The following is a 56905-nucleotide window of genomic DNA, read 5'->3' on the forward strand; positions in this document are numbered from 1 at the left end:
GACAAAAACCTGACCAGTCCGGGGTATAAAACAATTGGCACTGGCTTTACAAGCACCCTGTTGAGTTCTCAAAGAACAACCACACACCAACCACAGGGCCCCATATCAGCGGAACCCCCAGCCGGGGCATCTCGTTCAAACACCCGCCGCTCTCGCGCCGGGCACTTTTACTACGTTACCTCACCGTCTCTGCCGTGTCAAACCGTGTGTCCCGGTCTGTCATGCTTCGTACGGGTCGGCGCCGCTGAGCACGCGCAGCAGTCACCCGCTGCACTTGATCATCGGATTTGGCAGGCCGGCCGCTGCGGTTTCCCGCGAGCTCGCCCGGTTCCCTGCCGGTCGACAACCTTACCCGGTCGGTTCCGCTCCGCCAAATCCGCCCTGCGGCGTTTCGGCGGGCCTCGCCCGGCCCGCGCCCGCACAAGGCGTAAGCCTCGCTCGGACCCGGTGCCAGCCCGTTTCGGCGCTCCCGGGCTTTCGTCCCGTTTGCCCCGTTCCGCGCTGGCAGAGAGAAAGTTACGCGTCTGCGGGTTTGAACGTCAAATCGAGGGGTAGCGGCGCGCGTCACACCCGACCGAAGCCGCCGGTGATCAAGGAGTTCGCGTCCCGATCAGCGTCCCCAGCGGACACAAACTCCTTGATCAACGGGGTGGGGACGGGCGGGACGGAGACGGGCGGGACGGGGACGGGGACGGGCGAGGCGGGGAAGGGCGGTGGCGAGAGGCCAGCAGGGCGCGGACGCCCAGGGCTCCCACTGTCGTACCGATGGCCAGGGACGCGGCGATCAGGAGGGCGTGCACCCAGAGGAAGCCGGTCGGGCTGCCCTCGCCGACGACGCCGGCCGACCAGGCGCGCTCGTCGTTCCAGATGGCGAGCGCGAACCTCGGCCAGATCGCCCACGTCCAGACGCCGACGGCGACCAGGAACAGCGACCAACCACGTGACAGGACCATGGTCGGCCAGTATGCCAGCGCGCCGTCGTCCCAGCTCAGGCCCGCAACGGACGCCGCTCGTGTTTCCGGTGCCGCCGCCGGGGCAACTGTCTCTGCCGAGAGCCGATTCGACGGAGGTGCGCCGATGCAGCCGTTCAGCCCGTGGACCTGGCGGGATCCGTCCGCCCTGGCCGGTGGGTACGACCAGACCCGGCCGGGAGACGTGCCGCAGCAGCGCACCGGCGACGCGGACGACGGCCCCGACGCGCCCGGCCCGGGTACGCCGATCGACCTGACCGGCTACCGGGTAGAGGCGACGGACGGCCGGATCGGCTCGATCGACGAGGCGAGCGAGGACGCCGACGCGCGGTACCTGGTGGTGGACACCGGCCCGTGGATCTTCGGCAAGAAGGTGCTGCTGCCGGCCGGCACGGTGGCGCAGGTCGACCACCTGGACCGCGTCGTGCACGTGGACCGCACCCGGGAGCAGGTGAAGGAGTCACCCGCGTTCGACGCGGAGCACTTCGCCCATCCGGACTACCGGGAGCGGGTCGGCACCTACTACACGGAGAGCTATCGACAGCGGTAAGCACCGCGGGGTGCAGCCACACGGGCCGGTGAACGGCTAACGTGTCAGGCATGACCCGTTCGCGCAGCCACCTCCCGGAGACCCGCAGTGGTCTTTCGGGCCACGCTGCCGACGGCCGGGAGCAGATCCTCGACGTACTTCGTGCCGGCGGACTCCGGTTCCGCGCCGGCGGGCGATGGCGGCGCTCGTTCTGACGAGCCCGCTCCACCGATCCGGGTGACACCCGGATCGTCTCCCGCGCATCCGCGCGTCCCCGCCAGCGAACGGCACGAAAGGCGTACGACCATGTCCTCCGCACGCATGCTCACCGGCGACCGCCCGACCGGGCGGTTGCACCTCGGCCACTACGTGGGCAGCATCGCCAACCGGGTGCGGCTGCACCAGCGCTACGAGAGCTTCTTCATCATCGCCGACCTGCACATGCTCACCACGCGCAACAGCCGCGCGGACATCGAGCAGGTGGCCCACAACGCCCGCGAGATGGTCACCGACATCCTCGCCGCCGGGGTTGAGCCGGAGCGGGCCACGTTCTATCTCCAGTCCGCGATCCCCGAGGTCGGCGACCTGAACACGCTGTTCCAGAACCTCATCACGGTGCCCCGGCTGGAGCGGGTGCCGTCGCTGAAGGAGATGACCCGCGACGCCGGCAAGGACGAGATGCCGTACGGCCTGCTCGGCTATCCGGTCCTCCAGGCCGCCGACATCCTCTGCGTGAAGGGGCAGGTCGTGCCGGTCGGGAAGGACAACGCCGCGCACGTCGAGGTGACCCGGGAGATCGCCCGCCGGTTCAACCACCTCTACGGCGACGTCTTCCCGGTGCCCGAGATGCTCATGTCGGCCACACCCACGCTCGTCGGCACCGACGGCGCCGGGAAGATGAGCAAGAGCAAGGGGAACGCCATCGCGCTCTCCGACGACGCGGCGACGGTGCGCCGCAAGGTGATGGGGATGTACACCGACCCGAACCGGGTCCGCGCCGACGTGCCCGGCACCGTCGAGGGGAACCCGGTCTTCGAGTACCACGACGTCTTCAACCCGGACCGGGCCCAGGTGGCGGAGTTCAAGGCCCGCTACCGGGCCGGCCGGGTCGGTGACGTCGAGGTCAAGGAGGCGCTGGCGACGGCGCTCAACCGGTTCCTCGACCCGATCCGGGAGCGCCGGGCCCGCTTCGAGGCGCAGCCCGGCCTGGTCGACGAGCTGATCGTCACCGGCACCGAGCGGACCCGCGTCGAGGTGCGCCGAACGCTCGTCGAGGTCCGCCGGGCAATGGGCCTGAGCAGCGCGTACACCCAGGTGCGGCGCCGGGCCGAGCGCTACCGCAAGGCCGTCGGCACCTCGGCCTGACCACGAGCCGGTCCGGGGTACGCACTTGCGCCGGCCCCGGACCGGCCGGTTACGCTACCGACATGTCCAGCTCGCACGCGTACCCGATGACGTCCACCGACGTCCGGCTCGGCGCGCTGCGACGCCGGCGGTCCCGCGACCGCCTGCGCTGAGCCTTCCCCTCCTGCGACCGGCGGATCGAGCCGCCGGTCGTCATCGATCGTCCTCGCTCCGCCGTCGCGTTCCCGTCAGGTGATCCGCGCGGCGGATCCACAGCGAGATCGGCGTACTCATGGATCTTGAAAGGTTGCTTGCCGACCGGCTGGCGCCCGCGTTCGCGGCGGTGGCCGGCATGCCGGTGGACCCGGCCGTGCGGCGCTCGCAGCACGCGGACTTCCAGTCCGACGCGGCACTGGGGCTGGCCCGGCGGCTCGGCCGTCCGCCGCGGGAGATCGCCGCGGAGGTACGGGAGCGCGCGTCCCTGGCCGACCTCTGCGCGGCGGTGGAGGTGTCCGGCCCGGGCTTCCTGAACCTGACGGTGTCCGGGCACGCGCTCGGCGGGCTGGTCTCCGCGCTGGCCGCCGACCCGCGGCTCGGCGTGCCGCCCGTGGCCGAACCGGAGACGGTGGTGGTCGACTACTCGGGGCCGAACGTGGCGAAGGAGATGCACGTCGGGCACCTGCGGTCGACGGTGATCGGGGACGCGGCGGCGCGGACGCTGGAATGGCTCGGCCACCGGGTGCTGCGCGCCAACCACCTCGGCGACTGGGGCACGCCGTTCGGCATGCTGATCGAGCACCTGCTCGACCTGGGCGAGGCCGGCGCGGCGCAGGAGTTGTCCATGGGTGACCTGGACGGGTTCTACAAGGCGGCGCGGGCGAAGTTCGACGACGACCCGGCGTTCCGGGAACGGTCGCGGCAACGGGTGGTGGCGTTGCAGGGCGGCGACCCGGCCACGCTGCGACTGTGGCGGCTGCTGGTGACGCAGTCGGAGAGCTACTTCCTGACCGTGTACGACCTGCTCGACGTGACACTGAGCGGCGACGACTTCCGGGGCGAGAGCAGCTACCACGACCAGCTCGCGCCGACCGTCGAGGAACTGGACCGGCTCGGACTGCTGCGGCGGAGCGAGGGCGCGGACTGCGTGTTCCCGCCCGGGTCGGTGGGGCGTGACGGCGAGCCGCTGCCGCTGATCGTGCGCAAGTCCGACGGCGGGTACGGCTACCCGGCCACCGATCTGGCCGCGCTGCGGCACCGGACCGGCGCGCTCGGCGCGACAAGGCTGCTCTACGTGGTCGGGCTGCCGCAGCGGCGGCACTTCGAGATGGTGTTCGCGGTCGGCGCGCAGGCCGGCTGGCTGGCCACGCCGGTGCGGGCCGAGCACGTCGGGTTCGGCTCGATCCTCGGCCCGGACGGGCGGATGCTGCGCAGCCGGGCCGGCGGGTCGGTGAAGCTGGTCGGGCTGCTCACCGAGGCGGTCCAGCGGGCCACCGCGCTGGCCCGGGAACGCGATCCGGAGCTGAGCGAGGCGGAGGCCGCCGAGGTGGGACACGCGGTGGGCATCGGCGCGATCAAGTACGCCGACCTGTCCGGCGACCGGCACAAGGACTACGTGCTGGACTGGGAACGGATGCTGGCGCTGGAGGGCAACACCGCGCCGTACCTCCAGTACGCGTACTCGCGGGTCCGGTCGATCTTCCGGCGGGCCGGCGCGGCGGCGCGACCGGACGCGGACGTCTCGCTCGCCGAGCCGGCCGAGCGGGCGCTCGCGACGGAGCTGGTCGGCTTCGCCGCGGTGGTCGAGGAGGTGGCGGGCACCATGGAGTTCCATCGTCTGACCGCCTACCTGCACCGGCTGGCGGTCGCGTTCAGCGCGTTCTACGAGCGGTGCCCGGTGCTGCGGGCGGATGCGCCGACGCGGGAGAGCCGGCTCGTGTTGTGCGAGCTGACCGCCCGGGTGCTGCGGCAGGGCCTGGACCTGCTCGGCATCCGCACCCCGGAACGGCTGTGAGGCCGCGGGGTCACTGGAAACCCGCGCAGCGGCTAGCGTGACGCATCGATCCGACGCAAGGGAGGCTGCCATGGCGAATCGACGCGCGGTACTCGCTCCGGGACGGGGCTACGACACCCGGGGCCCGCTCTTCGTCTACATCGGGGAGGCGTTGTGCCGGCTCGGTTTCGAGGTGCACGAGGTGACCTGGCGGTCGATCGGCGATCTGCGCCACGACGCCGCTCCGGAGTGGGTCGCCGAGCAGTTGGATCCGGTCCTCGACGCCGGGGTGGATCTGCTCGTGGGCAAGTCGCTCGGCAGTTTCGCCGCCCCGCTCGCCGCCGACCGGGGCATCCCGGCGGTCTGGCTGACGCCGCTGCTGACCGACCCCGCGGTACGGGAGCCGCTGGGCCGGGCCACCGCGCCGTTCCTGCTGGCCGGCGGCACCGCCGACCCGGTCTGGGACGGGGCGGTGGCGCGCCGGCTCACCCCGTACGTGGTGGAGGTCGCCGACGCCGACCACTCGATGATGGTGCCCGGGCCGTTGGCGGCCTCGGCCGAGGCGCTCGGGCGGGTCTGCACGGCGGTGGAGGAGTTCGCCGGCGCTACCGGCCGCTGACCGGTCAGCGGCGGCGGCGCCACGCCCACACGCCGTGCCACGGCTTGATCGCTCCCATGGCCGAGACGATAGACGTCGCTCTCCAGCCGGAGGGGACACCGCCGCCATCGAACCCGTGCGATCCTTCCTCCGCGGGCGCTTCGATCGTCGCCCGCGTTCATTCACGGGGAGGACCGGAATGCGTACCTTCGCGCCCACTTTCGGGCGTCTACTCGCGACAGCCACCACGTTCGCCGTCGGTTGCGCGACGGTCGTCGGCGCAGCCGCGACTCCGGCCGCGGCGGCCGTCGGCGGGCCCACCGAACTCACCACCGCCGGTCAGGCCTGCGCGGCCCAGGCGCCCGGGCCCTACCTGAGCCCGGTACGCCTCAACGACGCCAACGCCGTCGTGCTCCAGGGCACCTACAGCGGGACGCCGCAGAGCGCCGACCCGCAGGCCGACTTCCAGGTGTGGGACGTCACCACGCCGGATGCCCCGCAGCAGTGGCTCACCGGCCTCGCCCCGCACAACAACCAGGTCTACATCCAGCTCGAAGACCCCGAGCGGCAGCGGCACGGTGTCACGTACGGGTGGCGGGTGCGCGTCCTCGACGGCGCCGACACGTCGCCGTGGAGTGCCACCTGCTACTTCACCATCGACCGCGTCGGCGGTCCGGCGCCGGACGTCGCCTCGGCGAAGTACCCGACTGGCGACTGGGAGAACGCCGGTGGCGGGGTCGGCGACACCGGAAGCTTCACCTTCACCTCGGCCTCCGACGACACAGTGAGCTACCAGTACCGGTTCTCCGGAACCGGCGACGAATATGTCGAGGTCCCCGCGGCGGGCCTCGGCGGACCGGCCACCGTCACCTGGACGCCGCAGGACGCGAGCCACCACTCGGTGATCGTGTACGCCATCGACCGGGCCGGAAACTGGTCGGAGCGCAACGTCTACGAGTTCTGGGTACGCGAGACGCGGCCCTCGGTCTTCTCCAGCGCCTATCCGGACTGGAGCACCAACCTGGACTACGGCGTGGGCGTGCCCGGCGCGTTCGAGTTCACCTCGAACGTCCCCGGCACGGAGTCGTTCGCCTGGCGTATCGACGGCGACGGCCCTTCCGGTTCGGTCGTGACCGGCGGCGAGCGCACGGTCACCGCGATGATCGCCCCGACCCGGGCCGGGCGGCAGACCCTGTACGTGCGCAGCGTCACCGCCGACGGTGCGACGCACCCGGAACGGGCCTACACGTTCGTCGTCGACAACGCCCCCCGGGTCACCGGCGACGTCGACCGGTACGTGATCATCGGGTCGTCGCTCCGGTTCCACCTGGCCCCACGCATGCCCGAGGTCACGTCCTACCTCTACTGGACGGCGGACTACAACGGCAGCGCGAGCCAGAAGACCGTCCTGCCGGCCGGCGCGGACGGCACCGCGGACCTGACCTGGACCGCCACCAGCGAGAGCACGCAGGCGCTGTACGTGCAGAGCCGCAGCGCCGACGGCACGCTCTCCGAGCCGCGGTTCATCTCCGTCTCGGTGTCGGGCGCCAGCCCGTACGTGACCCGCAGCGGCGGCGACGTCGTCGGGTCCACCGCCACCTTCACGGCGCGCACCGAGATGGTGAACGTCGTCGAGTACGAGGTGTTCCTCAACCGCGACCCGGCCACCCGGCAGGTGTTGCCGCCGGCGGCCGACGGCTCCGTCACCTTCCAGTACACGCTCAACGAGCGCGGCTACACCTACGTCACAGTGACGGCCCGCAACGCCGCCGGGGTGCGGACCACCGAGGGCGGGAACTCCTGGTCGGTCACCGACTCCCCGGTGGTCGTGTCGACGGACTTCCCCTCGTCGGGTTCCGGCAAGTTCGCGCCTGGCACCTTCACGTTCAAGCCCCGGCAGCCCGGCGCGGTGAAGTACACCTACCAGTTGCCCGGCGCCGACGGCACTGTCGCCGCCACGGCCGACGGCAGCGCGACGATCAGCTGGACTCCGCCGGACGCCGGCTACTACACGCTCTACGTGAAGAGCGTGACGGCGGACGGCGCGCAATCGCTGCAGACCTACTACTCCTTCTCCGTGGCGCCCGACCCGTTGACCGTGACGTCGGTGTCGCCGTCGTCGGTGGAGACCGGCGCGGTACGGACGATCACGATCACCGGCAGCGGCCTCCACCAGGAGGATCAGGTCACCGTCACCCCGGCCGGTGGCACCGCGATCGCCGCGACGGTGCGGAGCGTCTCGGCGGACCGCCGGACCCTCACCGCCGATGTCGACCTGACCTCCGCCGCTGTGGGCAAGGCTTCCGTCTCGATTCGGCCTGACGAGTGGAGCACGCCGGTCTCGCTCGCCGACGCGTTCTCGATCACCGCAGCTCAGGCTCTCCGGTCGGTGGCCGCACCGGCGGTGACCGGCACGGTGGCCGTGGGGGCGACGGTGCGCGCGTCGACCGGGCAGTGGAGCCCGGCCGCCTCGGCGTACGCCTACCAGTGGGCGGCCGACGGCACCGCGATCAGCGGAGCGACCGGTTCGACGTACGTGATCCGGGCGTCCGAGCTGGGCAAGCGGCTGACCGTGACGGTCACCGCGATCAAGCCCGGGTACTCGTCCGGCCGGGCGACGTCGCAGGCCACGGTCCCGGTCGCGAAGGGCCCGGCGTTGCAGGCCACTGTCAACCCGACGATCACCGGTACGCCTCGGGTGGGGCAGACCGTGCAGGCAACCACCGGCACCTGGACGCCCACCGCCGACTCGTACCGCTACGAGTGGCGAGTGGGCGGGGAGCTGACCGGCACGACGACGAAGACGCTGACGTTGACCGCGGCGATGCGCGGCAAGGCGGTCACCGTGACGGTCGTCGCGGTGAAGGCGGGCTACGCCAACGGTCGTGCCACGAGCGCTCCGGTGACCGTCCGCGCGTGACGTCACCGGCCGGCCGGCCCGATCACGGGCCGGCCGGCCGGGCGGCCTTGCCGTCCAGCCACAGCGAGTCGCTGTCGTCCCGGTGCGAGCCGGTGGACCCGACGTGCTTGGCGCTGATCCTCGGCCCGTTCCTGATCACATGGTTGAGCGCCATCGCGTGTCCCCGGCCGAGCCCGTACTCGTCCTTCAGCCAGGCCACGACGACGCCCGCCTTCACGTCGGCCGCGTCATAGCCGCGCTCCCTGGCCTCGTCGACCAGGACGCGCGGGGTCTTGCCGGTCTTGTCCTCGATCGCGTCGAGGTACGCCTGGAACGACATCTGCCAAACCCTTCGCTCGGGAGGTGGTGACAACCTCCACCCTCTCGGGCGGGGCGGTTCCGATCAACGACGGACCGGACCACCACCGTTGCCTCCAGGGCAACGATCACCGCCGTCCGAAACGCCGGAGAGCCCGGCCCGCGAGATCGCGGGCCGGGCTCTCCAGATCTCGGGGTACGCGCTCAGCGCTGGAGGGTGAGGAGTCCGGGGCGGTAGGGCAGGAGGCCGTAGTCGCCGCCGGAGTTGGGGGAGCGGCCCTGGTAGAGCAGTTGGAGGTTGCAGGGGTCGACGGTGAAGGTCTGGTCGGCGGTGGTGCGGATCAACTCGCCGTGGCTGATGTCGTTGGTCCAGGTGGCGCCGCTGTTGGCCTTGCCGGCGAACGGGTTGGACTCGGTGGCCGCCTGGGGGGTCCAGGATCCGTTCAGGCTGGTGGCGGTGAAGGACCGGAAGTAGCGGCCCTGGGAGCCGATGGCCTCGACGATCATGAGGTAGCGGGTCTGGCCCTGGAGCTTGTAGACCTGCACGGCCTCGAACAGGTTGTTCGTCGAGTCCGACATGATGGTGGTGTAGTTCGAGCCGAAGCTGCCGGGGAAGTTCCCGATCGGCATGCTGGAGCGGTAGATCTTGCCGTTGTCACCGGCGAAGAACAGGTACATGTTCTGGTCGTCGGCGATCAGGGTCTGGTCGATCGGGCCGGTGCCGGAGCCGGAGATGCTGCCGGTGAACAGCGGCTGCGCCGACGACCACCCGTTCGGGTTGGTGGGGTTGGTGGAGGTGCGGTAGGAGAACGCGGTGGGTCCCCACTGGTATGCCAGCACCCAGATGTTGCGCGGCGCGAAGTAGAACAGGGTGGGCGCCACGGTGCCCGACGACATCGCGTTCTGCGACGCGGAGGCCATCTGCGACCAGTTCGAGAACAGGCCGAAGTTCATCGACCCCCACGACGACCCGGTGTCGTGGGTGGTGGCGTAGACCAGGTGCTGCCCGTTGTAGGGCACCACTGTGAAGTCCTTCAGCGACACCCAGCCCGACCGGGGCTGCGCCAACGCACCTGTGGACGACCACCGGTACGACGACGGCAGGTTGCACGTGCCACCCGGAGGCGGCGTCGTCGGAGGCGGCGTGGTGGGGTTGCCGCCGCCACCGTCCACCCGGACGAGCTGCCACTGCTGGTTGGCGCCGTTCCAGTCGTCGTACTGGACGATGTTCCCGCCGTCGGCGGTCGAGGCGCCCTGCACCTCCACCACCTTGTTGCTGTTGCGGTTGATCAGCCGGACGTAGCCGCTGTCGGAGTCGGCCAGCCGGAACTGCTGGTTGGTCCCGTTCAGATCGGACCACTGCACGATGTTTCCACCGTTGGCGGTGGAGAAGTTGTAGACGTCGAGCACCTTGCCGGACAGCCGCGACTTCAGCCGGTAGTAGCCGCCGCCGGAGTCGACGAACTGCCACTGCTGCTGGTTGCCGTTGTTGCGGGACCACTGCACGATCCGCGCGCCGTCGTTCGTGGCCAGGTTGTAGACGTCGAGCGCCTTGCCGCTGTTGCGGTTCACGAGGACGTACCAGGCGTTCGTGTCGACGCTCGCGGCGGCGGCGGGCGCGGAAACGGCCGCCACGGCGGCGGCACCGACGAGTACCGCTGTCGCGCCAGTGGCGACGACTCGCGGCAACCATCCGCGCCGTCGCGGCGGCGACATCGTCGATGGGGACCTACCGAAAGCAAACATGTTCCTCCTTCAGGTCACACATGTTGTGAGCGCTAACAATGCGTCTTGGCGCGCTTACCCCACAGCCGGCCCGCCCCGCAGCCGTCCGCGCCCGCCCGGTGAGCCATCGACGCCGCCACCCGGTCCATCGACTGTGAGCGATAACACGTCGTTCGTCAAGTCGTAACATTCGATGGACGGGCCCCTCGCTCCTATGGTCGACGGGTGGACGACACGCAGGTACGGCACGCGTACGGGGCGGTGGCGAGCCTCTACATCGACCTGTTCGGCACCACCGCGCAGGTGCATCCGGACGACCTCGCCCTCATCGAGCGTCACCTGGCTGATCCACCTACCGCCGGCGGATCTCGACCGCGTGCTGGCGGAGTTCCGCCGCGCGATGGTGCCGGGTGGGCCGCTCGTGGTCGGCATCTTCGTCGGTGACGAGGTGGGCGCCTTCGACCACAAGGTCGCCACCGCGTACCGCTGGCCCGTGGACGAGTTCTCCGCGCGGCTGCGACGAGCCGGGTTCGCGGAGGTCGAGCGCCTGCTGCGCCTCGACGACGCCGCCCACCGCCCGCACGCCGCCGTCGCGGCCGTCGCCTCCCACCCCTGAGCGAAATCGGCGCGAAGGAATACCGGCAGCTGTGCCAAGATCGACGTTCGGAGCACGACGGCCGGAAGGACCCCATGCCCGCGTACGCCATCGCCCATCTCCAGGACGCCGCCCCGCATACGGACATCGCCGAGTACATCGAACGCCTCCCGGCCACCCTCGCCCCCTACGGCGGCCGTTTCCTCGTGCACGCCACGCCGCACGAGGTGAAGGAGGGCACCTGGCCCGGAGCCGTCGTGATGCTCGGATTCCCGGGGATCGCCGAGGCGCGGGCCTGGTGGGACTCGCCCGCCTACCAGGAGATCGCACCGCTGCGCTCGCGGCACATCGAGGGCGACGTCATCCTGGTCGAGGGCGTCCCCGACGACTACACCCCGGCCGGCATGGTGCAGGCGCTGCGGGCGGCGGCCTCCTGAGCCGGCCCGGCCGGCGCGCCCGCGACCTGGGGATCGTCGTCGGGGCGCAACCCACCGGACGCCTCAACGCGATCACCGACGTCCCCGGTGTGCTGGTCGGGCACACCACCGTCGACGACGACGCCGACCTGCACACCGGCGTCACCGCGATCGTGCCGAGCGGGCTCGGCCCCGGCCGGTGGACGCTGCCCGCTGCGGTGTACGCCGGCAACGGCCACGGGAAGCTCGTCGGCTCGACCCAGGTGGACGAGCTCGGCGTACTCGAATCTCCGGTCGTGCTGACCGCCACGCTGTCGGTGTTCCGGGCGGCGGACGCGCTGCTCGGGCATCTCATGGAGCGCCGGCCGGACGGACTGTCGTTCAACCCCCTGGTCGGTGAGACGAACGACGGGCACCTGTCGGACATCCGCCGCCGCCCGATCACCGGGGCGCACGTCCTGGCCGCGGTCGCCGGGGCGACGGGTGGGCTCCCCGCCGAGGGCTGCGTCGGTGCCGGCACCGGCACCACAGCCCTGGGCTACAAGGCGGGCATCGGCACCTCCTCCCGCACGGTCGGGACCGCCGGTCACACCCGGACGGTCGGCGCGCTGGTCCAGTCCAACTTCGGCGGCGTCCTCACCGCGCTCGGCGTGCCACTACCCGTCGACGAGCTGGTGCCGGCCGCCGACCGGACCGAACCGCCGGGCAACTCGTGCATGATCGTGGTGGCGACCGACGTGCCACTGGACGCGCGGCAGTTGCGGCGGCTCGCCCGCCGTGCGGTGTTCGCCATGGCCCGGGTCGGTGCGTCGTTCAGCAACACCAGCGGCGACTACGCGATCGCGTTCACCACGTCGGACCAGGCGCCGATCCCGGACGCCGCGATCGACCCGGTGTTCGCCGCGGTGCTGGACGCGGTGGAGGAGGCGCTGCTCAACTCGCTCTTCACGGCAGTCACCACCACCGGCGTGGGGGGTCGCACCAGCCATGCGGTTCCGCACCGGGCCGCCGTCGAGCGGCTGGCGGCAGCCGGTCGGCTCACGATCCGGCCGTACACCTGATCCACAGTAGATGGATGGTCGTGACCGACGGACGACATTCGTGTTGACAGCGGTGATCGATGCGGCTGGAGTGATGCGCCATGGACGACACCGCCGAATCCCGGCTCGACAGTGAGCAGACCGCGCCCGGAAACCAGGACGACGACAAGACGAGCCGTACCGCATTGGCGCTCGTGAACACCGTCAACAGGGTGGTGCGCAACGGCATCGGCCCGGTGACCGGCTCGGCGGCCTGGGCCGAATCCCGGCTGCGGACCGTGCAGGGCGACAGATACGACAGCGCCCTGCTCGGCAAGCGCGGCGGCACCCCCGCCGAGGACGTCGACAAGGTGATCAGCCGGCTCATCAAGGAGTCGGTGATGGCAGCCGGGTCGGCCGGCTTCGTGACCGGACTGGGCGGCTTCGTGACCCTGCCGATCACGCTGCCGGCGAACGTCGCGGGAGCGCTCATCATCAACGTCCGCCTGGCGGGAGCGATCGCCTACCTGCGAGGCTACGACCTCGACGACCCGCACACGCAGGCGATGATCCCGCTCGTCGCGGTGGGCTCGAACATCCAGTCGACACTCAGCACGCTCGGCGCCCAGATCGGCGTCAAGCTGACCGAGCAGGCGATCAGGAAGGTCTCCATCGACCTGATCCGCAAGATCAACCAGAAGCTCGGGTTCATGCTGCTCGCCAAGTACGGCACGAAGCGGGCGCTCATCACGCTGGCGAAGGCCGTACCGCTCGTCGGCGGGGTCGTCGGCGGCGGCATCGACGCGACGCTCACCGCCGCGGTCGGCCGCTCCGCCGACAAGCTCTTCGCTCCGCTCACCGCCTGAGCCCACCCGGCGTCCCGCTCCCGGACCCCTCGCCGTCGGCCGTTCGGCGAGAGGGCACCCCCGATCAGCTTCGGCATCGACGCCCATCCTGCGGCTGGGACCTGCCGTCTCGTCGCTTATCGCGCCGGTAACGGCCAGTCTGTCGGTTCGGTGACACTCCGGATCGGACTGATCGCTCCACACTGCCCGCTGTGACCGAACTCCCTCCCCAGAATCCGTGGCCCGGGCAGGGCTCGCCGCCCTATCGGCCCGGTATGCCGTTCGCGCCGTCCCGGCCGTCGTGGTGGCGCCGTCAGCCGGCGGCGATCAAGGTGCTCCTCATCAGCGGTGCCGCCGTCCTCACCTGCTGCGGCGGGCTGCTCGGCATCGGCATCGCCGCCGGTCCCGCCACCGAGCCGAGCAAGTCGCCGGAGAAGGCCGTCGCACAGGAGGTGCCGACGGTCGCGGCACCCGCCACCACGACCACCGCGCCCACGCCCGAGGCCGCCACCGCCTCGCCGGAGCCGTCGCCCTCGCCCACCACTGCCGCGCCGACGACCGCGAAGCCCGCGTCGAAGCCGAAGCCGCGCAAGACCACGGCACCCGCCGTCTACTACAAGAACTGCGATGCCGTACGCGCAGCGGGCAAGGCGCCGCTGCGACGCGGCCAGCCCGGGTACCGGACCGGGCTGGATCGTGACCTCGACGGCGAGGCGTGTGAGCCGGATGGCGGCAACGGCGACTCCGGCGGTGGCAGCACGGGCGGCGGCAGTACCGGCGGTGGCGGCAACGATCCGCGTTTCGGCACCTGCAAGGAGGCGAACGCCAACGGGTACGGCCCGTACACGCAGGGCAGGGATCCGGAGTACTACTGGTACATCGACCGGGACAACGACGGCACGGTCTGCGAGTGACACGCGACGCCGGGGCGGGCCGGGCGGTGCCGTCCCGGTGGTCACGTCAGCTCGGCGTCGTACGCCCGCCGGGCGCGCTCGATCCGGGCCATGTGGGCGTCGGCCCATTCGAGGAGTGCGTCGATCGGCGCGCGCAGCGTCTTGCCCAGCGGGGTGATCCGGTACTCGACAGCGACCGGGCGGGTCGCCACGACGTGGCGTTCGACGATGCCGTTGCGTTCGAGTCGTCGCAGGGTCGCCGTCAGCGACTTCTGGGTCACCGCCGGGATGGCGCGGCGCAGCTCGTTGAACCGGCACGGGCGCTCGCACAGCTCGTTCAGGACGCTCAGCGACCACTTGTCCAGCACCTGGTCGAGCAGCTCGCGGTGCGGCGCGTCGATGCGCAGTTCGTCGGCGCGAGCGCCTGCGGTATCGCCCATGAAACCAGGTCTCCTTGAAGTGTCCTCCGTCAACTAGGTATCAATGGTAAACCTCAGTTGCCCAGTGGAGGAGCACCCGATGCCCGTCACCCGTCTCAGCCCTGCCGGTCTTCAGCCGAACACGCCGTACCACCACGTGGCAGTCGCCACCGGATCGCGCCACATCCACGTCAGCGGCCAGGTCGCCCGGCTGGGCGACGGCACACCCGTCGCACCGGGGGATCTGGCCGGGCAGGTCGCGCAGGTGCTGCGCAACACGGGCCGCGCGCTCGCCGGCGCCGACGCGTCGTTCCAGGACGTCGTCCGGTTGACCTTCTACGTCACCGACTGGACGTCCGAGAAGATCGGGCCGTTCATGGCCGGGATCGAGGCGGTCGCCGAGGAGCTCGGGTTGCCTCAGCCGCTTCCGCCGGCGTCGCTGATCGGCGTCGAGTCTCTCTTCGAGCCCGACGTGCTGGTGGAACTGGAGGCGACGGCGATCGCACAGTGAGCATCTTCCTGCTCGACGCACAGCGTCCGCCCCGACCTGGGCTCATCCTCCTGCAGCTGCCTGAGCCGGCGCAGCCGCAGGGCCAGTCCGGCCGTGATCTCGTCCGGGTGGGCCCCGTCCGCGATCCGGTCCGTTACCGCCTGCCGAAGTTCCCGGACCAACAGATCTCGTATGTCCTCGGACATGTCGACCCCGATCAGCGGCCGCTGTAGGCCAGCGCCGCCCACAGGGCCGGCCGGGTCAGGTCGGTCGCGGTGACGGTGTTCAGGTGGGCACCGGGCAGATACGGCGGGACGATCCGATCGGGGTCCAGCATCCACCGTTGCACCACGCCGACCGCCTCGGCCGGTGGCCGCCGATTGTCGACCAGCTCCAGATGGACCAGGAAGAGCGCGAGCGCGGCGAACGACGCCGGCACGGCCCAACGCCAGCCGATCAACCCGGTGAACCCGGCGTCGAGCAGCGCCGGCACGAGGTCCGGCGCGGCCGGGGCGGAGAGGACGACCAGGCCACGGGCACCGCTGACCGACGCCAGGTCGAAGACTTCTCCGCCGGCCAGTTGCAGGGCCGTCCCGTCCAGTCCGCACGCGAGATGCAGGAGGGAGGCTCCGGCCAGGTGCTTGCATACGTCTTCCGGCCCACCCACCGCGTCGACCGGCTCCAGCGCGCGGCCCAGGCAGACCGACTGCGGGTAGAACAGCCGGCGCAGAATCATGACCTCGGCCATCGCGTCGTCTCGGTCGCCGCGCGGGTTGACCACGAACACCGGCTCCTCCGTGAGCGGCGGAACGGACCGCGCGGCCAACCGGACGACGTGCGTGCCGGACGGGACGTCGGTGATGCGGACCTGCTGGCCCAGCCGACGGCCATCAGCGGTGCACACCGCGCCCAGGCCCACCCGGCTCAGTCCGCGCGTCGCGGCCACCAGTATGCGCCCGGCGGTCCACCGGCCGAGGATCGCCGGCCAACCGGGATCGTCCGAGACGAGCGGATCGGTGACCGGAAGGTTCGCGAGCACGTCGAGCCGACCGGTCGCCGGGTCGAGGCAGAGCACCCCGGCGGTCAGCCCGGCATCGTCGGTCGAGTGCACATAGAGCAGGGCAGCCGCGCCGATCTCGCGGACCGCGGCGGCGACCTCGGCCGGAGTGGGCACCGTCACGATCGGTGTCTCGGCCGGCACGACTCCGACGAGGACCGCCAGCACGTCGTGGGTCAGCGAGTCGGCCCCGGCCCGCTTCGGCGCGACCGCGGCGATCTCCAGCGCGGTGAACGCCTCCGCCCCCCGGCCCTCCGCGAGCATCCACCCGGCGAAGCGGGTCGCGTCGGCGGGGTCGACGTCCGGGCCGTCCAGCGCGTTGCGGCCGGCGTCCCGGCACCGTTCGGTGTCGCCGACGGCACCCCGCCGGCGGTACGCCTCGGCCAGTCGCCACCAGGTTCGGGTGCGCAGGCCGCCCTCGTCGAGCAGCCGCACGACGCCGGCCAGCCGGGTGATCGCGTGGTCGGGATCGTCCCCCAGGCGCAGGCGAGCCGCGCCGAGAACGGCCCGGGCCGATGGCGACGACCGGTCCGCGTCGGCGTCGAGAGCCGTCCGAAGCTCGGCTGGATCGTGGCGAAGCAGCGCGTCGAGAACCGCTGTGAGACCGCCGCCGCTGCCCGCGCCGCCCGCGGCCGGGGAGCAGTTGTGCACCGCGGCGGCGAGCCGGGCGTGTGCGGCGGCCGTATCGAGCGGACCCCGCCAGGGATGACCGGCCGGCACGTCGGCCACGGCGGCGAGCGGGTCCGGACTGCTCAGGCCGCCGGAGTGCAGCGCGGACACCGTCCGGCACAGTTCGGCGAGCGCGCTCACCACGGGCGGCCGGGATTCGATCCGTTCCGCGTACGCCAGCAGGTCGTCCGCGATATCGGCGATGGCACCCGACAGCGGCCGCGTCTCGTCCAGCAGACCACCCGCCGCTTCCACGATCGCGACCGCGGCGGGATGGCCGGGTGGTACGCACCTCGTCGCCACCAGAAGGTCTCGCGCGCCGGCCCGGCGGGCGTCGCCGCCGGCGTCCTCGTCGTCCCAGCCGCTGCCGTCGCGCCGCTCCCGAAGGCACAGCCCGACCACCGACAGCAGCCGGTCGAGGCCCAGTTCGACCGGGTCACCACCGTCCTGCGCATCCACCGCGTTGGCCGTCGCCCCGACGAAGGCGTCCAGGGCGGCGGGCTCGATCTCGCCCGGACCGGCCAGCAGCATCGCCAGAGCCTGCTCCCAGACCGGCTGATCGCGGTCGAGGGCCAGCGCCGCGAGCTGCTCCCGGGCAGCCCGGCGGGCGGAGGCCGGCTGCGTGCTGGTTGCCGCCGCTGTCGCTGGCGTGGGCCGTCGCGGTGGCACCACCGGGGCGGACTGCCCGTCGCCGCGCATGGCGGTGACCGGATAGTCCAGCGGGTCGGTCAGGTTCGCCCGGTTCCACAGGTCGGTCGGCAGGCCGTTGCGCTGCAGGTCCCGCAGGCGCGACATGGCGTCGATGATTTTGCTCAGGTCGAAGTCGGCGATACTACCGCTGAGCAGCGGGTGGATCGACTCGGCCACGACCAGCATGGCGCGGGTGATGCTGGTGACGTCGGTGCTCAGGACCGGCCCGGCGAGCAGTTCCCGGAACAGTCGCGCCGCCTCCTCGGCATCCTGGGCCGCACCCGACGACCCCCCGCCGAGGAAGCCGCCGCGTGCGGCAGCCGGGCTCATCGCCTCCGTGGCCCGGGCCAGATACAGCTGCCCCAACGTGATGCGAGCCACGACTCCCTGCATCGGTGCCAGGCCGGGGAACCCGGTCGCCTCGGTGAGCACGGCGATGCCGGTGTTCCGGTCCTCCGGCCCGCTGCCGTGCGTACCGTGCCGGGCCGCCAGGAGCATGCCGAGCCGGACGGCCACCTGGCCACGGACCGGGTCGCCGGGGTCGACCAGCCGGTATGCCTCGGCCCATGCCTCGATCGCGGCGGACAGGAGACCGAGTGCCGCCGGCCGGCCCGGTCCGGCCCGCCAGTATTCGGTGGCCAGCACCTGCCCGAGCTGGGTCAGCTTCGGCAGCCGGGCCGGTCCGGAGATCCGGGACAGCTCCTCCCGGAGCCGCTCGATGGAGTCCTGCATGGCGCTACCGCCCTTCGGTCGGTCACTGTCCCCAGTGGGTGAAGCCGGCCCACGCCACCACCCGCGCCGGGTCGGTGTCCGCGAGCATGCGACGCAACGGGCCCGGCATGGTTCGGGGCGGCTGCCGGTCACCGTCGAGCATCCAGACCTGCGCCCGGCGCAGTGCGTCCCAGACAGCGCGGTGCTCGGTCGTCAGGAAATGGTGGAACATGAACATGAGTAGCGAGGTGTCCTGATCCGGGATGCTCCACTGGGTGGAGAGCACCGAGCGGGCGCCCGCGGCCAGGAACGTCGTGCCCAGGCTGTACGCCTCGTCGTACCCGTGGATCGAGCGGCCGGTGTGGCAGGCGGCAAGCACGACCAGCCCGATCGGATGCCGGTCCGGATCGGCCAGCAGCGTGATCAGCTCGTCCGCGGTGAGGTCCCCACCCGCCAGCAGCAGGCGCGACGACGTCGAGGCACGAGCCGTCTCGATCACCCCGTGCGAGGCGAGGTGGAGCATCGTGCCGGCCTGGGTGGCGTCGGCGAGCAGCCAGGAGCGTACGTCGGCGGGCGTACCCGCACCGGAGGGGCTCACCCTTCCGTTCGGCCACCGCCCGACGTAGGTGGCGGCGGGATAGAACGACTGATGGATCCCGTACGCCTCGAGCCGCGCCGACCGCAGGTCGGCCGCACGCCGGCCGGTGTCCGGGTCGGCCAGCACCATGCCGCCCGAGGTCAACCGGACCGGCTCGGCCGCGGCCGTGTCACAGAACATCCGGGCGGACGCGGCCTGGGAGAGCGCGACCCGCTCCACCAGGTAGGTGCCGCCCGGGTCGCGCGCCGCCTGCCACGGCACCCGGGCCAGGTCGCCCATCGGGATGAGCACGAGACGTGGCACGCGATCGGCGCTGAGGAACGGTTCGACCAGCGGCCCCATCGCGGCCTTCCACGCCCAGCCGCACAGCGCGTCGACGCGGTCCGCGAACTCGGCCGGATCGTCCGTCCCGACCTCGCGCGTCGTGTGGTCCGGGGAGCGACCGGCCACGGCCGTCAGGTACCGCTCGACATCGGTACCTTCGCCGACGGTGAGGTTCGGCAGGGCCAAGAACCACGGTTCGCCCGCGGCCGGGGCGATCACCGCCCAGCCCGGCGTCAGCGGGTCGGCCGGTACGAGATAGGCCAGCGCGTCCACGCCGAGCCGGCGTAGGGCGTCCCGGATCTCGTCGAGGCCGGGCGGGTCGAGCAGCCCGGTGTCGCGTGCGAGGACCTGCAGGACATCCTCCCGGAGCAGGGGGTCGGGGGTGTCGGTCGCCCGCCACCGGGCGGCGAGTTCCGGGTGACCGGCGGCGGTCAGCCGAGTGGCCGGATCCCGCAGCTCGGTCGCGGCGAACAGCATCAGGGCGCGTCCGCCGTCCAGCGCCCGGAGCGCGTCCTCGGGCTGCTGCTCCACCAGGCAATGGCTGGCGGTCACGATCGCCTCGGTGGCCGCATGCCCGGCCACGGCGCGCGCCGTGGCCGGGTCGGGTTCCAGCAGCACCCGCCAGGCGTAGCCACGGAGCCCTTCGAGCATGGCGAGCCGGGCGGGCGACGCCTCGCCCAACCGGTTCCGCAACTGACCGAGCATGCCGGTGACGTACGACCAGTACTGATTGCCCGGACCACCGGCCAGATCCCGTGCCCGCTCCAGCACGGTGACCGCCTCATTCACGTCGGACAGCAAGCCGGTGACCGTCGAGCGGTGGTACAGGCCCAGCGCCAGCGACGCCAGGTGGAATACGTGGTCCGGATGGTCCTCCGGGGTGAGGGACACCGCCTCACGCAGATCAGCGATCGCCGCGGCGATCCTGACCTCGTCCCGTTCGTCGCCCATCCGCAGGGCCGTGCCGCCCCGAGCCGCCAGGTGCAAGGCGCGTTCCGCGTCGGAGGACCCGGCGCGCGGCAGCGGCAGCACGCTCGCCTCACCACGGGTTGCCGCCTGCAGCGCCCGCATCATCGGCATGACCTCGGCCATCGACTGGCGCAGCAGGTTGCCCTGCGGCAGCTCGTTCGTCCGGTCCGCCAGGTCGGCCAGCATCGCCACGGCGGCCGAGGTGTCCCCGCCCTGCTGCGTCTGCAACGCGTCCAGGTAGCCCGGAAGCAGTCCCATCAGTTGGTCGCCCTCCGGGTGACCCGCGACCATCGCGCCCAGCTCCGTCACCGAGGCACGGAGCCGGCTCCCGTCACCGATCGAGTACCCGGCGGCCAGTTCCAGGCCCTTGCGGGCGACCTCTGCCAGCGCCTCGACCTGCGGGTCACCACGGTGCTCGGCGATCACCGCATCGATCTCGGCGATGGCCGCGCGAGGGTCGGTCATGGTCCGGTAAGCGGCGGCCTCCAGCAGCCGCAGAACCCGGTTGATCCCGCGCATCCGTCGGGCGACGTTCGTCTCGTCCGGCCGGCTCATCGATGTCCGCCTCCCTGCGTTCGCCTCCTACGGTTCTGACGGACGATCGCGCCGGCCGAGCAGCTCGACGACGGTCGCGACGATGTCGTCCAGCCGTTTCCGGTCGCTGATGAGGGCGGCCACCCGATCCGGGTCGACCGCTTCCTCGCCCGGCGGACGGTCCAGGTCGTGCTCGGTGGTCAGCTCACCGAAGACCGTGTTCAGCACGTCCGTGACCACGACGTGCGGGTCCTCGCCGGCCGTCATCCGCCGTTCGATGAGATCGATCGCACGCGCGGCCAGCTCCTGCAGCAGCGAGTCGTCCCGCTCGTGCCGGGCCACCAGCACGAGCGGCTCGGGCTCCGGATGACCGGCTGAGAACGAAACCGGTGCCTGCTTGCGGCCGAGCGGTGCTTCCACAGTCCGCTCGTACCATCCGGGCCGGCGCCGCATCGCGGCCAGGACGACCTCCACCTCGGCGGCGACCGCCGGCTCGCCGCCGTGCTGGTCGCCGGTGAACCGGGCACGCCGCTCGGCCCAGCCGGTCAGCGGCCACAGTGAACCGCCCGCGGTGGCCTCGGTGCCGACCCAGTCGAGGATCAGTCTGGCCAACTCCACCAGCCACGGATCGTCGCCGAGCGCGACGACCAGGTGCTTGGGCACACGCGGACGCTGCGGAGCCCCGCGCTCGCCCCGGCGCCGGCGGTAGCCGTCGACGGTGGCGCGCTGCATCCACCGGACCAGCCAGCCTTCCAGGTTCTCGATCGGCACATCGGCGTGGGCGAAGAAGTCGTCCAGGACCGCCTCGACGTCGTGGTGGAACCGTTCGAGGCAGTCCGGGGCGAGCCAGGGCAGGCCCTTGGCGCACAGGTGGCGGCGCCTGCGCTCGATCGGCTGGGTGACGCGCAGGAAAACGAGCTGCCAGGCGATCTCGAAGGCGCCGCTGCGGAGAAGCCGGCGCTCCTCGGCTGACGCGTGCCGGAAGTACTGAGCCAGCTGTCCCTGCCGGGCCAGCTCGCGGACCCGGTCCGCGCCGGCTGACTGCTTCTGGGAATCTGCCACGACAACCCCTCCTGCCTCGACCTTCGCCTCGATGGTCGAGGCAGGGGCGAGGCGCGGGGAGGCGCCGGCGGCGAGATACCGGGGATTACGTACGGCGGCCCGCACGATACGTACGGGCCGCCGGAAAGACTCAGGACATCTGGCTGGGACGGGGATCCCCGTGCGGGTCGAACACCACGAAGGCCGTGGTGGCGCCGTTGAGGTAGACCGTGACCGGACGCCGCTCCTTGTTGTAGAGGCGAAGCTGGACAGTGGTGCGGTTGACCATCGCGTCCTCGACGGCGTGGGACACGTCCTGCGCGTCCTCGTCCGCGACCGACCACTCGGACTGGCCGATGATGAGCTTCTTGTCCATGCGGTTTGGATCCTTCCGGTGATGTGAACGGGTGGACGGTCAGGTCACCTCGTCGACGGTGAACGTGAACGAGAAGTCCTGCGGATGCCGCTCGTGGCGGCCGATGCCGAACTGCTCCTGGGCGAGCAGCGAGGTGCGGTACAGCCCGATGCTCGGGCCCACCACGCCGGTGAGCAGCTCGTAGGCCGTGTTGACCAGGACCGCCCCGGCGCCCGCAACGGCGACCGCCATGGCCGCGTGCGGGGCGGTCAGCGCCAGCCCGGCCACCTGGAGACCGGCCTCCTGCACCGCCGGGCTGGTGAGCCGCTGCTCGAGCAGCGCGCTGAGGGCGAGGCTGCCGCTGGTGTCGCGGGAGACCCAGACCGCGATGTCGAGGAAGTCGACCGCCGGGCCGTGATAGATCAGCACGTCGTCGAGCGGGAGCCGCTCGCCGTCCCGTACGTTGCTGAACCGCATCGTCGCCGCCCGGTAGACCGGCTGGCTGCCCGGTCCGCCGGTGAGCACGACCGCGTCCACCCGCACGTCGGCGCTGCCCAGGGCCCGGTTGCGGTGCACGGTCAGCTCGGCGATGCGGACCGCCACCCGGGTCGGCGTCGTGCCGCGCGGCGCCAGCAGCCGGATGGGCTGGGCCGGGCGGTCGTCGACGAGGAACGTCGCCCGCTCGGTGATCGGTGGAGGGGTCGGGCTGACGACGAAGTCGATCGGCTGAATCGCGTAGCGGACCTGGGACGCGGGCGCGTCACCGATCTCGCGGCTCATCCCGTCCGCGATCTGGGCGAGCAGGTTCTCCAGCCCCGACCGGGCCCGGCCGTCGCGGAGCCCGCGCTGCTGGAGCACGGAGACGTCCACCGGACCGTCACTGATCAGCACCAGGACCGTCTCGGGCCGGGGTACCGCCGGATCGATGCTGGACGGCCAGGTCATCGGCACGCCGGTCAACCGCCGCCGGTCCTCGTCCCAGCCGTGTGTGTAGGACGCACCCGCCGCCAGCCTGATGCCGCCGGGGTCGGACTGGTTCAGAACGGCGATCCGGGAGGAGATGCCGATGTCGATCAGCGACACGTACACCGCGCGGTCGCCCTCGTTGCGCACCCGGAACCAGACGCGTTCATCGGACTGGGCGAACAGCAGGCTCCCGGTGAGCTCGAGCGGCTCCTCCCGCCCGTCGCGCACCCGCCCCCACTCGATACGTACGTCGTGCCGGAGCGACCGGTCCGGGTCGCCGGCCAACCGCCGCAGCGCGCCGGCCTGGGCGATCCGCTGGAGGTTGGTGACGATCGCGGCGATGTCGGCGCGGGTCGCCGGTCGGGGCGCGTGCAACGGGCCGTAGTCGTCCCGGATGACGAGCCGGCCCTGCTCGTCCGCCACCACCTCGACGGTCGCCCGGACGCCCGGGTCGGCCGGCCGCAGCATGGGCCGGGCGGCCAGCGCCTCGATCAGGTCGGCCGTCGCCGGGTGGCCGGCCGGCAGGCGTACCGGCATGGCGGGCGCGGACGCGCGGACCCGGCGTGCCCGCGCGCCCGGTGGCAAGGGCTGCCCGGCGAGCTCGGGCGGCAGCTCGGCGACCGCCGCGGTGGGCAGCAGCCGGGTGACCGAGACCGTGCCGAGGTCCGTGTCGCCGGCACCGATCGCGAACTCGTCGCCTACCTCGACCCCGAGCAGCGGCGCACCGAGAAGCTGGATCCGGGTCGGACCGTCGGCCGTCACCGGCAGCGTGTCCAGCGGATCCAGCTCGGTCACCTCGAACGGCACCCGGCTCGACGGCCCCTCTGCCTCGGGCCGTTGGGTGAAGACGATCGCCTGCACCCGGCGACGCACGGCGTCCATCAGGGTCGACCAGTTGACCCGTAGCCCGTCCGTCTCCCGCAACGCCCGGGTCAGCGCGTCGGTGAGCAGCCCCATCTGGACGCCGTCGGGGTTGGCGTCCTCGAATGCCGCCTCGGTCGGCGCGCACGCGACCACCCGGACCGCCAGGTCGTTGCCGATCAGCGGGCGTCGGTCGATGGCCAGGCCGCCGGCGACGAGGCGGTGGACGTGCCGCTCGACGCGCTCGTACGTCGGCTGCCACTGTCCCGGCTTCGTCCGCAGCAGGGCCCGCACCCGTGGGCCGGACTGACGGGACATGTGGGCGGCGTGACAGCAGTCGAGCACCACGGTGACGTTTGGCGCGCGTTCGGTCAACCGGGCGAGCAGCACGGACAGCTCCGGGTCGGTGATGCCCCGGAAGTCGTCGTCGTCGGAGTCCGAGTAGTCGTCCGGGACGATGAACTGGATGGTTCGTCCGTCCGTCCCCCGGATGCGACCGCCGTGGCCGCTGTAGTAGACGACGTACGCCTCGTCCGGGGTGGCGTCGGCGATGAGCTTCTCGTACGCGTCGAGGATTCCCGCCCGGGTGGCCTGCGGCGTCACCAGCTGCTGGACCGCGAAGCCACGCGCCCTCAGGGTCTGCGCCATCGCCTTGACGTCGTTGCGGACTCCGGTCAGACCGTGGGTCGCCGCACCGATCAGAAGTGCCTTACCCGTCATGCCCATCTCTGACGGACGGCACGCCGGGCATGAGCGCTCAGTCGAAGAAGTGTTCCTCCCGAGCCCGGGTGATCGCCTCGACGGCGCTGTGCACACCGAGTTTCTTGTAAACCCGGCCCAGTTGGGTCTCGACAGTCCGCTTGGACACGTCCCGCTGGCTCGCGATCCGGGCCACGTCACTGCCCTGATAGAGCAGGCGGAGAGTGTTCAGTTCGGCGGGGGTCAGCTGGTACGGAAGCCGAGCGGGCGCGGGGCGATCACCCAGGTCCAGGTCGGCCCTGCGGGCCAGCGTCCGCACCCGTTCGCGCAGCGGTGCGGCACCGAGTTCCGTCGCCGTCTGGTAGGCGATGCGGGCGGGTTCCCGGGCCCCGGCCCGCTCGCCGGCCCGCAACGCGGCCTCGGCCTGGCGCCACCGGGCGTACGCGGCCGGGAACCGCCGGTCCAGCGCCGCCCATCCGTCGGCCACCTGGCCCCAGACCCGCGCGGTGTCGGTCCTGCGGATCCGCCGCCGTTCCGCCGCCAGCAGCCGCGCCAGCTGGGCGGTTTCCTCCGACACCGGTGCGCGCCGCACGGCCTCGCCCGCCAGCAGGGCGAGGCCGTCACCGGCGTCCGCCGCCTCCTGGTCGGCGGCGCAGCGCATCCCGACCGCGCACAACCGCAGCAGCTCCAAGGTGTTCTCACCCTTGCGCACCGCGGCCAGCCCCCGGCCCACCTCCGCCACCGCGCGGGTCAGATCGCCCTCCTCGATCGCCAGCTCGGCGCGGATCGCGTGCAGCGGCCCGAGGAATCGCGGATCGGCCCCGTGCTCCACGTCGTCGATCGAGGCGAGCAGCTCGCTCGCTCGCCGGAGATCGCCACGGTGCACCTGGATCTCGGCGAGCGTGAGACGGGGATACAGGCTTTCCGCCGGACGCAGATCCTGGATCGCCTCCGTGATGATCCGTTCGGCGTCGTCCCACTCGCCCAGCAGCACCAGCGCGGCGCTGGCGTTGTTGGCCACGATGGTGCTCTGCCGGCTGTCGGTCAGGCCGAGCCGGCGTGCCTCGTCCAGCCCGTCCCGCGTGACCTCGGCGGAGTCACGCAGCCTCCCCGCGTGTTCCAGGATCAACCCCAGATTTCCGTACGACCGGAGCAGGTCCTCGATGTGCGCCACCGACCGGGCGATCTCGATGGACCGGCGGAGCCGCACCTCGCCCTCGGGATCGCCACGCATGCCGAGGGCGAGCCCGGAGACGTTGAGCGCGCGGCCCTCCTCGGCGTACGCCCCCACCTCGATCGCCATGCCCAGCGCTTCGTCGGCGGTCTTTCCGCCCTCCTCGTAGCGGCCGGCCTGGAGGTGGGCGAGGGCGATGCCGGCCAGCACCCGGGCCTGCACGGCCGACGGCGGCCGGTCGGCCAGCAGGCGCGCCGCCTCGCGGAAGGCAGCAGCGGAGTCGGCCCATCTGCCCGCCTCGGCCAGGTAGTTGGCCCGCCGCTCGTGCAGCTCGCCGAGCTGCCCCGGGTCGCCGCCGTGGTCCGGCGCGTCGATGGCCTGCTCGACCAGCTCGATCGCCCGGTCGACCCGCCCGGACCAGCGCGCCGCCGCGGCCGCCTCGGCGAGCAGCCGGAATCGGGGCATTCCGGCCCGCGCCTCGGCGTCCTCGACTCGATGCCACAGTCGCAGGGCCCGGTCGAACTGCAGATCGGCGGAGGGGAACGCCAACGTGCGGGCGGCGGCCTGACCGGCCGCGACCGCGTACGTCAGCGCCTGCGGCCACACTCCCGCCTGGTACCAGTGGATCGCCTGCTCGGCCGCGGCCGAGCCCTCGGTCACGCACAACCGGGAGTCGGCGGCCAGCGCCTCCGCCATCGCGACGTGCAGTTCGACGCGAACATCGGGGGCGGTCTCCTGCAGGACCGTCTCGCGCAGCAGCGCGTGCTGGAACCGGTACACCCCCTGGCCGGCGCTGAGCATCTGGTGGTCGGCGCACTCGTGCAGCGCGTCCCGCAGAGTCTCGGCCGGCATGCCGCTGACCGCGTGCAGCAGCTGCCGGCTCATCGCGCGACCGGCCACGGCCGCCGTCTGCAGGACCCGGAACGCGTCCTCGGTCAACTGGCTGAGGCGGCCGAGCATCATCGACCGGATGTCGGGCGGCAACGCGATGTCCTCGTCCCCGCCCGCCAGCGCGCCGGTGGCCATCAGCTGTTCGGCATAGAACGGAATCCCGTCCGACAGCCGCAGACACCGCTCGGCCAGCCGGCGGTCGACCTCGCCGAGCAGTTCGCGCATCTCGTCGAGGGTGAAGGGCCGCAGCTCGAAGCGGTCCGTGCGGCGCATGAAGGTGGCACCACCGAACAGCTGCCACAACGGGTGGGCCCGCCCCACCGGCCGGTAGGTGCCGACCAGCAGCACCCGGCGATCCTCCGCGCGGGTCTGGGCGAGGTGCCGCACCAGGTCGAGCGTGGACGGATCGGCCCAGTGCAGGTCCTCCAGGATCAACACCACCGGGGCGTCCGTCGCGATGTGGTCCAGCATCCGGCGCACCGCGAGGAAGACCTGCAAGGGCACGCCCATGGAATCGTTGCCGAGGTCGAAGAAGGCGGTCAGTTTCCGGTACGCCGGGCCGCCCAGCTCGGTGGCCCGGCCCTCGCCGTACTCCAGGCCGAAGTTGTCCAGCACCTCGATCAGCGGTCCGTACGGCATGGGATCACCGAAGTGTTCCTCGCATGCCCCGGCCAGCACGTGGATGCCGGCCGGCCGCTCCCCGCGCAGGAACTCGCTCAGCAGCCGCGTCTTGCCCAGACCCGGCCCGCCGCCGACAAGTACCGTCCGGGCAGCGCCGTTGCGGACCTCGGACAGCCGCCGCGTCAACCGTTCCAACTCGTTCGGACGACCGACGAACGGCGACTCCTCGGTCACCTGCCACCTCCCCCAGGGTCGTCCGTCGTGCCCGCCGGCAGCACCTCCCGAACCACAGCCACGATCCGGTCCAGCTCGCCCGCGTCGCGCAGCACCAGGGCGAGCCGGTCGTCGTACGCCCGCCCGATCGGGCCGCCCCCGGCGTCGGCGCCGAACACCGCGTTCAGCACCTCGGCGACCACCACGCGTGCCGGCTCACCCCGGGCCAGCCGGGCCCGGATCAGCTCGACGGCACTGTGCGCCAGGGCGGTGAGGAGCCGCTCGCGCTCAGTGTACGCATCGACTGGCGTCTCGGTGAGGTCGTCGACCTGCTCCGCCGAGGCGACCGGGGCCTGCTTGTGACCGAGCGGTGTCTCGACGTACCGCTCGAACCACCGCGGCCGGCGGCCCATCGCCCGCAGCACGGCCCGGATGTCGGCCCGTACGTCGGCCTCCCCGTACGATCCGCCGGCGTGCCGCTCACAGTGCCGTGCCACCCAGCTGTCGGTCGGCCACAGGTCGTGACCGGCCGTGACCGGTGTGCCCACCCAGACGAGCATCTGGGTGGCCAGGTCGATCAGCCAGGCGTCCCCGTTCAACTCGGTGGCGAGCCAGGACGGCACCCGGGGTCGCTGAAGCGCGCCGTACGCCCCGCGCCGCCGACGATGTCCGTCGACTGTGGCCGGGACCAGCCGGCCGACTATCCAACCCTCCAGGTTCTCGATCCGCGTGCTCGCCCTGCGGGTGACGTCGTCGACGACGGCCTCGACGTCGTTCTCGAAGCGATCCAGGCATTCGTCGCTCAGCCGGGTCACCGATGCCGCACAGCCGACGTGGCCCCGCCGCATCTCGATCCGCCGGGTGAGCCGCCGGTAGACCACCGGCCACGCGATCGAGTAGGTCGCGCCGGTCAACCGCGACCGGTGCGGCCCGGTCGCACCCGCGATCGCGGTGGCCAGCAGGCCGCGACGCGCCAGATCCCGGACCTCCTCGACGCCGTCGGTTTGGGTCGATCCGAGCACGGCACCCTCCTAGGAGTCGGACCAACGAAGGTGACCAACTCTGACCCGGAGGACTGCGCAGCGTGAACAGCGGGACGATCCGTTTGCGTCACCGGTCAGCCGGACGGGCGCGCGGCTCAGCCGGTCCGGGCAGCCGCTCGGTCCACAGGGGAGGGTGGGTAGGCCGGTTCCGGCGGATGAACGGCGTAGCCCGAGGGTCACCGACTTGGCCCGAAAGCGTGATGCCGTCCTGACCGCAAGCGGCTCCCGATGGAGCCGTGTTCGGTGCATCCTGACGAAGAGGCAACCGAGATCGGCTGACAGGACGGCGACCATGACGGCTTCGGACGAGCTGCGCGAATACCTCGCGTCGGAGCTGCGCGAGGCCACCTCCGCCGCCATCCGCGCCGGGGCGACCCCCGACGCGGTGACGGCCGACCTCGAGGAGCGGTTGCGCCGGGTACGGCTCATGCTGGCCGGGCTGGAGGACCCTGCCGATCCCGGTCCGGCTGACGGATCGACTCGCTGATCGGGCCCACGTGCGGTTCCCGGTCGGTGGCGAAGCGGATCTGGTCGCCGGGCCGCACCCGGGTACGGTCGTGGATCTCCGTACCGTTGATGAAGGTGCCGTTCGGCGCCTCCGGGAACGGGGTGATCCAGGCGGTTCCCTCCTCGTCCACGCTCACCGTGGCGTGCCGCCGGGAGACGTTGGGATAGCCGGCGAACACGTGCCCGTGCTCACCGGCCCGGCCCAGCTCGACGGAGCTTCGCCGGGCCGGTACGACCACCGAGCCGGACGGAAAGCTGATCACCAGGGCCGGCGGGACGAGCGACTGGTGGCACACTGTGCACCGGTCGTTGCGAAAGTCCGTTGCCCGGGCACCGCAGGACCAGCATGCCGGAGCCGGCGCTGCGCCCGTGGGCGTGTCCGGCGCGGCCTCGGCCGGCACCGGATCGGTGGCGGCTGGCGCGGGCACCAGCTCCTCGCCCGGATGTTTCGGGCAGAAATAGCCCGTCTCGGCCGGGTAGTTCTGCCCGCAGCGGGGACAGTGCAGCTCGGTATCCATCAGTCGTGCCTCGCGTCCAGCGTCACCACGCCGTCCGTGGCGACGATGTCGTCGACTCGTACCTTGCCCGATCGCACGTCCGCGTCGAAGAGGTAGCGGGCGAGCGGGTTGACCAACTTGCTCTCCACCTCGTTGCCGATTCCCCGGCCACCGTATGTCAGCGTCTCGGGGGCGGTGCACCACCCCTCCAGACGCTGCCGGGCTGCGGGGGCCAGGTCGAGCCGCACATCGTGCTCCCGGGCCAGCCGGTCCCGGACGTTACTCAACTGCCGGTCCAGGATGCTGAGGGCGGTCGGTTCGTTGATGAAGTCGAACACCACGATGTTGTCGCCGAAGCGGTTGAGCAGCTCGGGACGGCCCAGCTCGCGGGTGAAGGTGTCCTTGATCGCCGCCTTGATGGTGCGCTCCAGCTCCTCGTACGCGATCCCCGGGTGGACGAGCTGGATCTTCTCGCCGGTCTGCGGATCGTCCCGGAAGATGCCCAGGTTGGAGGTGAAGATCAGCATGCACTCGGTGAAGTACGTGGTGACGCCCTGTCCGTCGGTGAGCCGGCCGTCGTCCAGGATCTGCAGGAACTTGTCGAAGATCTGCCGGTCCGCCTTGTCGAACTCGTCGAACAGGACGACCGAGAAGGGCTTGCGGCGGATCGCCCCGGTCAGCTCGCCGCCCGCCTCGTACCCGATGTAGCCGGGCGGTGCGCCGGTCAGCCGGTCGGCCGAGTGGCTCGTCGCGAACTCCGACATGTCGAACCGCAGATACGCCTCCGGGTCGCCGAACAGCATCATGGCCAACTGCTTGGCCAGCTCGGTCTTGCCGACGCCGGTCGGCCCGGCCAGGAACAGCACCCCGCGGGGCCGCTTCGCCGAGCTGGACGCCTGCGCCCCGGACAGGCCCAGCGCGGCGCGCTTGAGGATGTCGAACGCCTTCACCACGGCCGCCTCCTGACCGAAGATCTGGCCCGGGATCTCCCGCTCGCCTCGGACGATCTGTTCCCGGACGGTCTCCTGCCGCCACGGGTTCTCGTCCACGCCGATCCGGTAGATCTGGATCGCCTCGTCGAGGCGGGCGAACGGGATCTTCCGGTCCGCGCCCAGCCGGGCGATCTCCCGCATCGAGTGCAGCGTCATGTCGTCCGTGCGCTGCGCGAACCGGACCACGCCCGGGTCGGTCGCGGCGGGCGGATGAGGGGTGCCGGTGACGATCGGCGCGAAGTACCGGGCGGCCTTGATCCGGTCGGCCAGGCCGCAGTTGGACACGGCGATGGTGCGTACCCGTTCCATCCCGACGGTCAGCCAGGCCGGCAGGTCCCGCTCGCCCTCGGACAACCAGATGACCGGGTTGTAGAGGTCGGTCGGCCGCTCGGGCGGGCCGCCGAGGTGGGTCTCGGCGGTGGCCGCCAGCTTCTGGGCGAACAGGAAGAAGTCCCGCTCGACTCCCTCCAGCGCGGCCTGGCTGCGCGGGATCCGGGCCGCGTAGTCGATGACCAGGGCGGCCCGGGTGCCGGATGGATCCGCGGCCGGGGTGTCCTCGGGCTGCCGGTCGCCGGGGATGGCGTCGGCGTCGATCGGCGGCGGATCGGTCGCCCCGGCCACCCGCGCCATGCAGGTGCGCAACCGCTCAAGGGTTTGTTTCCGCCCGATCATGCGCCGGCCGAGGATCTGCTCGGCGGCCGCGCGCGCGTCCCGGTCATCGGGCGGATAGACGGTGACGCCGTCGACCTGGTCGGAGACGATCAGACAGCGGTAACCGGACGGTCGCAACGCCTGCCAGAGCACTTCGAGCAGGGGAACCGGACGGACACCGTCCGGGGTGGGACGTCGGGTCTCCGGCACCAGATAGAGATTGCGTACGTTGCCGTACAGGACGTACTGGGAGTGCACGGCGAGGGTCCCGGCCAGTTCCTGGGCGAACGACGGGAAGCCGGGCAGGAACTCGGACGATGTGCTCATCGATTCTCCTGATTGGGGTCGATCTGTCGCAGGACGGGTTCGGGCACCTCGATCGGTGCGGGCGTGGCAGCCGACCGTGGATCGATGTCCACCAGGGCGCGAACCGGCTCGTCGGGCACGTGCACCCGGGCGGCGATGCCGCGCCGGCCCAGTTCCTCGCCGACGCGCCGCAGGCCGTCGTTGAGCTCGGCGCAGCGGACGGCTTCCCCGCCGGCTCCGGCGGCCACCTGGACCAGTTGCGAGTGCACCCGGCCGGCCTCGTCGAGCCACACGTCGGCGACGTGACCGCCCCGCCAGTCCGGCCGGGTCACCAACAGCGCGGCATGACGCCGCACCTGCATGCCGGTGGTGACCGAGTAGCCGAGCTTGCCGAACGCCTCGGCCACCCCCTCCAGCAGCCGCCGGCGGTCCAGCTCCACCTGCACCCGGTTCAACGCGTTCTGCGCATCCCGGCGATCGGCCGAGGTGAGGTCCGCCTCGCCGAGCACCACGGCTCGCAGCCGTTCGATCGCGTCGAAGCACGGGGGCCGCGGCGTACCGAAGTCGTTTATCACCTCGGCGACGAGCGGCTGCTCCAGCGCGGTCAGCAGATTCGCCGCCTCGCGACGGCGCGCGATGCGCGGGTTGAGATCCACGTCCACGGTCCGGGCGAGAGACTCCACGAAGGTACGCCCCATCGGGGAGTGCTTCTTCCGCTCCGCCTTCGCCGCCGCCTCCAGCGCCTGGATCCGGTCGTCCGACGTGGCGTCGGTGTGCAGGCGGCTCAGGATGGCGTCGATGTCGGCCTGCAACCGGCTCCCGTCGACCTTCGCCGGCGCCGGCGGTGCCGCGCTTTCGTGCCGCCCTCGCGAGGCGAGTACCGCCTGATAGCGGGCGAGCAGTTCGGTGGCGCTCGGCTCTCCCGCAGCGCCGGCGGCCATCCGGGACAACAGCTGCTGTCGCTCCCGTGCCGCCTCGGCCCGCTCGACCGCGGCCCGCGCTGCGGACAGCGCCTCCTGAGTCCGCGCCACCAGGCTCGGCGCGCCGGTCAGATGGCATCCGGTCAGATCCACCGGCCGGGGCAGGGCCAGCTGGACGCCCGCCCTCGCGGCGCGGGCGGACAGCAGGCGAAGGTCCTCATTGGTCCGGGCCACGGAACCCGCGGCCAGGTCCCAGAGTTGGGCCCGGATCTCCACGTCGTCCTGCGCGTCCGCCCTGCGCTCCATCTCTTCGCCGAATCGCTCCAGCGCCCGGCCGGTGGCCTCGGTGCCCGCCTGCGCCGCCCGGATCGCCAGCATCGCGGCCGCTCCGGCCCCGGCGGCAGCCAGCGCCACCGGGGCGACGATGAGGCCCACCGGCAACACTGCGATCTCTCCACCACTCATGAATCCGCTCCTTCTGCGGCCCGGGCCGGGCCGTCGTCGTTGTCTGACGGCCGGCGTCGCTCGGCTGCGGCGATCTGCTCCTCCTCGGCCGCCACCTGGCGGCGCCACGCCGCCCAGCGGCGCGACACCCACCCGAGGTGACCGATCGTCGTGGCGATCACCAGGTACTGCGGGAACAGGCTCGCCACCAGAGCGACCGCGGCCAGCGCCCCCAGCAGCGCCAGCGCCGCCGGGGCCCACGATCGCTGCATCCACCGGCCGAGCGGGCGCAGCACGATCGCACCCGCGCCAGGGATCGAGTACCGGTTGTGGAACCGGCCACCGATCTGGACGGCGAGGAGACTCTCGGCGAGCAGCGCGACGGAGAGGCAGCAGGAAGCGGCCACCCAGGCCAGGCCGATCACCCGGTCGTCGGCCCGGCCGGCGGCGTCGGCGCCGGTGATCGCCGCGACCCAGCCCACGGCGATCAGGCAGACGCCGGTCACCGCCCAGCCCAGGGCGACCGGCCGGTTCTGCCGGCGCGACCATTCCCGGAATGCGGCTATCGCGCGCGCGGACTCCTCGCCCAGCTCACGAACCTGGACCCGGTCGGCGATGGTCCGGGCGCGCGCGGTCGCGAGGTCGGCCAACAGCAGCGCCGCCCAGACCGTCGCGGGATCGTGGGCCAGGTCGGTGAACCACGGCACCTCCCAGGCAAGCTCCGCGTCGGTCCGCCGCGTCTCCTCCAGTACGGCGCGCAGGTCGTCCGGCTGGCGCAGTGCGACGCGCAGGCACACCGCCATCCGTTCCCGGTCGGTGACGGTGTCCCGCAGATGCCGCTGAGCCTCCGGGTCGGTCACCTGCCGCACCAGTTCGGGCCACTCCCGATAGGCGCGGCGCCAGGCCCGGTCCAGGTCGGTGAGGGCCTGACCGCCCTGCTCGCCGTCCTCCGGGGCCGACGTGTCGAACTCCCGCAGCAGCCGCCCGTTCCAGAGGTCACTGAGCACCTCGGCGTTGTCACCCTCGTTCGCCAGCGCCCGCTGGGCGATGGCGAGCAGGCCGCGGCGCGAGATGACGTGGTTGCGATAGACCGCTGGCCGGGCCGGATCGAGCGCGCGCAGGATCCGGAGCAGCCGCAGGTGCCCGGACTCCGTGGCCTCTCCGACGGCGGCCACCACCCGGCGGGCCTCGGCCGCGTCGTCGTCGCCGAACTGGCCGAGCCAGGCCGACAACCCGTCGAGCCCGCCGTCCCGCTCGACGATCGTCCGCACGGAATGGTTCCAGGCGGTCGTCATCGCCGTCGCCAGCTCGTCGCGCAGATGATACGAGCTGCCACGGAACCGGTACGGCTTCTCCGCCGCGTGCGGCGTCGACCCGGCCGAGGGTGCGGTACGGGGCGGCGCCGGCGCGCGGCGGGCCAGCCACAACCCGACCTCGGTGCCGCCCCAGCGGTCCGCCGGATCGGTCACCAGAAGCCCCTGGCACAGGGCGCGCAGCCGGTCGTCCGGCACACCGGAGACGTCTATCGGCCGGGTCTGCCCGAAGTGGCGCCGTACGTCCTCGTCGCTCAGTCCCTCGAACGGGTGCTCACCGGCGGCCAGCTCGAGGATCGTCAGCCCCAGGCCCCACCAGTCGGTCGCCGTGCCGACCTGTCCCAGGTTGCTCCACTCGGGCGGCTGATAGAAGCTGCTGATCGGCTCGGTCCACTCGGCCGCGCCGATCGGCCCGGCGATGCCGAAGTCGACGAGGGTCGCCTCCGACCCGTCGAGCATGACGTTGGCCGGCTTGACGTCGCGGTGCACGTACCCGTGACCATGCAGGTCCATCAGTGCCGCGGCGATCTGCCGCACCACGGGGGTGAGCTGGGCCAGCCCGAAACCGCGGGAATCCGCCCGCTGCCGCTCCCGCAGGGTCTGGCCCGGGACGAAGTCCATCACGCTGTAGTCGGCCTCGAACTCGAGGTGCCGGACCACCCGAGGGTGCCGGCCGGCGAGGTAGTCGACCAGCCCCGGGTCGGGCCGGCGGGCGAGCTGGTGACGCTTGACGACCGCCTCGGTGCCGTCCGCGCGGACCCGTACGACGAACAGTCCCGGCCGCTCCAACCGCCGGAGCAGCTGGTAACGGGCGGCCAGCCGCACCGGCAGCCCGTCGGCGGGCCAGTCGTCCGGTCGGCTCCGACCGGCGTCCAGCAGCGTCTCGTCCAACGCGTCGCCGCCCCGCGCCGGCGGGAACAGCCTGGTCCGCCCCGCGTCCAGCAGGGTCTCGTCCAGCACGGCCGGTCGATCGGGCTGGCTCATCCGCCGCTCACACCTCCGCGCTCCGGTCCGCCAGAACTCTGGTGACCCACCAACCCCCGCCATAGAGGGAGTGACGGACCAGTGAGCTACGTGCAGCTGTGGGGCCGGCGTTTCGGCCAGGCCCTCACCGTTCTCCGCGACCCCGACGCGGGTCTGCTCGATCCGTTGCCCAGGCCCGCCGTCAACCCAAGGGTCGACGCCGCACAACTCGTCGCGCAGGCCAGGGAGAAGGGTCTGAGCGACGGCCGGCAGGCCCTGTACGACGGGTGGTCGTTCGGGCACGAGGGCGACCCGCCGCACGCGGTGGGCGAGCCGAAATACGTCGAGACGCTGCGCCGGCTGCGCGACTCCGCCCTCAACGAGCTCCGTGACCGGCAGCAGAAGACCGCCGACCGGTTGGTCGACCTGCACCACACCGTGCGGGAGGCGGACCTGGCGATGCGGGCGGCCCGCGACCGGATGGCCCGGATCGCCACCCGTGACCAGCACGACGAGGACGACTCGCTACGCGCCCACCTGCGCCGCCGGAACATCGACACCGACCGGCTGCAACTGCCGCCACTGAACAGCGAGGTGTGGGAGGGCGACGCGCCGCCGATGCGTCTGATCTGGCGGATCCTCGTCCTGATCTTCCTCGTCGCGGTGGTCTTCGAGATCGAGCACTACGTCGCCGGGGCGTACCTGCCGTTGACCGAGCTGGGACGGACCACGGGTCTGCTGCTCACCGGCGCGATCGCCGCCCTGACCGTCCTCGCGCCGCTGATGGCCGGGCAGCTCTTCCGCAACCGGCACGCGACCGGATTCGACCGGCTGCTGGCCCCGCTGACCTTCGTCCTGCTGCTGCCCACAATGGCGATCATCCTGGGCTTCGGACTGCTCGCCGCGAGCTTGTTCGACCGCGGCGTCACCGGCGGGGCACCGTTCGACGCCGCCACCGACCCGTCCCGCACGGCCGCGCTCGGGCTCACCCCGGCGACGCTGATCGTCGTCTTCGACGTGGTGCTGTTCCTGGCGTGCCTGATGGCGTACCTGTTGGGGCTCGCCCAGCCGCATCCGTTCCAGCAGGCCTTCGCCCGCAGCCGGCGGGTGCGCAACCGTACTCTCGGGGTGACCCAGCGGATGGGTAACCGGATCAACCCGGACTACCGGGCGATGACCACGATGGACGACGGGCCGGACGATCGGGACCCGGTGGTCGCGCCGGAACAGGAAGCGGCGATCAGGAACGCCTACCGCGCCGCCGAGGAGGCGTACTACCAGGGGTTGATCGAGGCGGTGGCGGATCCGACGTTCACCGAGGCCGTCATGCGGCATCGGCGAGAGCCGGAGCCGGCCGGTGAGTGAGCACCTGCGGCTGGCCCGCGCCCACTTCCCGGTGACCTCGCTGGGCTACGGTCACCGCCTGGTGCTCTGGGTGCAGGGCTGCCCGCTGGCGTGCCCCGGGTGCATCGCGAAGGACACCTGGGACCCCGAGGGCGGCGTCCCGGTCGATGTAGCGGACCTGCTCGGGGACGTCCGCCGGGCGGTCCTGGCCGGAGCCGACGGGCTGACCGTCAGCGGCGGCGAGCCACTGCGGCAGGCCGCCGCGGTCGGGTCGCTGCTCCGGGGCGTACGGGAGCTGGGCGCCGCCTTCGACGTGCTTCTCTACACCGGGTTCGAGCTGGACGAGTTGGATCCCGCGCAGCGGGAGACGGCCGAGCTCGCCGACGTGCTGATCACCGGGCGGTACGTCGCCACCGCCCCCACCGGGCTCATCTGGCGCGGCTCGGCGAACCAGCGGATGCACCTGCGTACGCCCTTGGCGCGCGACCGCTACACGGAGTTCGTCGAGTACGAGCCCGAACACCCGCCCATCCAGATCGAGGCCGACCGGGAAGGCCGGCTGTGGTGGGCGGGCGTTCCGAACCGTCCCGAGACCAAGCGTGCTCTCGACCGAGGACTGGCGGCGCTCGGCTACTCCGTCGAGTCGGCGAGCTGGCGCCACCAGTAGCGGCTCCTCAGTCCGTCTGCTTCGGTTCCCGCTGCGGCCCCGCGTCCGGCCCTGCGTCCGGCCTTGCGTCCGGGCCCGCGTCCGGCCCCGCGTCCGGGCCCGCGTCCGGGCCGGCGTCGGGGCCCGGCTCGGTGGGCTCGGTCACCGGTCGGCGCGGGCGGATCAGCCGACGCCAGCCCGACTCCGGCGGCGCCTGGAACCGCCGGACGAGCATCGCCGCCTCGGCTCGGACGCGCCGGGCCGCGGACTCGCACCGCTCGACCTCGACGATGTACTGCCGTTTGCGGCTGTCCCGCAGGTGGTCGAGTTGCTGGCCGAGGGTCCGCGCCTCGGCGACGTCGCGCAGCAGCGCCCCCTGCCGCGGCTGGGCCCGGCGGAGGCGCCGATCGCTGCGCCTGACCTGCCCGACCTCCTCGCGGGGCCGGCGATACCCCGCGGTGAACGCGATGGCCCCGGTGAGCAGATAGAGCAGGAGCAGCACCATGGCGCCCAGGCCCGAGCTGGGGTCGGTGGACTCCGTGGCACCACTGATGAACGAAGCCTGCGCGTCGTTGCCGGGCAGCGGGGGTGCGAAGAGGCGGAGGGCGAAGGCGCCCAGCCCCATCGAGAGCCACAGACCGAGGAGCGACCAGCCGGACACCGCGCGCCGGACGTTCCGTCGCTGCTCCCTGACGTGCTTGAACCCCTCACCGGCCCAGTGCGCGACATAGGTCGTGGTCACCGCCAGGGCGGCCACCAGCGGCCACACCCTCGCGTCGTTGAGAATCCGCTCGACGACCTGGTTGAAGGTGATGAGGTCCGCGACCATGGCGAACAGCAGCACGATGTAAAGAATCAACTGGCCGATCCACCCGCGACCGGCCAACTCGCCGACCTTGCCGGTCTGGTAGCTCGGTCCCGAGTCCTCCTCGCCGTCGGGACCGGCCGGTTCCGGGGTGTCACGCTGCTCGACGGCGCGGATCGCCCGCTGCTTCACGTACTCAAGCTCTTTGATCTTGCCGCCCCGGCCCTCCGACTCGTGGTCGAACTGGGTGACGAGGCCGTCGATCCGGGCCTGCAGGTCGCCCAGCTCGACCTCCTCGGCCGTGTGGTGGCGCAGGATCGCGGCCTTCATCTCGATCACGTGCGACTCGATGACCTCGTCGATCGCCTTCATCACACCGCCGTCGATGCCGAACGGCGCGACGGTTGCGAGGTGCCGCCTGACCCGGACCCTGAGCCGGTCTTCGTCGTCCATCGCCGGGACACGATGCAGGCTCAGTTGCCTGAGCCGCTTGGCGGTCCGACGCAACTCGGTACGGCGCTTCCATTCCTTTGGCGTCTTCACGACGAGCTCCCGGTGTCGGGGGAAGGGGACGATGTCTCGAGAACCCAGGTGGGAAGTTCAACCGGGGGGAGGGTGAGCAGCGGGTAGAGCGTCCGCCCGTGCGGGTGGGCCCGTGCCAGCGCGGCCAGATATTCGGCGGTACGCCGCTGGTACAGCTCTACCGCGCCGCGGGCGCGGGTGCCTGGACCGGAGGCCGCCGCCTGGTGCTGGCGCACCGCGGCGACCCGTTCGGCCCGCCGGCGGTCGACCTGGTCGCGGGCGCGGTCGAGTTCTTCCCGCGCTCGCGTGATCCGCCGGGAGCGGGCCACCTCCCGGCGGTGCCGCAACATCGCGTCCGACCAGCGCTGCTCCTCCCGGTTGCGGGGTAACAGCTCCTCATCGGTCAGCGGACGCCGTGCCGCCTCGACGCGCTGCTCGCACCGTACGACGTCCTCGCGAGCCCGTTCGAGCCGCTCGTCACACCGGTCGAGCTCGATCGCCGCGGCCCGGCCCATCGTGAGGAACTCGGCGTGCAGCTCGTCGAGTTTCTCGTGCAGTTCGGCGAGCAGGACGAGCTGATACCCGACGGTGACGGTCTCCCCGGTGCCGGCCAGCTCCGCCTGGCGGCGCCGCACCTCGGCCAGGGCCGGGATGCCTTGCTCGCCGTCGTGCGTTCCCCGGTTCCGGTCCGCGCGGCGCAGCGCGGCCGGGTAGGACGTGTCGCTCGTGGCCACCATGTCCTGTGCTGACGGACGGTCCGTCAGCACAGGACATGACGACTCGCAGGTCTGCCCGAATCGCCGCCCTGGCACTGTGTGTGCCGCTGGTCGGTGCGATCGCCGGCTGCATCCCGCTGATAGGCGAAGAGTTCACGTTCAACTGTCCGCAACCCGCCGCCGCGGGCCTCGGCATCGCGGTCGGCGCCCGGGCCAACAGCCCCGCCCCGGCCCTGACCACCGACGTGCGCAAGCTGATCGTCGACACGATGAACGGCTGCGGCAAGATCACCACGATCCGGGTGGACGGGCGTCCCAGCATCGTCGACGACGCGGTTTTCGGCACCCAGGCGAAGACCAAGTCCAACTTCGCCATCGACCAGAAGGCGTTCCTGGACCGGGTCGGCGCGATGATCGCGAACGCGAAGGCAGGGGCACCAGAGGCGAATGTGCTGAAGGCGCTGAGCGTGGCGTCGGACGCGGCCGGCCCGGGCGGCACGGTGGTGCTCGTCGACTCCGGCGTGCAGACCACCGCCCCGCTCGACTTCCGCAGGAACGACCTGCTGTCGCGGCGTCCGGAGGCTGTCGCCAAGCTGCTCCGGCAGCAGCGTCTGCTGCCCGACCTCCGGGGCCGGAAGGTCATCATGACCGGCCTCGGCTACACGGCGATGCCGCAGGAGCAACTCGACGACCGCAACCGGTCGACCCTGGTGAACCTGTGGCGCGAGATCGTCCTCGCCGCCGGCGCGAAGGATCCGGTGATCGACTCGAGCGCCAACACAGCGGATTCCGCCGTGACCAGCCCGACCGTGAGCGTGGTGCGGTTCGTGGTCGGCGACATCCGGCCCGACTGCGACACGCTTGCGGTCTTCCCGGACAGCGGCGCGGTCGGATTCGTCCCCGACGAGGCGGAACTCCGTGATCCGGCCGGCGCCCGCAAGGTCCTCGCCACGTTCGTCGCGTTCCTGCGCGGTAACCCCACCGCGCAGGTAGTGGTCAGGGGATACGTAGCCCACTACGGCGCCGGCGACCTGTCCCAACGCCGCGCCGACCGGGTGAAGCGGGAGTTCGTCGCCCTGGGCGCCACCAACAGGATCACCGCGAAGGGAATGGGTTGGGGCCCGTACCCGAGCGTGAGTGCCCCTCCGGACGAACGGTACGACCAGAAGAACCGCATGGTCACGATCGAGGTGAGCTGTTGACCACCGTGGAACTGAGCGAGGCTGCGCCGGCCCCAGCGGCCTGGACGGACATCCCGAATGCCGGACCTCATCGACCTGGCCCGGCCTTCCTCACGGCGGTGGTGCCCGAAGCGAAGGGGCCGTCCCGGTTTCCCGAAACGGCCCCTCATCTGCTCGGGCGCCACGATCCCGTTCTGCGTCAGATGAGCGACGATCAGCCCGTGGTGCAGGAACGGATCTGAGCTCTGGCACCGCTGTTGCCGTTCATCATCGTGGTGAAGCCGAAGGTGTTGCCGCTGCCGTTGGACCGCATCGTCATCACGTAACCGGTGCTGTCCCAACTGGGGGAGCCGTTCCAGGTAGTGACGATCCGCTGCGGCGCGGTCACCGCCACGACCACCGTCCAGTTGCTGGCCCCCTGAACCGTCACCGACGTGTTGTACCGGTCACCCCAGACGTTGGGAGTCGTCGCCGTCGCTGTGCACCCGCTGGTGGGCGGTGGAGTGGTCGGCGTGCCGGTCGGCGGCGGAGTGGTCGGCGGCGGAGTGCCGTCCGGGGCCACCGCTCGGCCGGTGCTCGGTGAGATCATGCCCGGACAGAGGTTGCGGCTGCTCAGGTTGGCCATGATCTGCGGAATCGCATCGCGGGTGTTCTGTATGCCGTCGTGCATCAGGATCACCTGGCCGGCCTGGAGGCGGCTGGCGTTGGAGACGATCTGGCTGACGCTGGCGCCGTTCCAGTCCTGGGAGTCGACGTCCCAGATCACCTGGCGCAGGCCAAGCGACGTGGCGACCGACTGAAGGGTCGAGTTGGTCTCCCCGTAGGGCGGGCGGAACAGCTGCGGCCGGACGCCGGTCGCCGACTGGATGGCTGAGTTGGTCTGGGCGAGGTCCGACTGCATCTGGCTCTGGCTCATCGAGGTCATGTGCGCGTGGTTCCAACTGTGGTTGGCCACCCACATGCCCGCGTCGACCTGGGCGCGCGCGGCGGACTGGTTGCTCTGCACGTTCTGCCCGACGTTGAACATGGTCGCCCGTACGCCGTTCGCGCGCAGCACGGAGAGCAGTGCGCTGGTGCTGCCGGTCGGCCCGTCATCGAAGGTGAGGCCGACGTACCCGTTGCAGACGGCGGCGCTGGACGGAGTGGCGGCGACCGCGAGACCGGCGGCGCTCAGCGCCACGGCAGAGGCGAGCACGGCCAACCGCGTGAGACGCGATGTTCGGGGGGTGGACGGGCGGCGGGAGCCGCCGATGCTGGAGTACATGCGCAGGTCCTCCTTGGGACGGGTGACACCTGACGACGCATGGCTTCAATCGACACAGGTTGATGTCGCCGTGTTCGGAGTATTGCAGCGGCGTTTCGAACAGGTCAATGATTTTCCGGAAGTTTTCCGGAAAGAGTCAGCCCCTAGTCAGTCGCCATGCATCCCGGTGCCGTGCTGTCCTTCGCTACCGTCAGCCTGGGGCAGCGCACGGCCGCTGGCCGACCTCCACGATCGCCTGGACGATGGTGCCGGCTCCCGTTCCGAGGTAGGCCGCGTTGCGTCGTTCCTGATCCGGCATGTGCGGTCAATCGCTTCGGATTCGTCTCACACTCACGTCACCGTGATATCGCGATAGCGCCACCTACGGAGGTGTCGAATGGCCAACATCCTCATCCGCGATCTCAGTCAAGAAGCGGTCGACCGCATCGACGCGGCGGCCGCCAGCCTGGGGCTGTCGCGCAACGAGTACCTACGCCGCAAGTTCGAGGAGAACATCATCCCCGCTGGCGACCGGACGGTCACCGCCGAGGACTGGCAACGGTCCGCAGAGGCATTCGCCGACCTTGCCGATCCCACGGTCATGGAGGCCGCGTGGCGGTGACGAGCTGGCTGATCGACAAGTCCGCGTACGTCCGGCTCCAACTCGGCCAAACGACCAACCGTGACCAGTGGAGCGCACGCATCAGCCGGGGGCTGGTCCGGCTCTCCACCATCACGCGCCTCGAACTCGGCTACTCGACGCGCTCCGGAGAAGCGGGGCGCCGACAGTTCGCCGCCCCACCGCTGTCACTGATGCCGATCGAACACCTCACACCCGCCATCGAGGACCGCGCACTGGAAGTACAGATGCTGCTCGCTGACCGTGGCCAGCACCGAGCGCCGCCTATCCCCGACTTGCTGGTCGCGGCGACCGCTGAGAAGACCGGCCTGACGGTCCTGGCCGTCGACGAGGACTTCGACCTCATCGCCGCGCTAACCGGCCAGCCGATCGAAACCCTGCCCAGCTGAGCGATGAGCCGGGCCTGTCGCGTTCGGCGTAAGCATGATCGACTCTGGCTTGTCCGGGGCGTAGCCTGTCAAGCCGGTGCGGGATTGAGTGGCCCGACGTTCCGCTTCGGCCCGGATGCGGTCGAGTGCGCTGACCTAGATTTATACGAATTTGCCCGAATTTGTATGTAGCATCTTCGACGGATCGTGACATCAGAGGGCGTTCCCCTCCCCCAGGCGCACCCATAGGTGCGCGATCAACCGGGGGACGCTGACGAAGCCGTGGGCGTAGGTCATCCTCGTCCTTGACCCCAGGCACTTTGCCCCTCAGCTTCGCTTCGAGGCACTACGCCACCTCCGCCTCAGGGGCGGCGGTGTCTCGGACAGAGTTGAGGATCGTGATCAGGCGGTCGACGTCGGCGGACGGGAAAATCGAGTCCGGCCCTTGCGGGGCGATGTCGCTGAACGGCGAATCGTAGAGCCGCTCGGGCTCCATGACCCCGTTCTGGGTCAGATGGGCGACGATCAGGTTCACGAAGTTGATCTGGCTCGCGGTGAGCGTCCGGCTGGTCAGGAAGTCACCGAACGCCTCGGTGGCGGCTTCCCGGTCGAGGCCGACCAGCGAGCGGATGAACAGGCCGAGCCCGTGGGCCGAGCGGCGGGCCTCGTCGATGTCCTCGGTGCCGCCGCCGCTGGCCGCCAGCATCCGCTCCAGCTCATCGAGGTCGGCCGGGGAGAGCTGCTTGTTGCGGCGCAGCTTCTGCAACGCCAGGTGGTCCTCGTGGGCGCGCAGGTACACCCGGGCCTTGGCGCGGAACCGCTCGAAGTCCGTGCCAATCTTGATGGAGCAGCAACCACCCGAGCATCTGACTCGTCGACAGGCCCCGCCGTCAGGATCCGACCACGCCCGCACGCTGCAGGAACGGTGCCAGAGGCGACTCTGCGTTACGAAAAACCAGTCTCAGTGGCGGACGTGCCACCCGAGTGGCACGAAAAATGCCCCTCCGTCTATCGACGGAGGGGCATTTTCCCTGTTCAAGTGGTGCGCCCGAAGGGACTCGAACCCCTAACCTTCTGATCCGTAGTCAGATGCTCTATCCATTGAGCTACGGGCGCCTGGTGCTCGGCCAGTCTACACAACCGGCTTTCGCGCGGAGACTCCGGGATTCGAACCCGGGAGGGGCTTTAAGACCCCAACCGCATTAGCAGTGCGGCGCCATAGACCAGACTAGGCGAAGTCTCCCTGGTGACCCCGAGGTCACCGCGCCCGAGGATACAGGGCCGTACCCGCCCGGGGCAAAGCGACTATCGGAACCCGCCCCCATGACCGTGTCTTGGTCGTGTGCCAGATCACGCCCACGGCTACGCTCCATCGGTATGCAGGAGCAGCCGCCGAGCGATCCGCCCCGTCGCGAGCCCGCCCCCAAGGCCCGGCGGAGCCGCTCCCCACGACCGACGTTCAGCCCGCCGCCCGCACCGGACCCCGCTGCGGAGAGCGCGACGAGCGACACACCGACGCCCAGGCGCCCGCGCCGGGCGGCGCCCACAGTCGTCTTCCAGCCGCCGACGCCGGCCGCCGACGCACCGCCGGCACCGCGCCCGCGTCCGGCCGCCGATCCTTCACCTGCCGATCCGGGTACGCCCGGCGAGCAGGCCGCCCCGGAGGCTGCTGGCAGCGGCCCGGATGCGCCGCCGGCAGACCAGGCCATTCCAGGGACTTCGACGACTCCTTCGGGTACGACCGCCGCCGAACGGACCGCCGCCGGAGACGGTGAGGAGCCGGTCCACGAGCCCCAGCCGGAAGCCGCGACGCCCGCGTCGAGCGCCGGGGAGGGCGCGCTCGCCACCGACGAGAGACCTGTCACAGCGGAGCAGCATCAGGCCACCGAACGTCCGGCCGAGGAGGAGGCGCCGAAGCGGACGCGCCGCGCTCCCGCAGCCAAGAAGGCCGCCCCGGTCGCGAAGAAGGCGGCTCCGGCGGTCAGGAAGGCCGCTCGGAAGGCGTCGCCGCCGAAGCGCGAGACGAAGGCCGCTCGGGCAGAGGTCACTGCCACCACCACCGCAGCCGACGCGGAGCAGTCCGACGAGACGACGCGCCGGCCGGCAACGCCCGCGGCCGTCGTCGGACAGGCGGCTGGACGACCTGACTCCTCGCGTACGCCGGTGGAGGGCTGGCGGGCGGTCGGGCCGAAGCTGCGCGACCACCCCGGGTTCGCGCCGGAGCTGCTGGCCCTTGCGGCAGTGGAGGTGCTCGGGCCGCGGGCCTCGGCCTGGGTGGAGCAGGTCCGGCGGGCCTACCCGGAGGCGGACGCCGACGGGGTGGCCCGGCTGGCGACCCGGCGGTTCGTCCGGATGGCCGGTACGGGTGGGGCGCTGGCGGCGGGCGCCGGGCTGTTCGCGCCGGTCGCGGAGCTGGCGACGGTGCTGTGGACGCAGGCGAACCTGGTGTTGCACCTGGCGGCGGCGTACGGCCGGGATCCGGCGCATCCGGATCGGGCGGCCGAGCTGCTGGTGCTGACGTCGGTGCACCCGGACGACGGCACCGCGCGGGCGGCGTTGGCGGCGGCTCGGGCGGCGGACGCTCCGGCGGACGGTCAGTGGGGGCGGGTGGCGCAGGCGGCCTGGCGGCTGGCCACGCCGGTGGCCGCGCAGGCGGGTGGCTGGATCGGGTTGCGGTTGGCCGCCCGGTTGCTGCCGGGCGCGGCGGCGCTGACGGCCGCGACCGGCGGCACGGCGGTGGCCGAGCGGGTGGCGGCGCGGGCGGTCGCCCGGTACCGGCCACCCCGCGCCTGACCGGCAGCGGCACCGAGCCCACCGCGCCTGATCGGCGGCGGGGCGGCGAGGTGGCGACTGCCTAGAGCCAGTCGAACCAGGATTTCGGCAGCATCGCGTAACCGACGAATGCGAAGATGTCGAGCAGCGTGTGCGCGACGATCAGCGGGGCGACCCGGCGGGTGCGCAGGTAGAACAGCCCGAAGATCACGCCCATCACGGCGTTGCCGACGAACGCGCCGAAGCCCTGGTAGAGGTGGTAGGAGCCGCGCAGCAGCGCGCTCGTGGCGAGCACCGCGCCGATCCGCCAGTTGAGCTGCCGCAGCCGGGTGATCAGGTAGCCGACCACGATCACCTCCTCCAGCACGGCGTTCTGCACGGCGGCGAGGATCAGCACCGGCACCGCCCACCACAGGTCCGGAAGCGCGGCCGGGACCAGCGTGGCGTTGAGGCCGAGCTGCGCCGCTGCCCAGAACAGCGCCAGCCCGGGCAGGCCGATGAGCGCGGTCAGGCCCGCGCCCCGGACCAGGTCGGAGCCGGGCCGCCGGAAGTCGACGCCGAGCGTCCGTGCCGGGTCGCCGGGGTCGCGCGCCAGCAGGTGTACGGCGAGCAGCACCGGCAGCAGCGCGAAGACGATCCCGAGCAGCTGGTACGTGAGATCGAGGTACGGCCGGGCCGACGCGGAGGTGTTCAGCGCGGCGGTCTGCTTGGACAGTCCCCCGGTCGCGGTCAGCTTGGCGATCAGCGAGACCAGCGCGTACACGGCCGACTGGCCGAGGGACAGACCGAGCACGAGCAGCGTCTCGGTGCCCAGCATCCGGCGGGAGACCGGGCGGGCCAGCTCGTCAACCGTCACCGGACCATGAAAGCACTTCGGTGATCGGGCCGGACGGTCGCACAGTCTGTGCGACCGGCGTACACGCTCCGTGGACATTCTATGGCTGCCGATCCGCCGTACGGAGAAGGAGCGTGCCCCCGTGGAGAACTTCGCGCGGCTGCTGAAGGAGAGCTGGGCCCTGGTCGAGGAGGAGCGGGAGCGGCTCAGCGGTCATTTCTACGCCCGGCTGTTCCTCCTCGACCCGGAGCTGCGCAAGCTGTTCCCGGTGCAGATGAACGGGCAGGGGGACCGCATCCTGGAGGCCATCGTCACGGCCACCCAGACGGTGGGCGACCCGGAGAGCTTCGACGAGTACCTGCGCGCGCTCGGCCGGGACCACCGCAAGTACCACGTGGCGGCCGGGCACTACGCGACGATGGGCGTCGCGCTGCTCGACGCGCTGCGCAGCACCGCCGGGGACGGCTGGAACCTGGAGTACGACCAGGCGTGGCGGGAGGCGTACGCGAGCATCAGCGCGCGGATGCTCGCCGGCTCGGCGGCCGACGAGAACCCGCCGTTCTGGCACGCGGAGGTGCTGACGCACGAGCGGTACGGCCCGGACACGGCGGTGCTGACCGTGCGTGCGCTCCAGGATCCGCTGCCCTGGCTGGCCGGCCAGTACGTGAGCGTGGAGGTGCCCCGCTACCACCCGCGGGTGTGGCGGACGTACTCGGTGGCGAACGCGCCGAACGAGGAGAACGTGCTGGAGTTCCACGTGCGTACGCCGCCGGGCGCGGCCGGTTGGGTGTCCGGCGCGCTGGTGCGCCGCACCAAGCCGGGCGACCTGCTGCGGGTGGCCGCGCCGATGGGCTCGATGACGCTGGACCCGGACTCCACCCGGGATGTGCTCTGCGTGGCCGGCGGGGTCGGCCTGGCGCCGATCAAGGCGCTGGTGGAGGAGCTGACCCGGGTCAACCGGACCCGCTGGGTGCACGTCTTCTACGGCGCCCGCCGCCCGGACGAGCTGTACGGGCTGCCCGGCCTGGAGGACCTGGTGGCGTCCCACCCGTGGTTGTCGGTGACGCCCTCGTGCAGCGAGGACCCGGGATTCGGCGGCGAACTCGGTGAGGTCTCCGAGGTGGTCACCCGGTACGGCCCGTGGACCACGCACGACTGCTACGTCTCCGGCTCGGCGGGCATGGTCCGGGCCACCCTGCGGGCGCTCGCCGCCGACGACGTACCGCCCGACCACATCCGGTACGACACGTTCGGCAGCCTCTGATCTTTCCTCCCCCCGAGCCGGGGGGGGGGGGGGCCCCCCCCCCCGGCGCCCCCCCCCCCCCCCCCCCCCCCCCGCCCCGGGGGGGGGGGGGGGGGGGGGCGCGCCCCCCCCCCCCCCCCCTGTCCGCCATACTATCTCCGCCCCCCCCCCCCCCCGGCGGGCGCCCCCCCCCCCCCGGGGCCCCCCCCCCCCGGCCCCCCGTTCTCAGTAGCGCCAGGGGTTTCCGGTCTCGCGGTACTCCTCCACCGGCACCAGCGGCACACCGGGCGCCATGCGGTCGACGTAGAGGCGCCCGTCCAGGTGGTCGATCTCGTGCGCGACCAGCCGCGCCATCGCGTACTCGAAGGACGTGATCACCCGGCTGCCGTCCCACAGGGCGTGTTCCACGTCGATCCGCAGCGGCCGGGGCACCAGGCCTCTGTGGTCGAAGAAGGAGAGACAGCCCTCGTACTGCTCGTCGGTCTCGGCGGCGGCGTCCACCACCCGGGGGTTGAGCAGCACCACCGGTTCGGCCGCGCGGTCGGCCGGGCGCACGAGCGCGGCGGACCAGCCGATGCCGAGCTGCGGGGCGGCCAGGCCGACGCCCTTGCTGAACGGGTGCAGCTCGTCCAGGCGGGCCAGCATCCCCGCGAGCCGGTCGATCACCTGCCGGGCGTGCTGTTCGTCGGCCGGGAGGTCGAACTGGCGGGCCCGCTGCCGCAGCAGGTCGTCGCCGCGCTGCACGATGCCCACCGCCCGCATCCGGTCGCTGGCCCGCACCCGGGCGCCACCGGTCGGCGCGCTGTCCGGTTCGGCGTCCGGCTCGGGGCTGCGGAACCGCCACTGCATCCGGTATCGGGCGTTCAGCGGCGGGTCGTCGGTCCCCCAGTCGAAGATCACCCGGTCGCCGTCCACCGCCCGCTGGATCGGGGTACGCAACGGCCCCTCCTCCGCCGACAGCGAGGTCTCCGCGCCCCACACCTTGGGGTCGAGGTCCGCGGGCAGGTCGAGCCGCACCGCCAGGTGCCGGGTGGGCAGGCGTACGGCCCGCTGGAACCAGGGGCCCCACTTGTCCCGGCCGACGCGGTACGCGTACTCGATGGTGACCCGGTCGCCGGGATAGAGCGGGAACCGTCCCTCGTCGTTCTCGAACAGCACCCAGATCTCCTTGAACGCGTCCCGGTCGTGCTTGGCCCGCCAGTGCATCGGCTCGCGTCCGTTTCCGTCGTCCCGGTAGGCGGTGAGCTGAAGCTCGGCGAAGGTGAGCGGGTGTTCCCGGTGGTGCCGGTTGGAGCGGCCCGGGTCGTTCGGGTAGCGGTCGACGGCGACCCGGACCAGGTAGCGGGTCACCGGTTCGGTGCCCGCGTTGTACAGCTCCCGGCGGATCGCGCAGTGGTAGCCGTCCCCGGTGTGGGTGAGCGTGGCCACCTCCTGTTCCACCACCAGGCCGGTGCCCGGCGGCAGCCACTGGCCGGGGACCGGGTCACGGTGCGCCGCGCCGGCCCGGCCGTGCCGCAGTTCGTCGTACTCCCGGAAGCGTTGCCAGATCGCGCCGCCGGCCTCCAGGACGGCCTCGGCCCGGCGGGCGAAGTCCTCGGTGGGGCGGTGCCGTCGCCCTTCGACGTGGCTGACGTAGGACGGGTCGAAGCCCATGAGCGTCGCCAGCTGCTTCTTGGACAGCCCTCGGCCGGTACGGTGCTGGGCGAGTGCCGTCGCGAACGAGTCGGCGGCACGCTCGATCGGTGAGGTCGTCATCAGCTTCCTCGTACGCGGGAAGACCATTTTCACGTTCAGTGGCCGAACGTGTACGGAAACTGCCTCGTATTCGACACTCACATTGACTTTTCAGCGACGTACGTCGATCATTACGTCGTCTGCCGCCGGGCTCCGGCGGCGTTTTTCGTCTCCCGGGCCGGGTAGTCCCCCGGCCGGAGCGGAGTGACCGGGACCTCCCCGCGACGCCCGGGACGCCACTTCCCCTCCCGCCCAGGGAGTGGTTAGGCTAGCCTTAGCTTTGGTCGACGGCACGCGCCGACCGGCACGGCGAGCGGACAGGGGACGGCCAGGTGACTGCGGTGATGCCGGGGCGCGACGCCGCCACCCCGCTCGCCCCGGTGACAGCGACCCTGCGCGCCATGTTCGGCACCGACGACCTGCCCGGGCTCGCGCCCGGCCTGCTGGTCCACGACGAGCTGGACCGCTGGTCCCCGGCCACCCGGCTGATCGACGGCACGCTGCTGTCCGAGTTCCTGACCGCCGCCGGCCGCCGCTGGGGTGGCACCCCGCACGCCTGTGCCGCGCTGGCCTGGAAGTCCTACAGCTACTGGACCGCGCTGCCCGCCGTGCTCGGCTGGGCGTCCGCCCGCCGGGTGCCGCTGCTCGACGCGGCCGACGTGCTCGTGCACTTCGAGGACCACCACCAGCTCCTCACACTGGGGCTGCGCGCCTCGACGCCGGTGGCGGTGCTGCCCGGCGACCCACTGGCGCTGGCCGGCGCCCCGGGCGTACTGGTGGTCCCGGACGAGGCGGCGCTGCTCGGCGCGCTGCGCGCCTCACTGCTCGACGCCCACTTCGCCCCGCTGATCGCCGCCATCCAGGGCGAGGTCCGGATCGGCACCCGTACGCTGCTCGGCTCGGTGGCCTCCGGCATCGCGCACGGCATCCTGCGCGCGTCGGACGCGCTGCCGGGCTCGTCCACGGCGACCGTCGGCACGCTGCTCGACGCGCTCGACCTGAGCGACCTGATCGAGCTGGTGCCGGGCCCGGCCGGCGAGCCGACGGTGCAGCGGCGCACCTGCTGCCTGGCGTTCACCCTGCCCCGGCCCAAGGTGTGCCAGGGCTGCTGCGTCCGCCAGGCCTGACCGCTCAGCCGACCAGCGGCCGGACGTCCCACAACCACACCCCGCCGGTACGCCTCGGCGTGATCCCGCTCAGCTCCGTCATCGCCCGGCGCAGCGCCTCTGCCTGCGGCAGCCGGGGGTCGAGGATCACCGCCCCGGCTCGCCAGTGGCGCAGGTCGTCCACGGCGGCCACCCGGTCCTGCGGCGTGATCGGCGGCACCCCGTCGGTACGCCGTACCGTCTCGAAGAACGTGCTGGTGGGACGCGGCGGCGCGGTGAAGAGGGCGATCCGGTCCCCGCCGGGGCGGGTGTCCGGATAGAGGAAGTAGCCGCGCGCCAGCGGCATGTCCAGCCGGGTCTCGGCGGACCAGCGCAACGGGACCGCGTACGTGGTGTCGGGCAGCGGCAGCGTGACGATGCTCCGCCCGTCGGCGACGTACGGGCGCCAGGCGCCGGAGGTGACGAACGCCGGGGTCGGTTCGAGGCGCTTGGCGGGCAGCGGGGTCGGCAGGATCGGCACGAGCGCCATGGCGAGCACGGTGACGGTGGCGAACCGGATCTGACCGCGCGCGTCCGGGTGCCGCACGGCGAGCCGCCGGGCCCGGTCGACGCCGAGCGCGAGCAGCACGCCGATGATCGGGGTGAGCGCCAGCGACCAGCGGGTGGGCACCACCGAGTGCAGGACCGGCAGGTTCTCCAACGCGGCCCAGGGGCCGGGGATGCCGGTGTCCCGCCCGTCGTAGCGGATCTCCCGGCCGAGCGAGAAGAGGGCGAACACGAGCCCGAGCGCGGCGAGCCCGAGCACCACCGCGTTGCGGCGCAGCCACCAGACCAGCGCGAGCACCAGGATCACCAGCGGCCAGCCGAAGAACGCGTTCTCCTCGGTGGCGTTCTTGACGAGCGGTTCGCTGCCCCGGGCGTCGCCCGCCACCGACTCCCGGGACCAGGCCACGTACGCGGCGAGGTCGGTGGAGTAGCCCCGGATCAGCGTGGAGAGCCCGCTGTACGAGCCGGGGCCGAAGAACTGGACCCAGAGCGGGTACGCGAGCAGCGCCCCGGCGACCACTGCGGCCACCGCGAGCCCGGCGGCGAACGGGCGGGCCGCCGACCGCAGCTCGGGCCGGCCGAGCGCCAGCGCGAGCACCACCACGCCGAGTCCGATGGCGGTCATCAGCAGGATCTCCAGGTTGAGGAACGCCTGCCAGACCACCACCAGGGCGAGAAGTAGGCCGTTGCGCAGCCACCGGCCGGGCTCGGCCAGCCGCAGCGTCCGCCAGATGATCAGCGGCACCACGAACTGGCTGACGATGTTGGGGTGCGAGTTGGCGTGCGAGACCATGGCAGGCGCGAACGCGCAGAAGGCCGCGCCGAGCCAGGCCGGGCCACGGGCCCCGACCACCACGCGGGAGAGCAGGAAATACCAGGCCACTCCGGTCGCGGCGAGCCCGAGTGTGAGGAAAATCAGGAATGACCAGCGCGGCCCGGCCCAGAGGGTTATCGGGGTGAGCGGTATGGATACGGATAATACGGACGTATTAGCCATCAGATTGACGACGTCCGGCACATTCATCCGGTCGGAGGTGAACGGATAGGCGAAATCAGTGACGACTCGCGCACCGTGCGCCATCATCCATTCGAATTGCGCCTGATCTGTCCGATTATCTCGAATGCCATTGCGGGGATCCACCCACAGGCGAGCCGTCACCCAGAGCGCGAGCAGCACGAAGCTGAGCACGGCCAGCGCGTCGATCCGCCTGCCCCGCCCCGATTTCGCCGAGTCCACGTCCGAATCCGGAGTAGTCATGACATTTCAGAGCGTAGTCACGGAATGGCGGTCAGGTGCGAGGTTCCGCAGACTCACGTAGTATGTGCCGGGTTCGCCGACCCGCCGATCCGACGCCCCTCCGGACCACAATTCGGCCCATCTGCGTCCCCCGATTTCCCCAACAGGCATCCAGATGGTTGACTCTGACGGTCCAGGCGCGGGTCAGTCATATCGTGAGGAATCGACGCATGGCAGAAATCACTGGGGATCAGCGCGTCCAGTCCGAGGTGCTCGAAGGCCTGGCGACAGCTGTCAACCACCGGCAGTGGTTCGTCGAGCTGGCGGTGCCCTACCTCGGTGACAACCCGATCGAGATCGGCAGCGGACTGGGCGACTACGCCTCCGCCTGGGCCGCACACGCGCCCCGGATCACCGCCACCGAGGCCGACCCCGACCGGCTGATCCAGCTCAAGGAGCGGCTGTCCGACCAGCCCCGCGTCGAGGTCCGCGAGATGCTGCTCCCGCACCACGAGCGCGGCGACTACAGCGCGGCCGTGTCCTACAACGTGCTGGAGCACATCGACGACCACGTCGGCGCGCTGCGCAGCATGCGGGAGCTGGTCCGCCCCGGCGGTGCGGTCGTCATCATCGTGCCGGCTTTCCAGTTCGCCATGAGCCCCGCCGACATCGCCACCGGCCACGTCCGCCGCTACACGAAGAAGACGCTCGCCGCGGCGATGACCGAGGCGGGCCTCACCGTCGAGCGGATCCACTACGCCAACGCGCTCGGACTGATCGGCTACTTCATGGCCACCAAGGTCTTCCGGCTGATGCCGAAGGAGGGCCCGATGGTCAAGGTGTACGACACCCTCGTCCTGCCGGTCACCAAGGCCGCCGAGCAGATCGTCCGGCCGCCCTTCGGCCAGTCCGTCTTCGCCGTAGCCCGCGTGTAAGGAAGGGCCCCTTGTTAACAGACGTCTGTTAACAAGGGGCCCTTCCTTACACCTCACTCCTTGATCTGGTACGTGGGGCGGATGACCGCCCGGGCCAGGGTGTGGAACGCCAGGTTGAAGCCGACGAACGCCGGGCTCGCCCCGGCGGGGATGTCGAGGCGGTCCACGTCCACCGCGTGCACCGCGAACACGTACCGGTGCGGGCGGTCCCCGGCGGGCGGCGCCGCGCCCCCGTAGCCGGTGTCGCCGTAGTCGTTGCGGACGCTGAACGCGCCGCCCAGATCGGCCTCGTCGACCCCGCTGGGAAGCTCGGTGACGGACGCCGGCACGTTCACCAGCACCCAGTGCCAGAAACCGCTGCCGGTCGGGGCGTCCGGGTCGAAGCAGGTGACCACGAAGCTCTTGGTCTCGGCCGGGAAGCCCGACCAGGACAGCTGCGGTGAGACGTTCTCGCCGCCGGTGCTGCCGTGCGCGTACCGCGCGTCCATCGGCTCGCCGTTGTGCACGTCGTCACTGGTCAGGTCGAACGACGGCACCGTCGGCAGCAGCTCGTACGGGTCCGGGGCGATCGGTCGTTCCAGGGTCATCGAAACGGTCCTTCCGGGTACGCGAATGTCCTGCGCCCCTTCATACCCCGTTGTCCGCCCCGCCGTGCTGCCGGCGCACCATCTCGTTGATCCAGACCGGCGCGTACGGCGACGTGCAACCAGGCGGCGTCGGATAGTCCCTCAGCACACCGAGCCGCTCCCCGATCCCGATCGCGCGCTCCCGGTACGCCGGGTGCTCGATCCCGATCTGCGCCAGGCAGTGGTTCATCGCCCACTGGAGGCGCTCCGGCGCGCCCGCCATCTCCGCCTCGATCACATCGAGCAGACCGGCCAGGTCCAGCCCGTCCGGAGTCCGCGCCACCCGCTCGGTGGTCAGCGCCCAGCCGGCGCTCGCCGCCACCGGATCCGGATCGGCCGACCAGGCCAGGCGCAGCGGCTCGGCGTGCGGGCTCTTCTTCACCACGTAGTTCACCAGCCAGTCGTGCACCTTCGGCGTCCGCGCCTCGCGCAGCATGGCGTCCAGCTCGTCCCGCCCGTACGCCTTCGGCCGGCAGATCAGCAGCGCCAGCAGCCGGGCCGCGCTGTCGCCGGTCGCCCACAGCTCGCGGGCCAGCTCCTGCTGCGTCTTCAGCCGCTTCGCGATCACCCGCAGCTTGCCCAGGTTGACCCCGTGGTCGTCGCCGTGGCGCTCGTTGACCGCGCGGATCTTCGGGTCGTCGAGCTCGGCCAGCTCGGCTGTCACCTCGGCCACCGTCGTCGTCTCCGCCACCAGGGCCTCCCGCCGTGTCCGTGTCCCGCAGCCTACGGCCGCACCCGGCGCTCCCGCTGTTCCGGCGCCCCGCCGTCCCTTCCCTTCGCCGCCCCGCCGCCGTCGCCCACATCCCGGCACCGCACATCCGTCGCGCTGGTCGCGACGCCGGGCTGACCGAGGGGCTACGCGACGTCGGACAGGCGGCAGAGCTCTCAGCGGCCCTATCCCTGACGCGCTCAGGGCGCGGTGGTGGTTCCTGCCATCGACGTTTGCCCGGTACCCGGGTTTGCCTATACGTACCGCTTCGCGGGTCCGGCACGTGTACCCGTCTGTCGTCTCCTACTCTGACGCCTTCGGAGGGCATCGGGGAGGCATGGGTGACGGATGTCGATTGGTCGCGAATGGGGTACGGGTCGTGGTCGGACCTTGCCGTGGTGCGGGAACGGCTCGCGGCCGGCGCTGACCCGAACACCCTCGTAGGCGGGCGCGGGCGGCCATTGCACCACGCGGCGCAGATGGGCTCGTCCGAGGTGGTGACGGAACTGGCCCGGGTCGTGGACGACGTGGACGCCGTGGACGACGGACGCACCGCGCTCTGGCTCGCCGTACATGCTGGCAAGCCCGCCAACGCCCGCGCGCTCGTGGCCGCCGGCGCGGATCCGGAGCTGCCAATGATGGCCGGCTGGTCACCGGCGCGGCTGAGCCTGGCCGGGGCGACGCCTGCTCTGTTCGACACGAGCGTGACGCTGACGGAGGCGGAGGCCGCCACGGTCGCAGAGGCGCGCAGGCTCATCGACGCGCTGGCCGATATCGACAGCGAAGGTATGAGCCTGTGCTGCGTGGCCGGGATCGACGCTACCGAGGCGGTGCGGCGTCTGGACGCCACGGTGATCGAGGATCAGATCGTCGTCGAGGACATGTGGGACGCTGACGAGGACGAGTCGATCCGGATACTCGGGGTCACAGACGTGCCGGGCGGCTTCGTCGTCAGCCAGCCCTGGGCGTACGGCGCATCAATGCCGTTGGTCGCGCTGCTGCTGTCGGCTGACACGGTGTGTTACGGCATGTACGTCAACCCCAAGAGCGGCAACCAGGGCGCGGCCGTGCACGATGGTGTCATCACCGGCTGGGGCCTGAACCCGGGCGGCGGCTGGTCTGAGGCGAACGCCTCCACGGCCGAAGTTCTGCGCGATTTCCTGTACCGGGGCCACGCCATCGAGTACTGCTGCGCCTACGCCGCGGTGCGCCCTGCCGACGCCCGCCCATTCACCGAGCCGGACCGGTGGGTGCGGCTGCCCGCCCGCGACTGGTGGGCAGTTTCGGTGAACTAACGGGACGAAGTGAGACTGACTCGCCATTCACGGAAGCGCCCCCCGGCCAGCATTCGCGCTGGTCAGGGGGAGTTTGGCTGTCCAGGTGGGCGGAGGGTGTGGGATTCGAACCCACGAAGACATCGCTGCCTTACCGGTTTTCAAGACCAGCGCCATCGGCCACTAGGCGAACCCTCCCGGCACGCCCCCGAGGGGTGCGCGACCGGAACCAGTCTGCCACGAACCCCGTACCGGGCAAGCCGCCGTCCCACCTCCCCTGCGAGAATGGGTGCGTGTGGCAGAGCCCGGCAGTAGTGCTGATCAGCGGAATCATGGCGGCCGGCAAGTCCACAGTGGCCGAGTCGCTGGCCCGGCGGCTGCCCCGCGCGGTGCACCTGCGCGGCGACGTGTTCCGCAGCATGATCGTCAGCGGGCGGGCCGACATGACAGCCGAGCCCACCGACGAGGCGCTGCGGCAGCTCCGGCTCCGTTACGACCTGGCCGCCTCGGCCGCCGACCGGTACGCGGCGGCGGGCTTCACAGTCGTACTCCAGGACGTGGTGCTCGGCGCGGAGCTGCCAGCCATGATCGGCCGCATCCGGCACCGCCCGCTCGCCGTGGTGATGCTCGCGCCCCGGCCCGAGGTGGTCGCCGCCCGCGAGCGGGACCGGCCGAAGAACGGGTACGGCGACTGGCCGGTGGCGGACCTGGACGCCGGGTTCCGGGCCGACACGCCCCGGCTCGGGCTGTGGCTGGACACCTCCGAGCAGACCCCGGAGGAGACGGTGACGGAGATCCTCGCCCGCGCGTGGACCGACGGGCAGATCGGGTAAGACTGAGGCATGCGCGCGATCACGATCACGGAACCCGGCGGACCCGAGGCGCTCGTCTGGACCCAGGTGCCGGATCCGGAGCCCGGCCCCGGTGAGGTGATCGTCGAGGTGCGCGCGAGCGCGGTGAACCGGGCCGACCTGTTGCAGCGGCAGGGGCACTACCCGCCTCCGGCGGGCGCGTCCGCGTACCCCGGTCTGGAGTGTTCGGGGACGGTGCGCGCGCTCGGTCCCGGCGTGACCGGCTGGTCGGTGGGCCAGGAGGTCTGCGCGCTGCTCGCCGGCGGCGGGTACGCCGAACAGGTGGCGGTGCCCGCCGGGCAGTTGCTGCCGGTGCCGGCCGGGGTGGACCTGGTCGACGCGGCGGCGCTGCCGGAGGTGGCCAGCACGGTCTGGTCGAACGTGGTGGACCTGGCCCGGCTGGCCGAGGGGGACACGCTGCTGGTGCACGGCGGCGGCAGCGGGATCGGCACGTTCGCGATCCAGCTCGGCGTGGCGCTCGGCGCGACGGTGGTGACGACCGCCCGTTCGGC

The 56905-nt window shown here is 71.7% G+C and carries 49 protein-coding genes, 3 tRNA genes and 1 pseudogene (1 of these 53 cut by a window edge); 26 read left to right on the plus strand and 27 right to left on the minus strand.

Annotation, left to right across the window (positions count from 1 at the left end):
* Positions 1-641: 641 nt before the first annotated feature.
* Positions 642-953: a hypothetical protein gene (locus tag AB0D28_RS03575; RefSeq protein WP_357381820.1), complete on the minus strand. Its 312-nt coding sequence runs from the start codon at positions 951-953 to the stop codon at positions 642-644.
* Positions 954-1077: 124 nt separating this feature from the next.
* Here AB0D28_RS03575 and AB0D28_RS03580 point away from each other — a divergent pair, with 124 nt between their 5' ends.
* The 5 genes from AB0D28_RS03580 (at position 1078) to AB0D28_RS03600 (ending at position 8352) form a co-directional block, all read left to right on the plus strand.
* On the plus strand, positions 1078-1521 hold the full coding sequence (locus AB0D28_RS03580; protein WP_357381822.1) for a PRC-barrel domain-containing protein: 444 nt from the start codon (positions 1078-1080) through the stop codon (positions 1519-1521).
* A 285-nt stretch (positions 1522-1806) separates the two neighbouring features.
* Complete coding sequence (gene trpS, locus AB0D28_RS03585; RefSeq protein ID WP_357381824.1) at positions 1807-2865, plus strand: tryptophan--tRNA ligase; 1059 nt, start codon at positions 1807-1809, stop codon at positions 2863-2865.
* A 271-nt stretch (positions 2866-3136) separates the two neighbouring features.
* Complete coding sequence (gene argS, locus AB0D28_RS03590) at positions 3137-4855, plus strand: arginine--tRNA ligase (protein ID WP_357381826.1); 1719 nt, start codon at positions 3137-3139, stop codon at positions 4853-4855.
* 70 nt (positions 4856-4925) lie between these two features.
* Positions 4926-5453 carry an alpha/beta hydrolase gene (locus AB0D28_RS03595; RefSeq protein ID WP_357381828.1) on the plus strand — a complete coding sequence of 176 codons (528 nt, stop codon included), beginning with the start codon at positions 4926-4928 and terminating at the stop codon, positions 5451-5453.
* A gap of 178 nt (positions 5454-5631) precedes the next feature.
* Positions 5632-8352, plus strand: coding sequence for a hypothetical protein (locus tag AB0D28_RS03600; protein ID WP_357381830.1), 2721 nt, complete (start codon positions 5632-5634; stop codon positions 8350-8352).
* A gap of 22 nt (positions 8353-8374) precedes the next feature.
* Here the strand turns inward: AB0D28_RS03600 and AB0D28_RS03605 are convergent, their stop codons facing one another.
* Positions 8375-8671 (minus strand): DUF4287 domain-containing protein, encoded by a 297-nt coding sequence (locus tag AB0D28_RS03605; protein ID WP_357381832.1) that lies wholly within the window; start codon positions 8669-8671, stop codon positions 8375-8377.
* 182 nt (positions 8672-8853) lie between these two features.
* Complete coding sequence (locus AB0D28_RS03610; protein WP_357381834.1) at positions 8854-10395, minus strand: non-reducing end alpha-L-arabinofuranosidase family hydrolase; 1542 nt, start codon at positions 10393-10395, stop codon at positions 8854-8856.
* 204 nt (positions 10396-10599) lie between these two features.
* Between AB0D28_RS03610 and AB0D28_RS03615 the strand changes: the two are divergent.
* From AB0D28_RS03615 to AB0D28_RS03635, 5 genes and pseudogenes are all read left to right on the plus strand, one after another.
* A pseudogene (locus AB0D28_RS03615) lies at positions 10600-10990 on the plus strand (hypothetical protein).
* Between the two features lie 74 nt (positions 10991-11064).
* A complete protein-coding gene (locus AB0D28_RS03620) occupies positions 11065-11406 on the plus strand; it encodes a DUF1330 domain-containing protein (protein ID WP_357381836.1) in 342 nt (113 codons plus the stop codon).
* Positions 11407-11438: 32 nt separating this feature from the next.
* Positions 11439-12446, plus strand: a complete 1008-nt coding sequence (locus tag AB0D28_RS03625) for a P1 family peptidase (protein ID WP_357382290.1) — start codon at positions 11439-11441, stop codon at positions 12444-12446.
* A gap of 80 nt (positions 12447-12526) precedes the next feature.
* Entirely contained in the window at positions 12527-13270 is a 744-nt protein-coding gene (locus AB0D28_RS03630) for an EcsC family protein (protein ID WP_357381839.1), read from the plus strand.
* Positions 13271-13461: 191 nt separating this feature from the next.
* A complete protein-coding gene (locus AB0D28_RS03635; RefSeq protein WP_357381841.1) occupies positions 13462-14163 on the plus strand; it encodes an excalibur calcium-binding domain-containing protein in 702 nt (233 codons plus the stop codon).
* A gap of 41 nt (positions 14164-14204) precedes the next feature.
* Here AB0D28_RS03635 and AB0D28_RS03640 read toward each other — a convergent pair whose 3' ends face one another.
* Positions 14205-14582: a helix-turn-helix domain-containing protein gene (locus AB0D28_RS03640; protein WP_357381843.1), complete on the minus strand. Its 378-nt coding sequence runs from the start codon at positions 14580-14582 to the stop codon at positions 14205-14207.
* Positions 14583-14661: 79 nt separating this feature from the next.
* Between AB0D28_RS03640 and AB0D28_RS03645 the strand changes: the two genes are divergently transcribed.
* Together AB0D28_RS03645 and AB0D28_RS03650 are read left to right on the plus strand one after the other, a co-directional pair.
* On the plus strand, positions 14662-15072 hold the full coding sequence (locus AB0D28_RS03645) for a Rid family hydrolase (RefSeq protein WP_357381845.1): 411 nt from the start codon (positions 14662-14664) through the stop codon (positions 15070-15072).
* Positions 15069-15284 carry a hypothetical protein gene (locus AB0D28_RS03650; protein ID WP_357381847.1) on the plus strand — a complete coding sequence of 72 codons (216 nt, stop codon included), beginning with the start codon at positions 15069-15071 and terminating at the stop codon, positions 15282-15284. The genes AB0D28_RS03645 and AB0D28_RS03650 overlap by 4 nt, the downstream gene beginning before the upstream one ends.
* Here the strand turns inward: AB0D28_RS03650 and AB0D28_RS03655 are convergent.
* The 7 genes from AB0D28_RS03655 to AB0D28_RS03685 all read right to left on the minus strand — a co-directional run bounded on the left by AB0D28_RS03655 (position 15269) and on the right by AB0D28_RS03685 (position 28446).
* A complete protein-coding gene (locus tag AB0D28_RS03655; protein WP_357381849.1) occupies positions 15269-18199 on the minus strand; it encodes a CHAT domain-containing protein in 2931 nt (976 codons plus the stop codon). The two genes, AB0D28_RS03650 and AB0D28_RS03655, sit on opposite strands and share 16 nt — an antisense overlap.
* Before the next feature lie 22 nt (positions 18200-18221).
* On the minus strand, positions 18222-20624 hold the full coding sequence (locus AB0D28_RS03660; RefSeq protein ID WP_357381851.1) for a CHAT domain-containing protein: 2403 nt from the start codon (positions 20622-20624) through the stop codon (positions 18222-18224).
* 27 nt (positions 20625-20651) lie between these two features.
* Complete coding sequence (locus AB0D28_RS03665; RefSeq protein ID WP_357381853.1) at positions 20652-21665, minus strand: hypothetical protein; 1014 nt, start codon at positions 21663-21665, stop codon at positions 20652-20654.
* A 130-nt stretch (positions 21666-21795) separates the two neighbouring features.
* Positions 21796-22020 (minus strand): hypothetical protein, encoded by a 225-nt coding sequence (locus tag AB0D28_RS03670; RefSeq protein WP_357381855.1) that lies wholly within the window; start codon positions 22018-22020, stop codon positions 21796-21798.
* Between the two features lie 39 nt (positions 22021-22059).
* Entirely contained in the window at positions 22060-24546 is a 2487-nt protein-coding gene (locus tag AB0D28_RS03675) for a caspase family protein (RefSeq protein ID WP_357381857.1), read from the minus strand.
* Positions 24547-24583: 37 nt separating this feature from the next.
* A complete protein-coding gene (locus tag AB0D28_RS03680) occupies positions 24584-27445 on the minus strand; it encodes an AAA family ATPase (RefSeq protein WP_357381859.1) in 2862 nt (953 codons plus the stop codon).
* Positions 27442-28446, minus strand: a complete 1005-nt coding sequence (locus tag AB0D28_RS03685; RefSeq protein WP_357381861.1) for a hypothetical protein — start codon at positions 28444-28446, stop codon at positions 27442-27444. Before AB0D28_RS03685 ends, AB0D28_RS03680 begins: the two co-directional genes overlap by 4 nt.
* A 313-nt stretch (positions 28447-28759) precedes the next feature.
* On the opposite strand from AB0D28_RS03685, the gene AB0D28_RS03690 reads away from it, so the two are divergent.
* Complete coding sequence (locus AB0D28_RS03690) at positions 28760-28954, plus strand: hypothetical protein (RefSeq protein ID WP_357381863.1); 195 nt, start codon at positions 28760-28762, stop codon at positions 28952-28954.
* Here AB0D28_RS03690 and AB0D28_RS03695 read toward each other — a convergent pair.
* The 4 genes from AB0D28_RS03695 to AB0D28_RS03710 are packed head-to-tail and all read right to left on the minus strand — an operon-like array spanning position 28893 to position 35081.
* Positions 28893-29492 (minus strand): FHA domain-containing protein, encoded by a 600-nt coding sequence (locus tag AB0D28_RS03695; RefSeq protein WP_357381865.1) that lies wholly within the window; start codon positions 29490-29492, stop codon positions 28893-28895. The two genes, AB0D28_RS03690 and AB0D28_RS03695, sit on opposite strands and share 62 nt — an antisense overlap.
* Positions 29492-31441, minus strand: a complete 1950-nt coding sequence (locus AB0D28_RS03700) for an AAA family ATPase (protein ID WP_357381866.1) — start codon at positions 31439-31441, stop codon at positions 29492-29494. The genes AB0D28_RS03695 and AB0D28_RS03700 overlap by 1 nt, the downstream gene beginning before the upstream one ends.
* Positions 31438-32805: a hypothetical protein gene (locus tag AB0D28_RS03705; protein WP_357381868.1), complete on the minus strand. Its 1368-nt coding sequence runs from the start codon at positions 32803-32805 to the stop codon at positions 31438-31440. The genes AB0D28_RS03700 and AB0D28_RS03705 overlap by 4 nt, the downstream gene beginning before the upstream one ends.
* Positions 32802-35081 (minus strand): protein kinase, encoded by a 2280-nt coding sequence (locus tag AB0D28_RS03710; protein ID WP_357381870.1) that lies wholly within the window; start codon positions 35079-35081, stop codon positions 32802-32804. Before AB0D28_RS03710 ends, AB0D28_RS03705 begins: the two co-directional genes overlap by 4 nt.
* 81 nt (positions 35082-35162) lie before the next feature.
* On the opposite strand from AB0D28_RS03710, the gene AB0D28_RS03715 reads away from it, so the two are divergent.
* Together AB0D28_RS03715 and AB0D28_RS03720 are read left to right on the plus strand one after the other, a co-directional pair.
* On the plus strand, positions 35163-36425 hold the full coding sequence (locus tag AB0D28_RS03715) for a hypothetical protein (protein WP_357381872.1): 1263 nt from the start codon (positions 35163-35165) through the stop codon (positions 36423-36425).
* Positions 36418-37071 (plus strand): 4Fe-4S single cluster domain-containing protein, encoded by a 654-nt coding sequence (locus AB0D28_RS03720; RefSeq protein ID WP_357381874.1) that lies wholly within the window; start codon positions 36418-36420, stop codon positions 37069-37071. Before AB0D28_RS03715 ends, AB0D28_RS03720 begins: the two co-directional genes overlap by 8 nt.
* A gap of 7 nt (positions 37072-37078) precedes the next feature.
* On the opposite strand, the gene AB0D28_RS03725 is transcribed toward AB0D28_RS03720, so the two are convergent.
* Positions 37079-38308 (minus strand): hypothetical protein, encoded by a 1230-nt coding sequence (locus tag AB0D28_RS03725; protein ID WP_357381876.1) that lies wholly within the window; start codon positions 38306-38308, stop codon positions 37079-37081.
* Between the two features lie 86 nt (positions 38309-38394).
* The gene (locus tag AB0D28_RS03730) at positions 38395-39114 is read right to left on the minus strand and encodes a hypothetical protein (RefSeq protein ID WP_357381878.1); all 720 of its coding nucleotides are present in this window, start codon (positions 39112-39114) and stop codon (positions 38395-38397) included.
* Positions 39115-39149: 35 nt separating this feature from the next.
* Here AB0D28_RS03730 and AB0D28_RS03735 point away from each other — a divergent pair, with 35 nt between their 5' ends.
* Entirely contained in the window at positions 39150-40295 is a 1146-nt protein-coding gene (locus AB0D28_RS03735) for an OmpA family protein (RefSeq protein ID WP_357381880.1), read from the plus strand.
* A complete protein-coding gene (locus tag AB0D28_RS03740; protein WP_357381882.1) occupies positions 40292-40516 on the plus strand; it encodes a hypothetical protein in 225 nt (74 codons plus the stop codon). The genes AB0D28_RS03735 and AB0D28_RS03740 overlap by 4 nt, the downstream gene beginning before the upstream one ends.
* Here AB0D28_RS03740 and AB0D28_RS03745 read toward each other — a convergent pair.
* Entirely contained in the window at positions 40489-41538 is a 1050-nt protein-coding gene (locus tag AB0D28_RS03745; protein ID WP_357381884.1) for a polysaccharide deacetylase family protein, read from the minus strand. The genes AB0D28_RS03740 and AB0D28_RS03745 overlap by 28 nt on opposite strands.
* 376 nt (positions 41539-41914) lie before the next feature.
* Here AB0D28_RS03745 and AB0D28_RS03750 point away from each other — a divergent pair, with 376 nt between their 5' ends.
* Together AB0D28_RS03750 and AB0D28_RS03755 are read left to right on the plus strand one after the other, a co-directional pair.
* Entirely contained in the window at positions 41915-42139 is a 225-nt protein-coding gene (locus AB0D28_RS03750; protein WP_357381886.1) for a hypothetical protein, read from the plus strand.
* On the plus strand, positions 42130-42546 hold the full coding sequence (locus AB0D28_RS03755) for a PIN domain nuclease (RefSeq protein ID WP_357381888.1): 417 nt from the start codon (positions 42130-42132) through the stop codon (positions 42544-42546). The genes AB0D28_RS03750 and AB0D28_RS03755 overlap by 10 nt, the downstream gene beginning before the upstream one ends.
* A 325-nt stretch (positions 42547-42871) precedes the next feature.
* Here AB0D28_RS03755 and AB0D28_RS03760 read toward each other — a convergent pair whose 3' ends face one another.
* From AB0D28_RS03760 to AB0D28_RS03770, 3 genes are all read right to left on the minus strand, one after another.
* On the minus strand, positions 42872-43438 hold the full coding sequence (locus tag AB0D28_RS03760; protein WP_357381890.1) for a type I restriction-modification enzyme R subunit C-terminal domain-containing protein: 567 nt from the start codon (positions 43436-43438) through the stop codon (positions 42872-42874).
* Between the two features lie 127 nt (positions 43439-43565).
* Positions 43566-43641: transfer RNA gene (locus AB0D28_RS03765), tRNA-Arg, on the minus strand.
* A gap of 36 nt (positions 43642-43677) precedes the next feature.
* Positions 43678-43768 (minus strand) — tRNA-Ser (locus tag AB0D28_RS03770).
* A gap of 920 nt (positions 43769-44688) precedes the next feature.
* Between AB0D28_RS03770 and AB0D28_RS03775 the strand changes: the two genes are divergently transcribed.
* Positions 44689-45318, plus strand: coding sequence for a hypothetical protein (locus AB0D28_RS03775; RefSeq protein WP_357381892.1), 630 nt, complete (start codon positions 44689-44691; stop codon positions 45316-45318).
* Between the two features lie 61 nt (positions 45319-45379).
* Here AB0D28_RS03775 and AB0D28_RS03780 read toward each other — a convergent pair whose 3' ends face one another.
* Positions 45380-46153, minus strand: coding sequence for a CPBP family intramembrane glutamic endopeptidase (locus AB0D28_RS03780; RefSeq protein ID WP_357381894.1), 774 nt, complete (start codon positions 46151-46153; stop codon positions 45380-45382).
* A 121-nt stretch (positions 46154-46274) separates the two neighbouring features.
* Here AB0D28_RS03780 and AB0D28_RS03785 point away from each other — a divergent pair, with 121 nt between their 5' ends.
* The gene (locus tag AB0D28_RS03785; RefSeq protein ID WP_357381896.1) at positions 46275-47396 is read left to right on the plus strand and encodes a globin domain-containing protein; all 1122 of its coding nucleotides are present in this window, start codon (positions 46275-46277) and stop codon (positions 47394-47396) included.
* Between the two features lie 204 nt (positions 47397-47600).
* Here the strand turns inward: AB0D28_RS03785 and AB0D28_RS03790 are convergent, their stop codons facing one another.
* Complete coding sequence (locus tag AB0D28_RS03790; protein ID WP_357381898.1) at positions 47601-49130, minus strand: peptide deformylase; 1530 nt, start codon at positions 49128-49130, stop codon at positions 47601-47603.
* Between the two features lie 323 nt (positions 49131-49453).
* Here AB0D28_RS03790 and AB0D28_RS03795 point away from each other — a divergent pair, with 323 nt between their 5' ends.
* Positions 49454-50236, plus strand: a complete 783-nt coding sequence (locus AB0D28_RS03795) for a hypothetical protein (RefSeq protein WP_357382292.1) — start codon at positions 49454-49456, stop codon at positions 50234-50236.
* A 4-nt stretch (positions 50237-50240) separates the two neighbouring features.
* Here the strand turns inward: AB0D28_RS03795 and AB0D28_RS03800 are convergent, their stop codons facing one another.
* Complete coding sequence (locus AB0D28_RS03800) at positions 50241-52019, minus strand: hypothetical protein (protein WP_357381901.1); 1779 nt, start codon at positions 52017-52019, stop codon at positions 50241-50243.
* A gap of 209 nt (positions 52020-52228) precedes the next feature.
* Between AB0D28_RS03800 and AB0D28_RS03805 the strand changes: the two genes are divergently transcribed.
* Complete coding sequence (locus AB0D28_RS03805; protein WP_357381903.1) at positions 52229-52933, plus strand: class I SAM-dependent methyltransferase; 705 nt, start codon at positions 52229-52231, stop codon at positions 52931-52933.
* A 53-nt stretch (positions 52934-52986) separates the two neighbouring features.
* Here AB0D28_RS03805 and AB0D28_RS03810 read toward each other — a convergent pair whose 3' ends face one another.
* Both AB0D28_RS03810 and AB0D28_RS03815 read right to left on the minus strand, forming a co-directional pair.
* Entirely contained in the window at positions 52987-53520 is a 534-nt protein-coding gene (locus AB0D28_RS03810; protein WP_357381905.1) for a YbhB/YbcL family Raf kinase inhibitor-like protein, read from the minus strand.
* Between the two features lie 40 nt (positions 53521-53560).
* Positions 53561-54250 carry a DNA alkylation repair protein gene (locus AB0D28_RS03815; protein ID WP_357381907.1) on the minus strand — a complete coding sequence of 230 codons (690 nt, stop codon included), beginning with the start codon at positions 54248-54250 and terminating at the stop codon, positions 53561-53563.
* Positions 54251-54609: 359 nt separating this feature from the next.
* On the opposite strand from AB0D28_RS03815, the gene AB0D28_RS03820 reads away from it, so the two are divergent.
* Positions 54610-55563, plus strand: coding sequence for an ankyrin repeat domain-containing protein (locus tag AB0D28_RS03820; RefSeq protein ID WP_357381909.1), 954 nt, complete (start codon positions 54610-54612; stop codon positions 55561-55563).
* Between the two features lie 90 nt (positions 55564-55653).
* Here AB0D28_RS03820 and AB0D28_RS03825 read toward each other — a convergent pair.
* Positions 55654-55740, minus strand: a tRNA-Ser gene (locus tag AB0D28_RS03825).
* Between the two features lie 95 nt (positions 55741-55835).
* Here AB0D28_RS03825 and AB0D28_RS03830 point away from each other — a divergent pair.
* Positions 55836-56375, plus strand: a complete 540-nt coding sequence (locus AB0D28_RS03830; RefSeq protein WP_357381911.1) for an AAA family ATPase — start codon at positions 55836-55838, stop codon at positions 56373-56375.
* 9 nt (positions 56376-56384) lie between these two features.
* Positions 56385-56905, plus strand: partial view of an NAD(P)H-quinone oxidoreductase gene (locus AB0D28_RS03835; protein ID WP_357381913.1) — the 5' portion only. The gene runs 454 nt beyond the window's last position; only the first 521 of its 975 coding nucleotides appear in the window; it begins with the start codon at positions 56385-56387; the stop codon falls past the right edge of the window.

Source organism: Micromonospora sp. NPDC048169 (assembly GCF_040652815.1).
In the GTDB taxonomy this organism is placed as follows: domain Bacteria; phylum Actinomycetota; class Actinomycetes; order Mycobacteriales; family Micromonosporaceae; genus Micromonospora.

What these genes read in the sequence shown, in the direction of transcription:
- AB0D28_RS03690 (WP_357381863.1), top strand. Translation starts at nt 28,760, where the DNA reads ATGACGGCTTCGGACGAGCTGCGCGAATACCTCGCGTCGGAGCTGCGC.
- AB0D28_RS03640 (WP_357381843.1), bottom strand. Translation starts at nt 14,582, where the DNA reads ATGGGCGATACCGCAGGCGCTCGCGCCGACGAACTGCGCATCGACGCG.
- AB0D28_RS03800 (WP_357381901.1), bottom strand. Translation starts at nt 52,019, where the DNA reads ATGACTACTCCGGATTCGGACGTGGACTCGGCGAAATCGGGGCGGGGC.
- AB0D28_RS03645 (WP_357381845.1), top strand. Translation starts at nt 14,662, where the DNA reads ATGCCCGTCACCCGTCTCAGCCCTGCCGGTCTTCAGCCGAACACGCCG.
- AB0D28_RS03705 (WP_357381868.1), bottom strand. Translation starts at nt 32,805, where the DNA reads ATGAGTGGTGGAGAGATCGCAGTGTTGCCGGTGGGCCTCATCGTCGCC.
- AB0D28_RS03630 (WP_357381839.1), top strand. Translation starts at nt 12,527, where the DNA reads ATGGACGACACCGCCGAATCCCGGCTCGACAGTGAGCAGACCGCGCCC.
- AB0D28_RS03790 (WP_357381898.1), bottom strand. Translation starts at nt 49,130, where the DNA reads ATGACGACCTCACCGATCGAGCGTGCCGCCGACTCGTTCGCGACGGCA.
- AB0D28_RS03795 (WP_357382292.1), top strand. Translation starts at nt 49,454, where the DNA reads ATGCCGGGGCGCGACGCCGCCACCCCGCTCGCCCCGGTGACAGCGACC.
- AB0D28_RS03610 (WP_357381834.1), bottom strand. Translation starts at nt 10,395, where the DNA reads ATGTTTGCTTTCGGTAGGTCCCCATCGACGATGTCGCCGCCGCGACGG.
- AB0D28_RS03580 (WP_357381822.1), top strand. Translation starts at nt 1,078, where the DNA reads ATGCAGCCGTTCAGCCCGTGGACCTGGCGGGATCCGTCCGCCCTGGCC.
- AB0D28_RS03805 (WP_357381903.1), top strand. Translation starts at nt 52,229, where the DNA reads ATGGCAGAAATCACTGGGGATCAGCGCGTCCAGTCCGAGGTGCTCGAA.
- AB0D28_RS03745 (WP_357381884.1), bottom strand. Translation starts at nt 41,538, where the DNA reads ATGTACTCCAGCATCGGCGGCTCCCGCCGCCCGTCCACCCCCCGAACA.
- AB0D28_RS03735 (WP_357381880.1), top strand. Translation starts at nt 39,150, where the DNA reads ATGACGACTCGCAGGTCTGCCCGAATCGCCGCCCTGGCACTGTGTGTG.
- AB0D28_RS03595 (WP_357381828.1), top strand. Translation starts at nt 4,926, where the DNA reads ATGGCGAATCGACGCGCGGTACTCGCTCCGGGACGGGGCTACGACACC.
- AB0D28_RS03660 (WP_357381851.1), bottom strand. Translation starts at nt 20,624, where the DNA reads ATGAGCCGGCCGGACGAGACGAACGTCGCCCGACGGATGCGCGGGATC.
- AB0D28_RS03730 (WP_357381878.1), bottom strand. Translation starts at nt 39,114, where the DNA reads ATGGTGGCCACGAGCGACACGTCCTACCCGGCCGCGCTGCGCCGCGCG.
- AB0D28_RS03670 (WP_357381855.1), bottom strand. Translation starts at nt 22,020, where the DNA reads ATGGACAAGAAGCTCATCATCGGCCAGTCCGAGTGGTCGGTCGCGGAC.
- AB0D28_RS03605 (WP_357381832.1), bottom strand. Translation starts at nt 8,671, where the DNA reads ATGTCGTTCCAGGCGTACCTCGACGCGATCGAGGACAAGACCGGCAAG.
- AB0D28_RS03710 (WP_357381870.1), bottom strand. Translation starts at nt 35,081, where the DNA reads ATGAGCCAGCCCGATCGACCGGCCGTGCTGGACGAGACCCTGCTGGAC.
- AB0D28_RS03750 (WP_357381886.1), top strand. Translation starts at nt 41,915, where the DNA reads ATGGCCAACATCCTCATCCGCGATCTCAGTCAAGAAGCGGTCGACCGC.
- AB0D28_RS03675 (WP_357381857.1), bottom strand. Translation starts at nt 24,546, where the DNA reads ATGACGGGTAAGGCACTTCTGATCGGTGCGGCGACCCACGGTCTGACC.
- AB0D28_RS03725 (WP_357381876.1), bottom strand. Translation starts at nt 38,308, where the DNA reads ATGGACGACGAAGACCGGCTCAGGGTCCGGGTCAGGCGGCACCTCGCA.
- AB0D28_RS03810 (WP_357381905.1), bottom strand. Translation starts at nt 53,520, where the DNA reads ATGACCCTGGAACGACCGATCGCCCCGGACCCGTACGAGCTGCTGCCG.
- AB0D28_RS03620 (WP_357381836.1), top strand. Translation starts at nt 11,065, where the DNA reads ATGCCCGCGTACGCCATCGCCCATCTCCAGGACGCCGCCCCGCATACG.
- AB0D28_RS03655 (WP_357381849.1), bottom strand. Translation starts at nt 18,199, where the DNA reads ATGCAGGACTCCATCGAGCGGCTCCGGGAGGAGCTGTCCCGGATCTCC.
- AB0D28_RS03600 (WP_357381830.1), top strand. Translation starts at nt 5,632, where the DNA reads ATGCGTACCTTCGCGCCCACTTTCGGGCGTCTACTCGCGACAGCCACC.
- AB0D28_RS03575 (WP_357381820.1), bottom strand. Translation starts at nt 953, where the DNA reads ATGGTCCTGTCACGTGGTTGGTCGCTGTTCCTGGTCGCCGTCGGCGTC.
- trpS (WP_357381824.1), top strand. Translation starts at nt 1,807, where the DNA reads ATGTCCTCCGCACGCATGCTCACCGGCGACCGCCCGACCGGGCGGTTG.
- AB0D28_RS03695 (WP_357381865.1), bottom strand. Translation starts at nt 29,492, where the DNA reads ATGGATACCGAGCTGCACTGTCCCCGCTGCGGGCAGAACTACCCGGCC.
- AB0D28_RS03700 (WP_357381866.1), bottom strand. Translation starts at nt 31,441, where the DNA reads ATGAGCACATCGTCCGAGTTCCTGCCCGGCTTCCCGTCGTTCGCCCAG.
- argS (WP_357381826.1), top strand. Translation starts at nt 3,137, where the DNA reads ATGGATCTTGAAAGGTTGCTTGCCGACCGGCTGGCGCCCGCGTTCGCG.